The organism is Silanimonas algicola (genome assembly GCF_054777375.1).
This window is the reverse complement of sequence record NZ_BAAHAS010000003.1, coordinates 372,501-428,598: the sequence shown is the minus strand read 5'-3', so window position 1 is coordinate 428,598 and position 56,098 is coordinate 372,501. Positions and strand designations below refer to the sequence as shown.

Below are 56,098 nucleotides of genomic sequence, written 5' to 3'. Positions count from 1 at the left end.
CGGCCAACGTCGCCATCCCGAACCTCCTGTTCCGCCCGGTGGCGCGTCGCTACGCCGAGGACACCTACTCGTCGGCCGTGGGTCGCGTCGTGGCCGCCTACCGCTTCAGCGACACGCTCAACGGCTATGCCAGCGTCTCGCGCGGCCGTCGCCCGGACGTCATCGAGTTCCCGACCGGCGGCAATGGCACGCCGAACGTCATCCCCGCGGAAGTGGTGTTGAGCGTCGAGATCGGCCTCAAGGGCACGGCCTTCGACGAGGCGCTGACCTACGACGTCGCGGTGTTCAGCTACGACTACAGCGATTTCCAGGCCAGCGTGCTGAATCCGAACGGCATCGGCACGATCACCGCGAACGGCGGCAACGCCAGCGCCACCGGTGGCGAACTGTCGCTGATCCTGCGTGCCAGCGAGACGCTGCAGGGCTTCTTCACCTACGGCTACGTGGACGCCAGCTTCGACGAACGGGACGACGCCGGCCGCCGCCAGACGCTGGCCGGCAACCGTTTCCGTCTCACGCCGGAGCACTCGGCTTCGGCCGGCCTGGACTGGCGCTTCGGCGTGGGCGACGGCCTCGAAGCCTACGTGCGCCCGAGCTGGAACTGGCGCTCGCAGGTCTTCTTCGAGGACCAGAACCAGCGCGGCATCGAGCAGGCCGGCTACGGCCTCGTCGACGTCCGCGTCGGCGTGGCGTTCGGCGACGGCCGCTGGGACCTCGGCGCTTTCGTGAAGAACGCCGGCGACCGCGAGTACCTGATCGACGCCGGCAACACCGGCCTCAACTTCGGCCTACCGACCTTCATCGTCGGCGCGCCGCGGACGTGGGGCATGGAGCTGACCGGTCGTTTCTGAGTCGCGGGCACGACGCCCGGAGCGCCGTGACGCCGGAGGCCGCCCTGGGGACAGGGCGGCTTTTCGTTGGCTCAGACGATCGTCAGGGTGACGTCGACATTGCCGCGGGTGGCGTTCGAGTACGGGCACACGACGTGGGCGCGATCCACCAGCGTGCGGGCGGTGTCCGCATCGAGGCCCGGCAGCGAGATGACCAGCTCGACGCGGATGCCGAAGCCGTTCGGGATCGGGCCGATGCCGACCTTGCCGGTGATGCTCGCGTCGGCCGGCATCTTGATGGCGTCGCGATTCGCGACGAACTTCATCGCGCCGATGAAGCAGGCCGAGTAGCCGGCGGCGAACAGCTGCTCGGGGTTGGTGCCGGGGCCGCCGGCGCCACCGAGTTCCTTCGGCGTGCTGAGCGCGAGTTCGAAGCGGCCGTCGCTGGCCGCGGTCTTGCCATCGCGGCCGCCGGTGGACGTGGCTTCGGCGGTGTACAGGGCGTGTTGCAGGGTCATGGCGGGGTGTCCGTCGTGGGGGTGGAGGTCAACCGGGTGCGCAACGCGGTGAGGCGCGCCACCAGGCCGTGGAGTTCGTCGAGGCCGCAGTCGAGCGTGCACAGCATGGCCTCGGGGACGGCGACGGCGCGGCGCTTCAAGGCGCGGCCCTCGCGGGTCAGGTGGAGGAAGACGCTGCGCTCGTCCGCCTGGCCGCGACGGCGCTCGATCAAGCCCTGCGCCTCGAGCCGCTTGAGCAAGGGGGTCAGCGTCCCGGAGTCCAGGAACAGGCGTTCGCCGAGGGCGCCCACCGACAGGCCGTCGCCCTCCCACAGCGCGAGCATGGCGAGGTACTGAGGGTAAGTGAGGCCAAGCGCCGCCAGCAGCGGTCGATAGGCCTTGGTCATGGCCAACGAGCTGGAGTACAGGGCGAAGCACAGCTGATGGTCGAGCGCGAGCAACGCGTCGGCGGTCGGCGGGGCGGCAGGCTGGCGGCGGGGCATCGCGGCATGATAGATTGTACGCAATCCAATTGCACGCCATCTTTTGTGGACCTCGAACGCTGGCGGCACGCCGACCCGGAACACGGCCTCACCCTGCGCGGCTGGCGCACCCCGCCCCGCGGCCTGCCGCTGCTGCACGTGCTGCACGGCAACGGCCTGTGCGCGCGCACCTACGCGCCGATGCTCGCGCCCCTGGCCGAGCGCTTCGACCTGTGGCTCTGTGATGCCCAAGGCCACGGCGACAGCGACGCCGGCGAGCGCTTCCTCGGCTGGAACGCCAACGCCGCCATGGTGGCCCGCGCCTTCCGAGCCCATCACCCGAACCCGGGCGTGCCCGTGTTCGCCGTGGGCCACAGTTTCGGCGGGGTGCTCACCGCGCTGATGGCCGCGGCCGACCCGTCGCTGTTCCAACGCCTCGTGCTGCTCGATCCGGTCATCTACACGCCGATGGTCGCCGCGAGCGTCGCCCTGCTCGAACGCACCGGGCTGCAGGGCCTCCTGCCGCTCGTGCGCGCCACCCGTCGTCGACGCACGCGTTGGCCGTCGCGCGACGACGCCTTCGCCCGTTTCCGCGGCCGCGGCGTGTTCGCCGATTGGCAGGACGACGCCCTGCGCGCCTACGTCGAGCACGGCCTGCGCGAGGACGGCGAGGGCGTCACCCTCAAGTGCCCGACGCGCATCGAGGCCACGATCTTCAGCTCCGGTCCGGCCGGCCTGTGGCGGCAGCTGGACCGGCTCACCACCCCGACCCTGCTCATCCACGGGGACCGGACGCTGCCCTTCGTCGCTCCGTCCGCACGCCGACTGGCGGCCCGTCACCCCCATGTGCGGGTCGAGCCGGTCGCCGGCTCGCACTGCTTCATGCTGGCGGAGCCCGAGGCCACCGCCCGCCGCGTGGCGGCCTTCTTCCACGAGGCCTGAGCCGGGCCTCGGCGGCGCCCGTGGCAGAATGCGCGCCTGCCCCGCCCGCCACGCCCATGCCGACCGAACTCAGCCAAGCCTTCTACTTCGAAGCCGCGCACACGCTGCGTCGCTACGTCGAGGGCGAGATCGAATCGAGCAAGCGCATCCACGGCCACACGTACCACGCCGAGATCACGCTGCGCGGTGACCCCGACAGCGCCACCGGCATGGTGATGGACCTCGGCGTCGTGCGCCGCGAGCTGGCCGCCCTGCGCGAGCGCCTCGACCACCGCTTCCTCGATGAGGTCGAAGGCATTGGCCCGGCCACGCTCGAGAACCTCTGCGCCTTCATCGCCCGCGAGCTTCACCCCGCGATGCCGCTCTTGGTCCGTGTCTCGGTGTTCCGCCCGGCGTCGGGCGACCGCGCGACACTTCAGCTCGGCTGAGGAAAGCCCTCGGGCAAGGCCAGGTGCGCCGTGAGCGCGGCCGGGTCCGCACCCGGCGAATGCGGCAGGCGTCCGAAGCACGGCACCGGCAGCGCGGCCTTCAGGGCTTCGAAGTAGTCGTCGGGGAAGAGCATCGTCGGCTCGACGTCCGAAGCAATCCAGCCCAGCACGCGGAAGCCCCGCGCGTGCACCGCCTCGACGGTCATCCGCGCGTGGTTGATGCAACCCAGCTTGAGGCCGACCACGACCAGCACCGGCAAGCCCAGCGTGCGCGGCAGGTCGCACTGGTCGATGGCGGCGCTCACCGGCGCGAGGAAGCCGCCGACGCCTTCCACCAGCACCACGTCGGCCTGGGCCTTCAACTGGGCGAACGCCGCCTCGATCGGCGGCAGGGTCACTTCGACGCCATCGAGGCGCGCGGCGATTTCCGGGGCCGTCGGCTCGCGCAGGGCCCAAGGGTTCACCAGCGCGTAATCGGGGCGGGGATCGCTGGCCGCCTGCAGCGCGAGGGCATCCTCGTTGCGCAGGCCCTCGGGCGTTTCGTCACTGCCGCTGGCGACCGGCTTCATGCCCACGGCGCGCAGGCCGCGCTGGCGCAAGGCGTGCAGGAGGACGGCGCTGGTGAAGGTCTTGCCGGCGCCCGTGTCGGTGCCGGTGACGAAAAAGGCGGTGGTCATGGCGTGGAGGATGCCAAGGCCGATGCAAGGCGGCGTCGATGCCGTCGCCGGAGGAAGGCCTGCATGAGGTGCATGAGGAAGAAGATCATCCCGGGCGCGCCGTAGCGCAGCGACTCCGGCCAGAGGCTCAGGGCCAGCGAGACGATCGAGAACACCGGCAGCATCGCCCAAAGCCGCATGACCAGCTGCAAGGCCAGCACTTCGGTCGCCTCCAGGCCGAGCGCCTCGCGCCTTCGCCATGCATGGCGGTTCAAGGCCCACAGCACCGCCCCCATCGAGCCAAAGGCGATGGCGAAGGTCTGGAACATTCGCTGGACGTCGACCAACGCCGCGAAGGTGACTCCCGACGGCAGCACGCCGCCGCTGATCCAGTCGAAGAAGACCGCGAACACGATCTTCAGCGGAAACACGAAAACCAGGGCGAGAAAGATCAGCAGCAGGCTCAGCTGCCTGCTGCGGGGATCATCGAGCCCGAAGCGCTCGCTCCAGTCGACATGGCCGCGCCAGAAGGTGGCGATCAGCCAGAAGCAGGCGGCAAAGGCGGGGACGCCTTTCAGCGCCACCGCCAGCTCTTCCGGCGAACGCGGCACGCTCCCCACGGCGACCACCATGAGGCTCAATGCGAACGCGAACGCGGCGTCGACGAAAGCCTCGAGGCGCGTGGTGCGGTCGCCGCGGCGGCGGAAGCCCAGCTCGTCCCGCGACCCATCGCCGTCCAACTTGCCTTCCGCTGCCGCAGTCCCCATCGTTGCCCTCCCCGGCCGCATGACGCGGCCCGCCGAACCGGATTCTAGAGCGCATGTCCTTCACCACCGTCGCCCTCGAGGGCACCAAGGCCGAGCAGTACGCCCAGCTCGTCGACCAGGCCCGCGGCCTGATGCACGGCGAGCGCGACCGCACCGCCAACGCGGCGAACCTGTCGGCGCTCGTCTACCACGCCCTGCCCGACCTCAACTGGGTGGGCTTCTACTTCTTCGATGGCAAGGAGCTGGTGGTCGGGCCGTTCCAGGGCCTACCCGCCTGCGTGCGCATCGCCATCGGCAAGGGGGTCTGCGGTACGGCCGCCGCCACGCGCCAGACGCAGCTCGTGCCGGATGTCGAAGCCTTCCCCGGCCACATCGCCTGCGACTCGGCCTCACGCTCGGAAGTGGTGGTCCCGCTGTTCAAGGGCGAGACGCTGATCGGTGTGTTCGACATCGACAGCCCGGTGCTCGACCGCTTCGACGCCGATGACCAGCGCGGGCTGGAAGCCCTGGCGGCGGCCTTCCTCGACGCACTGGCCTGAGCACCGTGGCGGCGACGCCCAAGCTGCGCAACATCGGCCCGAAGTCGGCGGCGCAATTGCGCCAGGTCGGCGTGCGGACGCTCGACGACCTCCGCGCGCTGGGCAGCCTCGACGCTTTCGTCAAACTCAAACGCGCGGGCTTCAAGCCGTCGCTCAACCTCCTCTATTCGCTGGAGGGTGCCCTGCTGGACTGCCACTGGCAGCAGGTGCCCGACGAACGCCGCAGCGAACTGATCCTCGCCGCCGACGCGGCGAGCGCGGCGCTGCCAAAGCCCCAGCCGCGCTGGTTCAGCGGCGGCAACGTCCCGGCGGGCGCGGTGTCCGACGGGGCCTCGGACGACGAGGTCCGCGACGAGCCCCACGGCGCGGGCGACGACGAGGCCAACGCCCCGGCGTGACTTTCCACACGTGGCCGCTCGCGCGCCGGCCGCTAGCGTTTCGGGCGAATCCCCCCGGAGCGCGACGCCATGTCCGAAGCCGACCGTCCGATGGCGACGTCCACACGCCCGTGGTCCCTGCTCCATGGGGTCGTCACCCTCCAAGGCCTCGTGCTTCTCGCCTTGCTCATCCACCTCGTGTTGGACCGCGAAGTCGTCGTTCGCCAGGTCACGATCGTCGATGCCGACGGCACCGTGCGTGCGCGGCTCGGCGCCGATCTACCGGACGCGATCATCGACGGCCGTACCTTGGACCGCGGGGCCAAGATCGCCGGGCTGCTGCTCTACGACGGCACCGGCGTCGAACGCGGCGGCTATGTCACCTTCGAGCCCTCGGGCAATGTCGCCCTGACGCTCGATGGCCGGCAACACCAGTCCACGCTTCTCGTCGCAGGACCCGAGGGGGCATCGGCCCTGCGCCTGTTCAGCCCCGGCGACTCGCAGGCGATCGAACTGAGGAACGACGGCGATGGCCCGCGGCTTACGATCGTGCAAGGCGGCGGGACCACGCATCAGCTGCCCACGGTCGATGTCGGCGAAGAGGCCTGTGCCGCTTACCGGGAGCACGCCGAAAACCGCGATGCCCGGGCCGCACGCATGGCCTGCGAGGGCCGGTTTGCCGCCGAGGCCTGCCGCCGCTGCCTCGTCCCCTCGCCGGAATAGGTCAGCGCACCACGGCGTAATCGCGCGCGTTCTCGCTCCAGCGCGGCGTCTCGCGGATGCGCGGCAGCACCTGGTCGACGCGCTCCACCATCGACCACATGGCGGCGTGTTCGGGGTTCATGAAGCGCTCGTCGATGACCTTCGCCATGAAGCGCTGCAGGCCGTCGTAGAAGCCGTTGAGGCTGAGCAGCACGATCGGGCTGAAGTACAGGCCGAGGCGCTTCAAAGTGATCGCCTCGAACAGCTCTTCGAGCGTTCCGCAGCCGCCCGGCAGGGCGACGACGGCGTCGCTGCCGGTCAGCAGCCGGTGCTTGCGTTCCCGCATGTCCTCGACGAGCTCCAGCGTCGTGACGCCGGGATGCCCCCATTCGAGGTCGACCATGAACTTCGGGATGATGCCGATCACCTCGCCGCCTTCGGCGATGGCGCCGTCGGCCAGCGCGCCCATCAGGCCCTGCCCGCCGCCGCCATAGACGGTGGTGCAGCCGGCACGGGCCAGGGAAGCACCGAGCTCGCGGGCCGCGCCGAGGTAGGCGGGATCGACTTTTCCGCTCGAGGCGGCGTACACACAGATGCGCATCCCGCTATGGCATCAGGCCGATCCGCGGCCGTCAACGGTGGCGGACCGGCGGCGGCGGCGGCCGAGGCGAAAAAAAGTGCCGATTTTTTCGCGCGGGGGCTCACTTTTCCCGCGTTTCAGGCGAGGATTGGAGGGTCCGTGCCGACCTGCAGGTCGCCGGGCCGGTCCCATTGCCGATCCACGGAACCTCACGAGAACCCATCACATGGCAACGAAGAAAGCAGTCAAGAAAGCCCCGGCCAAGAAGGCCGCCCCGAAGAAGGCCGCCAAGGCCGCCCCGGCAGCGCCGAAGGCCATCAAGGAGACGCTGAACAAGACCGGGCTCGTCGCGCACATCGCCGATGCCGCCGGCGTGGCCGCCAAGGACGTCCGTGGCGTCCTCGCCGCGCTCGAAGGCGCCATCGTTGGTTCGCTCAACAAGAAGGGCGCCGGCCAGTTCGTGCTGCCGGGCCTGCTGAAGATCACCTCGGTCAGCGTGCCGGCCAAGCCGAAGCGCAAGGGCATCAACCCGTTCACGAAGGAAGAGCAGTGGTTCGCCGCGAAGCCGGCCTCGACCAAGGTCAAGGTGCGTCCGCTGCGCAAGCTGAAGGCCGCCGCGGAGTAATCCCGCGCGCGCCGCGGCTCGGCGCCGATCGCGGCGCAGTCGCATGAAGACCGGACGGCCGGTCCCTCGCGGGATCGGCCGTTTTCTTTCCCACATCATGGACGGCGCCGCTCAGTCCTTGGCAGGGCAATGGCGCATCAGGTACTCGCCATGCGGAGCGAGCTGGCGCAGCTGGCGGTCGATGCCGGCGCGGATCGACTCGAGGAAGCCGTTCAACTCGGCGTCCGGCATCAAGCGTGTCACCGGATGCCAGCCGCGTGGCTCGGCGCCCTGCCCCAGCATCACCTGCACCCACGAGTTCTCGGCGAACAGCTCGTTCGGCACGCGGAACACCTTGGCCGTCTCGCGGAACAGGTCGATGCGGTGCTGCAAGGTGGCGGGGATGGCCATCGTCGCCGCGTCGCGCCAGAACGGCGTGTCGCGGCGGTTCGTCACGTGGTAGTGCAGGATGATGAAGTCGCGGATGTGCACGATTTCCGCGGCCGACTGCTGGTTGTACTCGTCGATGTCCGCCTGGCGGATCACGTCGGGGAAGCACTGCAGCAGGCGGATGATGCCGCGCTGGATCAGGTGGATGTTGGTGGACTCCAGCGGCTCGAGGAAGCCGCCCGCGAGGCCGATGGCCACGCAGTTCTTCTCCCACGAACGCAGCCGCTGCCCCGGCGTGAAGCGCAGCAGGCGCGGATCGAACAGCGGTTCGCCCTCGAGGCTGCCGAGCAGCGTGGCCTTCGCCGTGTCGTTGTCGAGGTAGCGGCTGGAGAACACGATGCCGTTGCCGCCGCGCTGCTGCAGCGGGATGCGCCACTGCCAGCCGGCGTCACCGGCGATGGCGCGGGTGTACGGACGCGGCGCTCGGGACTGCGTGGTCTGCACGGCGTAGGCGCTGTCGCAGAACAACCAGTGCGACCAGTCTTCGAAACCCACGCCCAGCGTCTCGCCGATCAGCAGGCCGCGGAAGCCGGTGCAATCGATGAAGAGATCGCCCTCGACGCGGCCGCCGCCTTCGATCTCCAGCGCCTCGATGTGGCCGTCCTCCGCGCGCGTCACGACCCGCGCGATCTTGCCTTCGACGCGCTTGACGCCGAAGCCTTCGCTGAAGCGGCGCAGGTAGCGCGCGTAGCGGCCGGCGTCGAGGTGGAAGGCATAGTTGATGCCGCCGTTCGGCAGGTGGGCGAAGCGCTCCTCCTGCGCGGCGCGCAGCTCGAAGCAGTAGTCGCCGTAGTCGCGGGCGAGGCCGCGCTTCTTCCCTTCCAGCCAGAAATGCTGGAAGCCGGCCGTCCAGTGGTCGCGGCCGGTGGTGCCGAAGGAGTGGATGTAGTGCTGGCCGACGTCGCGCCAGTTCTCGAAGGCGATGCCGAGCTTGATGGTGGCCTGCGTGGCGGCCATGAACGCCTGCTCGTTGATCTCGAGCAGGCGATGGAAGGTCACCATCGTCGGGATCGTCGCTTCGCCCACGCCGATGGTGCCGATCTCCTCGGATTCCACGAGGGTGATGTCGAGCACCTTGCCCAAGGTCTTCGACAGCGCGGCGGCGGCCATCCAGCCGGCCGTACCGCCGCCCGCGATCACCACCCGGCGCACCGGCCGGCCCTGCCCTGCTCCACTCATCGTCCACCGCCCCGTTCGGAAGTCATTTCTTCAGCCGCTGCCTCAGCCGCTCGCGCAGGTCGCCGGCCCGCGCCCCGTCGAACGGCGCCAGCAGGCGCCGCGCATGCTCGGGAATGTGCCCCGTCGTGTGCTCATCGGCCTCGAACACGTAGTGCCGGAACAGCGCCTGCCAGGCCGCGCGCTGGTGCGCGGGCAGCTCGCGGAAGGCCAGCAGGGCGAGCATCAGCGCGTTCATCGGCGGCTCCATCCACTCCGGCACGCCGCGCCACCAGTAGTTCACCAGCACGTTGAAGGGCTCGAGCCCCTCCACGTGGTGCCACCACAAGCTGGGAATGAACAGCGCATCGCCGGGCTCGAGTTCGACGACGAGCGCATGGCGCATCGCCTCGGCGAATCGCGGGAAGCGCTCGAGGTCCGGCGCGGCGAAATCGACGAGGCTGATCGCTTGGCCGGCCGGCGTCACGTCCAGCGGCCCGATGTAGAGGTTGCCCACCTGCTCCGGCGGAAACAGCGTGAAGCGGCGTCGGCCCGCGGCGACGCAGGCGAGGTTGTCGGGCACGTCGTGGTGCGCGGCAATGCGGCTGCGGTTGCCGAGCCAGACGCTGGCCAGGGCCTCCGTCGGCACGCCGGGCGGCGGCGGATGCCCGGCCTCGAAGCCCGGCAGGTAGGTCGAGAGCGTCGCGGAACCGACGTAGACCGTCGGTGGCGCCGGATCGTCGTGCAGGCGACGCAGGGTGTCGAGCACGGCGGAGAGCGGCGCGCGCTCGGGGCGGAAGTTGAAGCCCGTCAGGGTGTCGTCGTAGAAGACCCGGCCTTTCGCCTCCGGCGGGACGATCTGCGCGACCAAGGGCAAGCCCGCGTCGAAGGCGGCCAGGTGGTCCATGGCCGCTTGCGCCGAGCGGCGTGCGGCGTCCACGAGAGGCCAGTCGGCGACCAGGCCGCGGAACACGCGCGGCGCCGTGAGGCCGGCCAGCAGCGCCGGCAGCGCCGCCCGCTCGACGCGGGCCTCGGCCACGGGCTCAGGCATGCCGGAGCGTGCGCTGGCGGCGGGCGATCAAGCCGCGGAACTGCGACAGCGAGGCGATCGCCATGTGGATCGGCAGCAGGTGGCCCTCGCGATGCAGGGCAACGAGCGCCTCGGGCGCGAGCTGGGCCAGCCGCTCCTCGTGAATCGTGTAGAAGCCGGCGAGGCGATGCGCGCCGCCGTCGCCTTCGGCCACGTCGAGGACGAAGGACTCCAGCAGGTCATGGCGCAGCAGCGCCTCGACGAAGGCCGGGACCGAGGCGAGGCCTTCATGCAGCGTGCCCAGCAATTCGCTGATGCGCTCGAGGTAGGGCGTGGTGCCGCCGTGCGCGGTGAACAGGGCCTCGCCGGCGCTGGTCGACACCCGCGGATGGTCGAGGTCGATGTGCACCGACAGTGCGTCGCCGTCGCGCCCGATCAGGAAGGGCTGGCGCTCGATAGACAGCGGCACGTGGTGCGCGTCCCAGTAGCTGCCCTGCAGGAACAGGTTCTCGCCCTCGCGCAGGCCGAGCAGCGCCACCGGCACGAACTCGCCGAGCGCGGTCTTGCTGAACACGATCGGGTAGTGCGCCTGCAGGCTGCGGAACTCGGCCGGGAAGGTCACCGCGGTCATGGTGGCATCGCCGTAGGCGACCCCGTGCGCGGTGATCACCCGCACGTCGCAGTGCAGGTTGGCGTCGAGAGGCACGTGGCGGGTCATGGGTTTCCTTCAGACGCGCGGAAAGCCGCGGGTGGCGATGTGGTCGAGCAGGGCGCGGTGCGGCGGGAGCGCAGCCAGCATCCGCCGCCGGCGCTGGTCGACGTCGGCGAACGCCGCTTGGGCCCGCGCCGGATCATCGCGACGCCGCGGCGCACGGGGTTCGGGACGGACGCCCATGCCGTAGAGCACGTACTGGTAGCTTGCCGCCGGGAACATCTCCTGGGCGCGCGGCAGGTCGTGGCGCGACGGCGGCTGCCGGCGCCACAGCGGCAGGCCCTCGCGCAGCGCATCGGTCCACGTGGTCGGGTCGCGATGGCGTCGCCAGTAGTCGCTGTCGTCGCGGCGCGAGACGGCGTAGTGCAGTTTGAGGAAGTCGATCACGCGCTCCCAGCGGTAGCGGAAGGCATCGTTGAAGCGGCGTGCCAACACGGGCAACTCCTCGCGCCGGGTCGGGAACTGCTCCGCCAGCGACCAGGCCGCCAGCTCGACCAGCACCAGCGACGAGGCCTCCAGCGGCTCGACGAAGCCCGCCGCCAAGCCAACGCCGACGCAGTTGTGCACCCAGCACTCGCGGCGATAGCCGGGTTCGAGGGTGATCAGGCGCGGCGACTTGCAGAGGCTGTGCTCGGCAGCGCCGGTGCGGCGCGCGTGGTCCACGAGGCGGGCGGCCGCCTCGTCGTCGCTGCCATCGCGGCTGCTGTAGACGTGGCCCAGCCCGCGGCGGGTCGGCAGGCCGATGTCCCAGATCCAGCCGTTGGGCTGCGCCGTGGCGGTCGTCTGGCAAGCGACCGGCGCCTCCGGCTTGGCGTAATCCACCTGCAAGGCCAGCGCACGGTCGTTGAACAGGACGTCGGTGCGATCGACCTTGGGCACGCCGAAATGGCCGCCCAGCAGCAGCGAGCGCAGGCCGCTGCAGTCGACGAAGAGGTCGGCCTCCAGCGCACCGTTGGCACGCGTCTCCAAGGCCGCGATGCCGCCGTCCTTGGCCGGGACGACCGCCACCATGTGGTCTTCGACGTGGCGCACGCCAAGGCGCTCCACCGCGTGGCGCCGCAGCATCGTGCCCAGCTTGGTCGCATCGAGGTGGTAGCCGTAGTTCGCCACCGCCGCGTACTCCGGCGTCGCGAACTGCTTTGGCCCGAGGCCGGTCTCGCACAGGGCCGGCTGCGGGCTCACGAGGTCGGCAAAGTCGATCGCCGCGTCGCGCGATGCCCAAGCCGCGCCGGGATTGAGCTCCGGATAGCCCTCCGGCAGGGCGAAAGGGTGGTAATAGCGGTCCTTCGGGCCGCCATCGGCCCAACCGACGAACTTCGATCCCTGCTTGAAGGCGGCATCGCAATCGCGCACCAGGTCGGTCTCGGCGATGCCGATGGCCCGAAGGGTGTCGCGCATGCTGGGCCACGTGCCCTCGCCGACGCCGATGGCGCCGACCTCGGGCGACTCGAGGACGGTGACCTCGATGCCGCCCGGGCCACCAAGCTCGGAAGCGAGGACGCCAGCCGTCAGCCAGCCGGCGGTCCCTCCGCCCAGGATCACGACCCTCCGCATACCCCTCCCCATGCGTCCGGCGGGCCGACCCCACTCAGAACTTGTAGCGCACCCCGAGCATATAGCGCGGACCGCCCTGGGTCGCGAAGAGCACCTGGCGCTCGTTGCGGCCGTGGACGCGCTGGGTCTCGTCGGTCAGGTTGATGCCCTCGAACGAGAACACCAGGTTCTCGGTGTAGGCGTAGCTGATGTTCATGTCGACCTGCCCATAAGCCTCGACATAGCCCGGGTTCGGGCCCGCGCCGTCGAAACGGCCGGCGAGGAACTTGTCGCGCCAGTTGTAGGCGAGGCGGAGCTGCCACGGCCCCTGCTCGTAGAAACCGACGAGGTTCGCGGAGTCGCTCAGGCCCTCGAGGGCGAACTGCTCGCCGAGCATGCCGTTGTCGTAGGTCAGGCCGGAATCGACGATCGTGTAGTTCGCCGAGACGCCGTAGCCGCTCTCGCCGAACATGTGCTGCAGGTTGAACTCCCAGCCGTCGAGCGAGGCCGAACGCTGGTTGGCCGGCGCGGTGATGCGGAACTGCGCGATCGGGTCGCCGGGCTGGCCGACGATGGTGCCCGTGCGGTTGCCGCTGGAGTCGACGCCCGTGCGGGTGACGCCCGGCTGGCCGTTGAAGTTGTCGAAGATGTAGTTGCGGATGCACACCACGTCAGCCACGAGGCAGCCGTTGGCGATGGCGGCGTTCCAGCGTGCGCCGCCCACCGGCGTGCGCAGCTCGAACGGCGTGTCGATGATCTGCGTGACGCCGATGTAGTTGTCGATGTTCTTGCGGAAGTAGCCGGCGGCGACATAGCTGCCTTCGCCGTAGTACCACTCGATCGACAGGTCGAAGTTGTGCGAGAGCAGCGGCTCGAGGTCGGGGTTGCCCTGCGCGCCGGTGCCGCCGTCGACCCGCACGAGGTCGTTGAGCGTCTGCCCGCCTTGGATGTCGCCCCAGCCCGGCCGGCCGATGGATTCGCCATAGCTGCCGCGCAGGACGATCTCGTCGGTGATCTCGAGCGAAAGGTCGAGGTTCGGCAGCAGGTAGTCGTACGATCCCTCGAGCGTGGTGAAGCCCTGCGCACCGCGAAGGATGCTGAACTCGTTGGCCGACCCCCAGGAGATGCCGGTCGCCACCGGCACGAGTGCCGATGAGGTCACGTCGGTCTCCTCGTATCGGACGCCGACGGCGACGTTGAGCGGCATCGAGAAGTCGAAGGTGTTGCTCCACTGCACGTAGGCGCTGCGCGACTCCTCGAGGACGCGGCGGTCGGTCGTGAAGTTGCTGGAGGCGAGGTACTGGTTCGGGTCGTTGCCGGCGCGCGCCCAGGCTTCGGCGGCCGCTTGACGCACGGCCGCGAAATCCCAGACGAAGAACGCGTCGGTGAATCCCGGCGCGTCGTGGCCCGGGAAGGCGTCGAAGTAGCGGCCGATGTTGTCGCGCTGCCAGAGGCTGTCGGGGTAATCGCCGGCGCTGGTCGCACCACCCCAGGTGTCGAGCTGCACGTTCGAGAAGGCCGACCGGTTGCGGACCTCGGTGGCCGACACGCCGAAGTCGAGCTTCGAGTAGTTCTCGAACTCGAACTGGCCCGTCACCTGGGTCTGCTCGACCTCGGACTTCATGAAGCTGTTGCGGAAACTCGAGCCGGTGACGAGCATCCCCGCCGGGTCGATCTGCGACATCCCGGCCGGCAGGCGCACGTTGAGGATCGGGAAGTCACCCGAGTAATCGACCGAAGTCGTGCCGCGGAAGAAGCCGGCGGTGCCGAGCACGCCCGACGAACCGAAGGGGCTGTCAGCACCCGACGTCGCCTGCGAGTCGTGGTGGTCGAGGGCGAGGGTGAGCGAATCGTTGACCGTCCACTCGAGGTTGAGGCCAAGCGAGGTGTTTTCGTTGCGGGTGGCGTTCTGCGCGCCGCCCATGGCCAGGTCGCTGTTCGCGGCGGGGATGAACTCGGAATAGAAGACCGGGGCGGCGACCGGCCCGTTGGTCCAGGCGCTGCTCGATGGCCCGAAGTTGAACCACACCGAGAGCTCGTTGCGCTGCGTCTGGATCTTGTTTTCGGAGTAGGTGTAGTCGAGCGTCGCGACGAGGTCGTCGGTCGGCGCGAACTGCAGGGTCAACTGTCCGTTGGTGCGCTCCCGGGTGATGCCGTTGACGCTGTAGTTCAGGTTCTGCGGCACCGAGTAGAGGTCGGTGGGCCCCGGACGGTTCGTGATGTCGCTGGAGCCCGGCTGCCCCGGCTGCGGGATCGTGCCCCAGTTGTTCTCGTCGCCGCGGAAGGTGCGCCAGCCGCCGGGCGTCGAGGCCTGGCTGTAGCCGGAATCGCGCTTCTGCCAGCTGCCCGTGAACGCGACGCCGATGCGCCCGTCGGCGAAGGTGTTGCTGAAGATGCCGGAAACCTCCGGGGTGAAGGCATCCCCCTCCAAGGCCGCCGGCAGGTTGTCCGCCGAGGTGTCGTTCACGCCCTTCAGGCCGAGGTTCGCTCGGAATCCGGGGGCATCGAGCGGGCGCGTGGTCTTGATGTTGATCGTGGCACCGATGCCGCCCGTCGACGACGCAGCACGGCTCGTCTTGTACACCTCGACCGCCGAGATGGCCTCCGAAGCGAGGTTGCCGAAGTCGAAGGCCCGCGAATTGGAGGCACCGGTATCGGCGATGCTCGAGGCCGGCATCTGCCGGCCGTTGAGCAGAACGAGGTTGAAATCGGGGCCAACGCCTCGCACGGTGACGCGGGAGCCTTCGCCGTTGGCGCGGTCGATCGATACGCCGCTGATACGCTGCAGCGATTCGGCAAGGTTGGTGTCGGGGAACTTGCCGATGTCCTCGGCGATGATGCCGTCGACGACACCCTGCGCATCGCGCTTGACGTTCATCGAGGACGCGAGACTGCTGCGGATGCCGGTGACGACGACCGCGTCGAGCGTGGCGACGTCATCGTCCTCGTCCGTCGACGCTTCGGCATCGGCCTGCTGCGCGAGCGCGATGCCGGGCGAGGCCAACGCGAGCATCAGGGCAACGGCCAAGCGATGGCGCTGCGGAACGGATGGCTTTGCTTTCATTGCGAGTCCCTCCCCAGGACAGATCACGTCGCGTTGGTGCGGCGGGACGACCCGGGGGACCGGATCGTCGGCTAGAGCAATTGCACTATGGCATGACAGCGTTGTCAACCATCATCGGGCGTTCACCGGGACACTGTCCGGACCTTCGGTCGGGCCTAGTCGGACGGACAGGCCAGGGCCGTGGCCGCCGCGGGGCCGAAGGCGACGCGGGACACGGACAGGTCCAACGGAGCGGCGGTATCGATCTCGAACATGCGCCGCACCGCGCTCAGCGGCGCGCCCATGCGGCTGAAGCACGCCAACGGGATGGACACGTCCCGCCACTCGCCGGGCGTCAGGGACGCCAGCAGGAGGTCGAGGACCAGCGACGAGCCGGCCACGCCGACGCGCACCGGCGCCTGCGGCGCGGAAGACGCGACCCGCACCGTCAGCACGAGGTTCTGGCGCGCGGCCGGCAGGGCCCGCAGGTCGACGGCCTGCGCCGCCTCGAGCCAGACGCGTCCGCGGGCACCGCCCGCCCACTGGAACCGGCGCGCATCTTCCTGCGCGCGATGGTCGACCGCGCTGGCCACGAGGCTGGCGGCGGCATCACCGCTCGGGAAGCGTTCGAGCGCCTGTCCGCGCTGTTCGCTGTCGGCGATCCACCACGACCATCCGTCGGCCACCATGCCACGCGCGAAGAGCGTCTCCGGCAGTCCGTCGCCCGAGCTGGCGACTCCGGGCTCCTCGGAAAGCGTCGGGGTCGCCGCGGGCGACGCGTAGCTGAGGCCGAAACCAAGGGCGAACTGCGGGTCGTAGCCGGCCTGCCCGACGTTCAACGGGCTTTGCGCCGCGCTGCGCGGCCACGAGAACGACAGTCGCCCGATGAAGTCATGGCGCGGACGACCATCGGCACCGGCGAGCAGCACGTCGGCCACACCGCCGCCTTCCGAACCCGGCAGCCAGGCCGCGACGAAGGCATCGGCCGCGTTGATCTCGCGGTTCACCCACAACGGCCGACCGCTGACCAGCACCGCGACGACCGGGATGCCGTCCGCCTTCAGGCGGCGGATCAGGGCGAGGTCGGAGGGATTGCCGAGCTGGTGGCCGAGGTGGGTCACGTCGCCGATGAATTCGGCGTAGGGCTCTTCACCGAAAAAGACGATCGCGACGTCGGGCCTGGTGGTGTAGGCGCCGTCCAGCGCGAGCTCTGCCTGGCCACCAGCGGCTTCGACTTGCTCGCGCAAGCCTTCCCAGAGGGTCTGAGCGTTCGGGAAATCCTCGCGGCGCGTGCCGGTGCCCTGCCATGTCAAGGTCCAACCGCCAGCCTGGCGCGCCATGCTGTCCGCGCTGTCACCGGCCACGAGGATGCGCTGCGCGGGATCCAACGGCAGCAAGCCGCCGTCGTTCTTTAGCAACACCAGCGACTTCCGCACCGCCTCGCGGGCCAGCGCGCGGTGCGCCGGACTGCCCAGCAGCGCGAAGTCGCCACCGTGGGCGCGCGTCGAGGGCAGGCCGGCCTCGAACAGACCCATGCGGAACTTGACGCGCAGGATGCGCCGCACGGCGTCGTCGAGGCGCGCCCGCGGGATCGTCCCATCGCGCGCCTGCGCGAGGGTGTTCGTGTAGATGTCGCGCCACGTGTCCGGCGCCATGAAGAGATCGACGCCGGCATTGAAGGACTGCGGGCAGTCGCGGTCTGTGCAGCCCGCCACCTCGCCGTGGCCGTTCCAGTCACCGACGACGAAACCGTCGAAACCCAGCCGTTCCTTCAGGATCGTCGTGAGGAGGCCGTGGTGGCCGTGCATCTTCTGGCCGTTCCAGCTCGAGAACGAGGCCATCACCGACTGCACGCCGGCGCCCAGCGCCGCGATATGGCCGGCGCCGTGGATGTCGCGGAGCTCCTCCTCCGAGACACGGGTGTCGCCCTTGTCCTTGCCCTCGAAGGTGCCACCGTCGCCGATGTAGTGCTTCGCGGTCGCCACCACCGTGCCGTCGCCGAGGAAGCCCGCTTCGCCAACCCGGCCCTGCAGGCCCTCGACCACGGCCGTCGCATAGCGCGAAACCAGCGCCGCGTCTTCCGAGTAACCCTCGTAGGTGCGACCCCAACGGTCGTCGCGCGGCACGGTCACGGTCGGCGCGAAGGTCCATTCGAAGCCGGTGGCGCGCAGCTCCAGCGCCGTGGCACGCGCAATGCGGCGCACCAGATCGGCGTCGTTCGCGGCACCAAGGCCGATGTTGTGCGGGAACAGCGTCGCGCCGACCACGTTGTTGTGGCCATGCACGGCGTCGATGCCCAACAGCACCGGAATGGCGTTGTGCCCGCCCGAGGTGTCCATCGACGCCGCATGCAGCGCATCGGCCGCAGCCAACCAGTCTTTCGCCGGCGCGTCGTAGCGTTTGCCCGGATCGGAGTTCCCACCGGCGAGCACCGACCCGAGACGGTAGCGGCGGACGTCGTCGGGCGTGACCGAATCGAGGTCGGCTTGCACCACCTGCCCCACCTTCTCCTCGAGGCTCATCCGCGCCATCAGCGCGGTAATGCGCGATTCGAGCGCAGGATCCGGAGCGATGGGCGAGGCCAGCGCGGGCCAGCGTTCGGGATGGACCCGCGATGCGTCGAGGGAGGGCGCCGGCTCCGGAGCGGCCACCACCGGCGTCGCGGAGAGCGCCGACGCCAGAACCGCCCATGCCGCGCCCGAGATGCCCATCCTGCGTTGACTGTTTCCGCCCACGTGCCTCTCCCGATTTTTCCAGGCCCGCCGGGGGCCGGTGGGCGCGCGGCAGCGTTTGTCCCATCGATTGACAGCGTTGTCAACCTTCGGGCCTACTCCGGCCTTCACGCGTCGGGGAGAACGCCATGATCGCCAGCGAAACGAGATCGATGACGGCCCTCGTGGCCGATATCGGCGGGACGTGGGCGCGCTTCGCGCTGGCGCGACGCAGTGACGGGGCCGCGGCCGCCCCAACCCTGCACGCGGAGGCGCGCGTGCCCGTCGCCGCGCATGCGTCGCTGATCGCTGCGGCGATGCATTACCTCGCCCAGCTCGATCCCGCGCTCCCGGCACCGACGCTTGCCGCCTTCGCGGTCGCGGGCCGCGTGGACGGCGACACGGCGGCGATGACCAACCATCCATGGCGCATCGTCGCCGGCGAGTGCCGGAGTGCGCTCGGGTTGGCGCACGTCGAACTGCTCAACGACTTCACCGCGCAGGCGCTCTCGCTGCCCCATCTCTCGACCGCCGATCGCCACCTGCTCGGCGAGCCTGCGCCAACGCCACTCCACGGCCCGGAGTGGACATGCGCGATCCTCGGCCCCGGCACCGGACTCGGCGTGGGCGCACTCCTGCGGCGGTCAGGAGCGCCATTCGCCCTGGCTTCCGAGGGGGGGCACGCGGCGTTCGCACCGAAGACCGCGAGGCAGCGCGCGCTGCTCGAGCATCTCGCCACGCGGTTCCCCCGGGTCTCCTACGAGCGCCTGGTCAGTGGCGGCGGCCTGAGCCACCTGCATTGGGCGGTGTCGCGCCGATCCGGCGTCGCGGATCCGGTGGCGCTCGCACCGGAGCAAGTGACGGCCGAGGCGCGCGACGGCGACCCCCTCGCCCGCGAGACGCTCGACGTCTTCATCGAAGTGTTCGGCGCGCTGGCCGGCGATCTCGTCCTCACCTTCGGCGCGTGGGATGGCGTGTTCCTTTCGGGCGGTCTCGTCCCCCTGCTGCTCGACGAGCTGCAGGCCGGGCCGTTCCGGCGGGCGTTCGAGGCCAAGGGCCGCTTCAGCGATGCGATGGGCCGTGTCCCGGTGCAGGCGGTGCTGCACCCGCAGCCGGGCCTCCTCGGTGCGGCCGCGCGCGCCCTCGGCGGCACGATCGGCGACACGGCGGTTTAGGCCGCAGGCTTGTCCTGGAAGGCGTTGGCGTAACGCAGGCCGAAGTACAGGATGAAGCCATAGCAGAGCATGGGCACGAGGAAGGACGGCTGCAGACCGGCGGTGTCGGCGACATAGCCCTGCACGAACGGCACCAGCGCACCGCCGACGATGGCCATGCACAGCACGCCCGAGCCCTGCCCCGTGCGCACGCCGAGGCCGTGCAGCGCGATGCTGAAGATGGTCGGGAACATGATCGAGTTGAACAGGCCGACGCCGAGGATCGCCCACATCGCCACGGCACCCTCGCCGAGCACGGCGACGAGGATCAGCGCGATCGCACAGGCGCCGTTGAAGCCGAGCACGAGACCGGGACTCACTTTCCTCATCACGGCGAAGCCGATGAAGCGGCCAACCATCGCCCCGCCCCAGTAGTAGGCGACGTAGTGCGCGGCGCTGGCGTGGTCGAGGCCGGCGATGTGCGCCTCACCGAGGAAGTTGACCAGGAAGCTGCCGATGCTCACTTCGGCGCCGACGTACAGGAAGATCGCGATCGCCCCCAACAGCAGGTTGCGGTGGCGGAGCACGGTCCAGCGCGAGGCACCATCGCCGGGCGCCTCGTCGTGCACCACCGTCGGCAGCCGCACGACGGCGAAGGCCACCGCCAGCGCCAACAGGGTTCCGGCGAGGAGCAGGTAGGGCCCCTGCACGGTCGCCGCTTCGGCGGCACGGTGCGCCGCGCGCCCGGCGTCATCGAGGGCGGCGAGCTCGGCGTCGGTGAGCAGCACGGCGCCGCCAAGGATCAGCAGGCCACCGAAGATCGGACCGACCGTCGTACCGAGCGAATTGAAGGCCTGCGTCAGCGTCAGGCGACTCGACGCGGTGCGCGGATCGCCGAGCAGAGTGACGTAGGGATTGGCCGCGACCTGCAGGATCGTGATGCCCGAGGCCAGCACGAACAGCGCGAACAGGAAGAGGCCATAACCGCTGGTGGACGCCGGGTAGAACAGCAGGCAGCCCGTGGCAGCGATCAGCAACCCGGCCACCGCACCCTTCTGGTAGCCAATGCGCTTGACCAGTCCGCCGGCAGGCAGCGACACCACGAAGTACGCGCCGAAGAAGCAGAACTGCACGAGCATCGCCTGCACGTAGCTGAGCGTGTAGATCGACTTCAGGTGGGGGATCAGCACGTCGTTCAGCGAGGTCAGCAAGCCCCACATGAAGAACAGGATCGTGACGATGACCAGCGCCCGCTGGTGCGTGGCGCCTCCCGCGGCGGCCGCGTCGACCGACGACGGCGGATGAATCGGACCCATTCCAGCTTCTCCCCTAACGCACCGCGCCATGCGGTGGCCCCGGCCGGATTCTGCCCTCGGCCCGAGGGGATGACAACGCTGTCAGTAGCAGGGGGATGCCGTATAGTGCTGGCCGGTTGGATCAGGCAGGAGCAATCGCGGATGGCATCGCGAGCGACCATCGAACACGTTGCCGCCGCGGCAGGCGTCTCCATCAAGACCGTGTCCCGGGTGCTGAACCGGGAACCGAACGTACGGCCCGAGACCCGCGAGCGGGTCCTGCAGGCCGCGGAAGCCCTCCGATACACGCCCCACGCCTCGGCACGCAGCCTCGCGGGACACCGGTCCTTCAACGTCGCACTCGTTTACAACAACCCGTCCGACAACTACATGATGGGCGTGATCTCGGGGGTCCTCGAGGCTTGTGCCAGCGCCCAGTACCACCTGATCCTGTCCCCGGTGGCGCTCGACGAAGGCGGACTGCTGGCCGAGATCGAGGATCTGATGGCGCACTCGCGGCCCGACGGCCTGCTGCTGACCCCGCCGCTCACCGATTCCGCCGCACTGCTCGCGCGGCTCGCGGCACTCGACGTGCCTTACGCCAGCATCTCGCCGCGCCGCCAGGACGAAGGCGTCGCCGTCGCCATGGACGAACCCGCCGCCGCCGAGCGCGTCGTCGAGCACCTCGTCGAACTCGGGCATCGCCGCATCGCCCACGTGCTCGGGCATCCCGCGCACGGGGCCAGCCAGTGGCGCCTCGACGGGTACCGTCGAGGACTGGCCAAGGCCGGGTTGCCGGTCGACCCCGCCCTGGAAGTGGCCGGCGAGTTCTCGTTCGAGTCCGGCGTCGCCGCCGCGCAGCGCCTGCTCGACATGGACCCGATGCCCACCGCGATCTTCGCCGCCAACGACGACATGGCCGCTGGCGTCATGCACGTCGCCCACCAGCGCGGACTGCGTATTCCCGACGACCTGTCGGTCGTCGGCTTCGATGACACGCCGATCTCGCGGCAGCTGTTCCCGTTGCTGACGACGATCCACCAGCCAACGCGCGACATGGGCCGGCTCGCCACGACGACCCTGCTCGAACACATCCGTGATCCCAAACCCGGACACCTGCAGCGGGTGCCGCACATGCTCAAGGTGCGCGAATCGACGGGGCCTGCGCCGGGACGGTGAGGCGACGCCAGATCCAGGCGTCCCACCTCGAGGCGCCGATCAAGGTGAGCGAGGCGATGCGCCCTCGCCGCGGGATGGATGGACCAGCACGGTCGCCGCGATCACGCTGCCCATCAGCGCAAGCGCCATGTCCTTCTGAGCATCCCAGAGATCGCCCTGCGTGCCGAGGAAGGCCATGCGGAGGTCGCCGCCGAACACCACCGCCGCGCCCCACTCGATCAGCTCATAGAGCAGGGAGTGCGAGGTGATGAAGCCCACGGCCAGCAGCGATCGCCAGAGGCGCGTGGTGGGCGCCCGCGCATCGACGATGTCGAAGACCGCCGGAGTGGCGAGCAGCCCGTAAAGGAAGTGCACGAGCCGGTCGTAGTGATTCCGCTCGAAACCGAATGCCGCCCCGGGCGAGCACCCGAGCCACGCCTCGCACCAGTCATCGATCGGCACCTCTGAGTAGGTGTAGTGCGATCCAACGGCATGGAAAACGAAGAAGACGAACAGCGCGACGTAGCTGCTGTCCCGCAGGCGCAGGCGCGAGGACGCCCACACCAGCAGCGGGATGGCGACGAAGACCAGCACGTTCTCCAGCCACCAGTCCGCGCGGTGCTTCGGGGCGACGGCCAGGGCACCCCAGATGAGCCCGTAAACGGCGAGGAGCACCGCCGGAACGGTGCGCGTCGATGCAGGGGAAGGATGATTGGCCAAGAGAAGATCCGCCGATCGTGAGGTGGATGACCAGGTTCGTCAGAAGCCGGGTGGCAAGGAGCTATAGAACGATGTTCTTGGTTTTCTGACGCTGGGCTAGAAGCATCCCCACCCGCTGGCAACTTGAATGCCGAGAAGCAGGCCTGTCCAGAATCAAGCGCTTTATCGTTTTGGGAGCGAGTTCAACGATGCCGGGCGCTATCGCCCCCTTCGGATGGCATCGACGAGATAGTCTGCGAGCACCCTGACCCGCGCGGAGAGGTGGCGGTTCTGCGGATACAGCACGTGGAAGGAGCGCGAGCGGCCACCAGCACCTTGCAGCACTTCCACCAGCTGTCCGTTGCGCACCGCTTCCCTCGCCACGAAGTGGTAGATCTGAAATAGCCCCCCTCCCGCGATGGCCCACCCGACGCCGGCCAGCACATCCTCATGCACGCGCTGTCGGCTCTTGAAGGTGAAGTCGATGTCTTCGCCCGCCGCATTGCGGAAGATCCAAGGCATGGGTCTGCCCGTGCTGGGCAGTACGAACTGAATGAGATCGTGCGTTGCGAGGTCCTCCAGCGTGCGCGGCTTGCCCTTGCGTCGCAGGTAGTCGGGCGCGCCGAATACGCCGACGCTCGCCTCTTCCAGCTTGCGCGCCACGAGGCGTGAATCCCGCGGCTCGCCCAGGCGTATCGCCAGGTCGTAGCCGTCCTCCACGAAGTCGATGTTCCTGTTGGAGACGTTGAGCTCGACTTCCACGCCCGGATAAGCCGCCATGAAACCGGGCAACAAGGGCACAAGTCGGTGGTGGCCGTAGAGCGTGCCGACGCTGACGCGAACCAGCCCCTTCGGCTCGCTTTGCTGGCCAGTGATGGCGCGCTCCGCCTCCGCAATCTGCTCCAACGCTTGCTGACACTCCGCGCGGTAAAGCTCGCCGTCGCTGGTCAAGCGCACGCTGCGGGTGGTGCGAGTGAAAAGCCTTACCCCGAGCCGCGCTTCCAGTCGGCTGATCGAGCGGCTCACCGAGGCCGGCGTGACGCCCAGCATCTCGGCGGCCGCGGTGAAGCTGCCCATCTCGGCCGCCTTGCAGAACAGCTCGATGCTGCCGAGTTGTACGGGGTCGAACTGCCGGGCCATTTATTCACCGATGTAAGTAAAAAAGTTCCTCTGATCCAGTTTATCGGCACAAATGGACTCAATAAAGTCGCCGCCCAAGGGCAAAACGCCCCTTCACCCGAGTCTGCTTTCCCTCTGAATGACCATGAAAAACCTCTTCAAAAAAGCCCTCCTTTCCGCAGCCGCATTGGGCTTATCCACACTGTCCTGGGCAGCGCCGGCGCCCAAAGGCGAAGTCCTCGTAGTGCTGTCCAGCGAAACGGCCTTGCCGTTGCGTGATGGAAAGACCTTTCCCTCCGGCTACTACCTCAACGAGTTCGGCGTGCCTGCCGATGCACTGCAGCGCGCCGGCTACCGGCTGACGGTCGTCACGCCGCGCGGGAACCGGCCGCAGGCCGACCAGCGCTCGGTCGATCCCCAGTACTTCCGCGGCGATGCGCGGGAGATGGAGCGAATCGCTGGCGTGGTGGAACAACTCACCCAGGCCGACCAGATCAAATCGCTACCCGAGGTACTTGAGTCAGGGCTCGATCGCTATGCGGCCGTGTTCATCCCCGGCGGCCACGCGCCCATGATCGATCTGGCCAACAATCCGCTGGTCGGCCAAGTGCTTCGCCACTTCAATGCGAATGGCAAGCCCACCGCCGCGATCTGCCATGGCCCTATCACTCTGTTGGCCGCCCAGGACGATCCGCAGGGCTACGAGCGCAGCTTGGGCAATGCCGACGCGGGCCGCGCCCAGAATTGGATCTACAGCGGCTATCGCATGACCATCTTCGCGGATGCGGAAGAGGCGGCCTTCGAGGCATCGCTCAACGGCGACAGACTGCGCTATTACCCGGCACGCGCCATGGCAACCGCCGGTGGCGACCTGCGGTTCGCAAAGGCTTGGGAGCCCCACGTTGTCGTGGACCGCGAACTCATCACTGGACAGAACCCCTTCTCCGACCACGCTCTGGCCCAAGCGCTGATCGCGGCGTTGGCTGAGCGCTGAAACCTCGCATTCCGCCAACAACGCCGCCCACACGTCGAGCTTTTCACCATGCAGAACTTCAGCTTCCACAACCCCACCGCCATCCACTTCGGCACCGAGGCGATCGCGCAACTGAGTCAGCGCGTGCCGATCAACGCGCGCGTACTGGTGCTTTACGGGGGCAGCAGCGCCGAACGCAACGGGACCTTGGCCGAGGTGCGCGAGGCGCTTCACGGTTACCAGTTCCAAGAGTTCGGCGGCATCGAGCCCAATCCCAGCTACGAAACCTTGATACGGGCGGTCGAGCAGGTGCGCTCGGAAGACCTCGACTTCCTGCTGGCCGTGGGCGGCGGCTCGGTCATCGACGGAGCCAAGTTCGTGGCCGCCGCCGTGCCCTATACGCAAGACCCTTGGCACATCTTGGAAACGGGCGGCGCCGAGGTGAGGCAGGCACTGCCCTTTGGCTGCGTGTTGACGCTGCCGGCTACCGGTTCGGAAATGAATGCCGGCTCCGTGATCACCCGACGCGCCACCCAGGCTAAGCGCGTGTTCCACAGCGCCCATGTCTTCCCTCGCTTCAGCATCCTTGACCCGTCCAAGATGGATACGTTGCCGGCCCGCCAACTCGCCAACGGGGTGGCGGACGCCTTCACCCATGTCATGGAGCAATACCTGACCTACCCGGTCCAGGCCCATGTGCAGGATCGATTGGCTGAAGCCCTCCTGCAAACGCTGGTGGACATCGGACCCCAAGTGCTGGCCGCCGAGCATGACGCCGCAGCGCGGGCCAGCCTGATGTGGACCGCCACGCTGGCCCTCAATGGCCTCATCGGTGCGGGCGTGCCGCAGGACTGGTCGACCCACATGATCGGTCATGAACTCACGGCGCTGCACGGCATTGACCACGCCCGAACCCTAGCCGTAGTGCTGCCCGCCAATCTCAAAGTGCGCCGCAGTGCCAAGCGCGAGAAGTTGCTGCAGTACGCCGAACGCGTGTGGCATCTGCGTGAGGGCACCGAAGAGGCCCGCATCGATGCGGCCATCCAGCGCACTGAGGACTTCTTCGAGTCGCTGGGCATCCCCACCCGGCTATCGGCCTACGCGCTGGGAGCCGAAGCGGTGGAACCCATCGTCAAGCAACTCGAGGCCCATGGCCTGACCACCCTGGGCGAGCGGCGCGACGTCACGCTGGCGCTGAGCCGCCAGATCCTGCAGGCCGCGCTCTGACGCCGGTTGCATCACACCTTTCCAAAGGAAATTCCATGACTTCCCGCATCCTGATGATCGTCACCTCCAATGCCCGCATGGGCGACACCGGCAAGCCGACGGGCTTGTGGACCGAAGAGTTGGCGGTGCCCTACTACGCGCTGGCCGATGCCGGCGTCGAGGTCACGCTGGCCTCGCCGGCTGGCGGTCCCGCACCCATTGATCCGGGCAGCCTGAAGCCCGTCGGGCAGAACGACCCGGTCGTCGAGCGCTTCCTCGCTGATGAAGCCCTGCAAGCCCGGATTGCCGCCACCTCCAGGGCCTCGGAGTTCGACGGCGCCAGCTTTGATGCCGTGTTCTTCCCGGGCGGCCACGGCACCATGTGGGACCTGCCCGTAGACGCCGGCGTGACACGTGCCGTCGAGCGCGCCTTCGCAGCCCACAAGCTGATCGCCTCGGTCTGCCACGGCGCGGCAGGCCTTGTCACGGCCAAGCGACCCGATGGGCAGCCCATCGTGAAGGACCTGCGAGTCAACTCCTTCACCGACGCCGAAGAAGTAGCGGTGGGCCTCGAAAAGGTGGTTCCCTTCATGCTGGAAACGCGCCTGCGCGAACTCGGTGGCCGCTTCGAGGGTTCGGACAACTGGCAAGCCTTCGCCATCCGCGACGGCCAGTTGATCACCGGGCAGAACCCGCAGTCGTCGCACCTGGTGGCACAAGAGCTGCTCAAGGCGCTAAAGACCGCATGAGAATGAAGGGCGCCACCCCAATCCACAGCGTGCAGATCGGCATCAGCGAGCACGACCGCGCCGCCATCGCAGTGGGCTTGTCACACCTTCTCGCGGACACGTACACGCTGTACCTGACTACCCACAACTTCCACTGGAACGTAACGGGCCCCATGTTCATCAGCTTGCATGGGATGTTCCAGACCCAGTACTCGGAGCTGTGGAGCGCCGTCGACCCCATCGCAGAGCGGATTCGCGCGCTTGGGGCCAAGGCGCCCGGCAGCTACGCGCAGTTCCAGACACTGACGTCGGTACCCGATGTGCCGAGCCACCCCCCCACAGCACTCGAGATGGTTCGCATCCTCATGCAAGGCCATGAGACGACGGCCCGCACCGCGCGCGGCCTTTTCTCCGTGGTCGAACAAGCGGGCGACCAACCGAGCGCAGACCTTCTGACTCAGCGCATGAAAAACCACGAGAAGAACGCCTGGATGTTGCGCAGCCTTCTGGAAACCTGACCAATTGACATGGCATCCCTCTTCGAACCCCTGCGCTTGAAAGACGCGGTCCTGCGCAACCGCATCGGCGTGCCTCCGATGTGTCAGTACATGGCCCGAGACGGTCTGGCCAACGACTGGCACCACGCGCACTACACCGCGCTGGCGCGCGGCGGAGCCGGACTGATCACCGTCGAGGCGACCGCGGTGTCGCCCGAGGGCCGGATCACACCAGCCTGCCTTGGCTTGTGGAACGACGCCCAAGCCGAACCGCTGGCACAGATCGCACAGTCGATCCGGAACGCCGGCGCGGTTCCCGGTATCCAGATTGGACACGCCGGCAGGAAGGCTTCCGCCCACCGCCCTTGGGAAGGCGAAGACCACATCCCCGAGGGCGATGCCACCGGCTGGCAACCGATCTCGCCCTCAGCCCTCGCCTTCGGCGACCAACTGGGCCGGGTGCCGCGCCCCATGAGCCTCGATGACATCCAGCGCGTACAGCAGGATTTCATCGCCGCGGCCAGCCGGGCGCGGGATGCCGGATTCGAGTGGCTTGAACTGCACTTCGCTCACGGCTACTTGGGCCAGAGCTTCTTCTCCAAGCATGCAAATGCGCGTACCGATGCCTACGGTGGCAGCCTTGAGAACCGCGGCCGCTTCCTCGTCGACACGCTGCGCGCAGTGCGCCGCATTTGGCCCGAGCGACTTCCGCTGACGGCCCGCTTCGGGGTCATCGAGTACGACGGCGACGACGAGCGCACGCTGGCCGACTCGATATCGCTGACTCGCCGGTTCAAGGCGGAAGGCCTGGACCTTCTGAGCGTCAGCGTCGGCTTCTCCGCACCGGACGTTCAGGTGCCCTGGGGCCCAGGCTTCCTCGGCCCGGTCGCGGCTCGTGTACGCAGAGAAGCAGGCATCCCGGTGTCCTCGGCTTGGGGCTTCGAGAACCCCGCGGTGGCGGAGGCCGCCATCGCCAAGGGGCAACTCGACCTCGCCCTTGTCGGGCGTGCGCACCTCGCCAATCCGCATTGGCCCTATGCCGCGGCGCGAGCGTTGGGCATCGACCATGCGGCACGTGTCCTTCCTGCGCCTTACGCGCATTGGCTCGAACGTTACCAACCCCGCCTTGCCGATTGATCGGTTGCCTCCGTCATGACCACCCATGTCTTTGCCACGTTGCGCGCTTTGCCCGGATTCGAACACGAGCTTCACGCCGCGCTCCGAGCACTCGCAGCGGCCAGCCGCGGCGAAACAGGCAACGAACGCTATGAACTGTTCCTCGAGGAGGGCCAAGCAGGAGTGTTCCACCTCATCGAGGCCTATCGCGACGACGATGCCTTGGCCGAGCATCGAAAGACGGTGCACTACACGGCCTACCGCGAGCGAACCCGCAAATGGTTGATCGCGCCGCCGAAAGTCCGGATCCTCCGAGAGGAAGCAATTGAGGAAGGGGCGCCTCTCGCAAGCGCAGGCTTCGCTCCAATTGCCGCCGAAGCGGGCGCTGCGATCCCGCCGGCGCGCGCCGTGACGGACGGTACCAATCCGCGATCCGGCCTTTCGATGCTCCCGCTGTTGCGGATCGACCACGTAGCGATCATCTGCAGCAACTTGGAGGCGTCGCGGGCGTTCTATGCCGACATCCTCGGGTTTCCGGTCGTGTCGGAACTCGACCGACCGAGCCGCCAATCCAGAAAGCTCGACCTCCTGGTGCCCGGCGGCGGCAGGCTGGAGTTGTTCTCGTTCCCCGAGACGCCCCCGCGGCCGTCATACCCGGAGGCCTGTGGCCTTCGCCATCTCGCATTCGCCGTCGCCGACATCGACGCAGCCATTGCTTGGCTTGCTCGGCATGGTGTCGACGTCGAAGTGCTCCGAATCGACGAAGGAACGGGAACGCGATTTACGTTCTTCGCCGATCCGGACGGACTGCCACTGGAGCTCCACGAACGGGCAGAAGTCGCATTCCAAAACCCCTGAACACTCCAGGAATCTCGACATGCATCTGAGAAAACACCTCATTCTTACGGGCCTCATCGCGCTCCTGTCCGCGCCCCCCCACGCGCTGGCACAGGACGACGGCGAGCTTCCCAGCGCCCGATCGATCGGAAACATCGAGGCTGTCGCCACCTTCCATGACGCCATGCCGACGGGCGTCACCGTGTCCGAGGGCGGCCGGATATTCGTCAACTTCCCGCGCTGGGGCGACGACGTGCCGTTCACCGTGGCAGAACTTCGCGACGGACGCGCGGTCGCCTATCCGAACGCATCGATCAATCATGGCGACACAACCCAACCCGAAAAGACCTTCCTCAGCGTCCAGAGCGTCGTGGCCGATGGACGCGGCCGCCTGTGGATCCTCGACACCGCAGCACCAAACTTCTCTGCGCCGGTGCGACGCGGTGCCAAGCTGGTCGCCATCGACCTCGCAAGCAACCGAATCGAACGCACGTACATTTTCCCCGAGAACGTCATCGACGAGACAACATACGTCAATGACATGCGGTTCGACTTCAGAGTCGGCAAGCAGGGCGTTGCCTACGTGACCGATTCCTCGCCAACCGGGACGGGCGGCATCATCGTGCTCGACCTGGACAGCGGGCAGGCGATCAAGCGGCTCGTCGGCCATCACTCCACGTCGGCGGATCGGTCGTTCACGCCCATCGTCGAGGGCCAGCGACTCATGAACCGCGCACCCGACGGCACAGCGACACCGTTCACAATCGCGTCCGATGGAATTGCGCTCTCACCGGACGGAAAAACGCTCTACTTCTCGCCGTTGTCCAGCCGGCGCCTCTACAGCGTTTCGACAGAGCTTCTGCGCGATGTCTCGATCGATGACGCCACGCTCGCCAAAGCCGTCGAGGACCTTGGCGACAAGGGGGCATCCGACGGGCTCGAATCAGATGCACTCGGCAACGTCTATGCCGGCGACTACGAACACAACGCGATCCACCGCCGAACCCCCGCAGGGCAATGGTCGACGCTTGCCGCGGATCCACGCATCCTCTGGCCGGACACTCTTTCGGTCGGACCGGATGGGTTCCTGTACTTCACTGCGAATCAACTGCATCGCCAAGCAGGATTCAACGCAGGCGAAGACAAACGGCACAAGCCCTACGTTCTCTTCCGTACTCGCGTGGATGCCCTGCCGGCACCTACCCGTTAGTGGAACCGATCGGCGCAAGCGGGGCTAGGCAAGGCGCTCGCCCGTCGCCGGGGCGGCGCCTCCTCGAGCAGGGTTCTTGCCTTCAACCGCCTTCGTTCATCAACGACCGTTCGGCTTCGGAACCCCCGGACACTACTCCACCGTCACTGACTTCGCCAGGTTGCGCGGCTTGTCCACATCGGTGCCGCGGGCGAGCGCGGCGTGGTACGCCAGCAACTGCACCGGGATGGCGTGCACGACCGGAGACAGCGGACCGACATGGCGCGGCGTGCGGATCACGTGCACGCCGTCCTCCTCACCGAAGTGGCTGTCGGCATCGGCGAACACGAACATCTCGCCGCCGCGCGCGCGCACCTCGTGGATGTTCGACTTCACCTTCTCGAGCAGCGCGTCGTTTGGCGCGATGACGACCACGGGCATCTCGGCATCGACCAGCGCGAGCGGGCCGTGCTTGAGCTCGCCGGCGGCGTAGGCCTCGGCGTGGATGTAGGTGATTTCCTTGAGCTTGAGCGCACCTTCCAGCGCGATCGGAAAGTGCAGGCCGCGACCGAGGAACAGGGCATGGTCCTTGGTGGCGAAGCGCTCGGCCCATGCCGCGATCTGCGGTTCGAGGTTGAGCGCGTGCTGCACGCTGCCCGGCAGGTGGCGCAGGGCGTCGATGTAGCCCGCCTCCGCCTCGGCGTCCAGGCGGCCGCGGGCCTTGGCGATCACCAGCGCCAGCGCGATCAGGGCGACCAGCTGGGTGGTGAACGCCTTGGTCGAGGCCACGCCGATCTCGGCACCGGCACGCGTGAGGAACTGCATCGCGGACATCCGCGGCAGCGCGCTCTCGGCCACGTTGCAGATCGAGAGCGTGCGGTGGTGGCCTTCGTTGATGGCGTACTTCAGCGCCTCGAAGGTGTCGAGCGTCTCGCCCGACTGAGAGATGGTGACGACGAGGTTGCCGGGGTTCGGCACGATCGGGCGGTAGCGGTACTCGCTGGCGATATCGACGGCGCAGGGCACGCCGGCGATCGCCTCGATCCAGTAGCGCGCGACGAGGCCGGCGTAGTGGCTGGTGCCGCAGGCGAGGATCTGCACGCCCGTGACACCGTCCATCAGCTCGGCGCCGCGTGCCCCGAACAACGCGGGCACGAAGCCGGTCTCGAGGATCGGCTCCAGCGTGTCGGCAATCGCGCGCGGCTGCTCGTGGATCTCCTTCTGCATGAAGTGGCGGTACGGGCCCAATTCCAGCGAGGCCAGCGACACGCCGGACACCTGCTCCTTGCGCTGCACGGCGACGCCGTCGGCATCGAACACCCGCACGGAATCGCGCGTCACTTCGGCCACGTCGCCTTCATCGAGGTAGATCACGCGACGGGTCTGCGCGACGACCGCGGACACATCGGAAGCGACGAAGGCCTCGCCGTCGCCGACGCCGACCAGCAGCGGGCAGCCCATGCGGGCGGCAATCAGGCGCTCGGGATCGGACTTGGCGATGATGGCCAGTGCGTAGGCACCGCGCAGCTCCTTCACCGCGGCCTGCGTGGCCGCGAGCAAATCGCCCCCCGCGCGCAGGTGGTGGCGGATGAGGTGGGCCACCACCTCGGTGTCGGTCTGCGAGGTGAACACGTAGCCCAGCGCCTTCAGGCGCTCGCGCTGCTCCTCGTGGTTCTCGATGATGCCGTTGTGCACCAGTGCCAGTTCGCCGTCGCTGATGTGCGGGTGGGCATTGGCTTCGGTCACCCCACCGTGGGTGGCCCAGCGCGTGTGGCCGATGCCGATGTGGGCGGCCAAGCCTTCGGCGGCGGCCGCGGCTTCCATCTCGGCCACGCGGCCGGTGCGGCGCACGCGCTTCAGTTCGCCATCGAGCACGGCCACGCCGGCCGAGTCGTAGCCGCGGTACTCGAGGCGCTTCAATCCATCGACCAGCACCGGCACGACATCACGACCAGCGATCGCTCCAACAATTCCACACATGGCGTGCCGCTCCACAGACCTTCCAAGCGCCGTAGTTTACCGGTCGCCCAAACAGGGGTCGGGCGCAACGAAGGATGACTTCTGTCCTCCCCCGGGCGGCGCATCGCGGACACCCGGCCACGCGGACGGTGTGCGGACGCCCCCGGACGCCGGACGGACACGACAAGTCATTGTTTTTTCGAATAAAACGTGTTGGCACGCTGCGTGCATCAACACGGGCACCACTGCCCATGCGTGCCGCGATGATCCCTGACACTTCCGCCCAAGACCGTACCGTCGCCGAGACCCGGCGCCGCCTTCCGTGGCCCGGCCTCGTCGCGGGCGTCATCGTCGCTTCCGTCCTCGCAAGCGCATGGCTTTGGGCCGGTGCCGGTCGCTCGGTGAGCGCCGAGCGCTTGCGGTTCGCCACGGTCGAACGCGGCCTGCTGGTCCGTGATGCGCAGGTCAGCGGTCGCATCGTCGCGGCCGTGAGCCCGACGCTGTACGCCCCGGCGGCATCGACGGTGAACCTGAAGACGCGCGCCGGCGCCACGGTGAAACAAGGCGATGTCCTGGCCACGCTCGACTCGCCGGAGCTGCGCGCCGAGCGCGACCGCGAGCTCGCCACGCTGCGCGGCCTCGAGGCCGACGTGGCGCGCCAGCGCATCCTCGCGCAGAAGGCGAGGCTGCTCGCCGCACGTACGGCCGATGAAGGCCGCCTCGCCCTGCAGACGGCGCAGCGCGATGCCGAGCGCACGGCCCGGGCCTGCGAAGTACAAGCCATTCCCCGCGCCGACTGCCTGCGCTACGCCGATGCCGTGGAAGCGGCCCAGGTGCGCGCGCGCCACAGCGACGCCGATGCCGGACTGGAGGGCCAGAACGCCGCGCTGGAGTTGAAGAGTCGCGAAGAGGCCCTGGCGCGCCAGCGCGCCGTGGTCGCCGATCTCGAGCGCCGCGTCAGCGACCTCGACCTGCGTTCGCCGGTCAGCGGCATCGTCGGCAGCATCGCCGTCGCCGACCGGGCCGTGGTGCCCGCAAACGCGCCGCTGATGACCGTGGTCGACCTGTCGCAGCTGGAAGTCGAACTCGAAGTCCCGGAGAGCTATGCCGACGACCTCGGGCTCGGCATGAAGGTCGAGGTGCGCATCGGCGCCCAGACCCTCGGTGGCGAGCTCACCGCCATTGCGCCGGAGGTCCTCGAGCGCCAGGTGCTGGCCCGTGTCCGCCTCGACGCCCAGCCGGAGGGCCTGCGCCAGAGCCAGCGCGTCAGCGCCCGCGTGCTGATCGACGAGCGGCCGGACGTGCTGATGCTGGCCCGCGGCCCCTTCGTCGAGGTCCAAGGCGGTCGCTTCGCCTACGTCATGGACGACGGCGACGCCGTGCGCCGCCCCATCACGCTGGGTGCGACCGCCGTGAGTGCCGTGGAAGTCATCGACGGGCTTGCCGAAGGCGAGCGCGTGGTGATCTCCGGCACCGACCTCTTCGAAGACGCCGAACGCATCCAGATCAACGAATGACTTCCCTCTCCTCCCCGACGCCCACGCAGGACTCCGCCATGCTCTCGATGAAGCAGCTCTCCAAGGTCTACCAGACCCACATGATCGAAACCCACGCGCTGCGCGGCATCGACATGCAGGTGCGCGAAGGCGAGTTCGTCGCCGTCACCGGCCCCTCCGGCTCGGGCAAGACCACCTTCCTCAACATCGCCGGCCTGCTCGAGGAGTTCACTGGCGGCGAGTACCACCTCGACGGCGTCGATGTCCGCGGCCTCGACGACAACCAGCGCTCGCGCCTGCGCAACGAGAAGCTCGGCTTCATCTTCCAAGGCTTCAACCTGATCCCCGACCTCAATCTCTTCGACAACGTCGACGTGCCACTGCGCTACCGCGGGTTCAAGGGGCCGGAGCGCAAGCAACGCATCGAGGAGGCCCTTGCCAAGGTGGGCCTCGCCTCGCGCATGAAGCACTACCCCGCCGAGCTCTCCGGCGGCCAGCAGCAGCGCGTCGCCATCGCCCGCGCGCTCGCCGGCAGCCCGCGCCTGCTGCTCGCCGACGAACCGACCGGCAACCTCGACACGCAGATGGCCCGGGGCGTGATGGAGCTGCTGGAGCAGATCAACGCGGAGGGCACCACCATCGTGATGGTGACGCACGACCCGGAGCTCGCCGCGCGCGCGCAGCGCAACATCCACATCGTCGATGGCCAGGTCGTCGACCTGCAGCGCCTCGCGACCGCCGCCTGAGGACCTCGCCATGTTCCGCTACTACCTCAAGCTCGGCCTCAAGAGCCTGCGCCGCGCCCCGGTGCTCACCGCTCTGATCGTCATGATCCTCGCCGTCGGCATCGGCGCCAGCATGACCAGCCTGACGATGCTCCTCGTCATGGCCGGCGACCCGATCCCGCAGAAGAGCGACCGCCTCTTCGTGCCGCAGATCGACATCGGCCCGATGAACGGCAGCTACCGACCCAACGAGGAGCCCGAGCGCCAGATGAGCTGGACCGACGTCGAGAACCTCTTGCGCGACGCCAAGGGCCTGCGCCAGACCGCGCTGTACGGCGTGGCGCCGGCCATCGATGCCGGCCGCGACGATCTGCCGCCGTTCCGCGAGGACGCCATGGCGACGACCCGCGACGTGTTCCCGATGTTCGACATGCCCTTCGTGGCGGGTGGCCCGTGGAGCGCCGAGGACGACACCCGCGGCGCGGACGTCGCGGTGATCGGCCACGAGCTCGCCGAGCGCGTGTTCGGCACCACCGAGGTGGTGGGCCGTCGCCTGCGCATCGACGACCGGGACTACACCGTCACAGGCGTGCTCGGCGAATGGAGCCCGACGCCGCGCTTCTACCGGATCAACGGCTCGGGCGTCGACAGCAACGTGCATCGGCTGTGGCTGCCGATCCGCAACACGATCGGCCGCGAGTGGAACAACAACGGCTGGACGAACTGCAACGGCGAGGTGGAGCCGGGCTTTGCGGGCTTCCTGAAGTCCGACTGCACCTGGCTGCAGTACTGGGTGGAACTCGAGCGTGCCGGGGACCGACAGGCCTTCGAGGACTACCTGGCCGCCTACGTCGCCGAGCAGAAGACGCTGGGCCGCCTGCCGCGCCCGGAGAACAACCGCCTGCGCGACGTCGGTGAGTGGCTGCAGTTCAGCGGCGCCGTCAGCAACGACACCCGGATGGCGACGTGGATCTCGTTCGGCTTCCTGCTGGTCTGCCTGGTCAACGTGGTCACGCTGATGCTGGCGAAGTTCACCGCCCGCGCCGGCGAGATCGGCGTTCGCCGCGCCCTCGGCGCCACCCGCTCGGAGATCTTCCGGCAGAGCCTCGTCGAAGCCGGCGTGCTCGGCGCCGCCGGCGCCGTGCTGGGCCTGGGGCTGGCCCTCTACGGCATCGAACTCGTCAACGGCCGACTCTCCGGGGCCGAGGACTTCTACGCCATGCACCCGTCGCTGATGGTCGGGACCGTCGCGCTCGGCCTCCTCGCGGCCCTGGTCGCGGGCCTGCTGCCCACGTGGCAGGCCTGCCAGGTGCGCCCCGCCATCCAGTTGAAGAGCCAGTGAGCCCTGCCATGGAACTCAAGCCCATCCTCTCCGCGATGCGCCACCGCAAGACCGGCGTCCTGCTGATCGCCCTGCAGGTCGCGCTGACGCTCGCCATCCTCGCCAACGCGCTCTATGTCGTCCGCGACCGCATGAAGGAATCCCAGCGCCCGACCGGCGTCGAGGACGCCCTCGTCTTCCATGTCGGCATCACCGACAAGGAGCGCGACACCACGGGCTCGGTGGTCGAGGCCGACCTTGCCGCCCTGCGCGCGATGCCGGGGGTCGTCAGCGCGTCGGTGGTCAACCAGGTCCCGCTGTCCAACAGCGGCAACAACTCCGGCTTCGACGTGAAAGCGAACGTCGAGAACAGCCTGACCACGGCCGCGACCTACATCACCAGCGCGAACATCGCGGAGACCTGGGGCCTGCGCGTCGTCGAAGGCCGCACGTTCCGCACCGACGAGGAGCTCTTCATCGACGAGGACCTCACCGGCCAGCCCGATCCGACGGTCGCGCTGGTGTCCTCGACGATGGCGAAGGTGCTCTACCCCAACGAGACGTCGGTGGTCGGCAAGCCCCTGTACTGGGGCGGCACCGGCCCGATCGAGATCATCGGCGTCGTCGACACGCTGGTGACCCCGTGGGGGCGGGCCTCCTGGGGCGGTGGCGACGGCAACCATTCGGTCGTGTTCGCGGCCCGCCGCGCCGGCAACTGGGGCACGTACGCGATCCGCGTCGACGACGTCGCCAACCTGCAGCGTCTCATCGGCGAGTCGCAGGCGATGCTGCAGGCCCGCGTCCCCGGGCGGATGGTCGAGTTCGCCTCCACCATGACGGAGACGCGCGAGCGACGCTACGAGGGCGAGCACACCATGATCAACGGCCTGCTGATCGTCATGGCCCTGCTGCTGGCGATGACGGCGAGCGGCATCGTCGGCCTCGCCTCGCTGTGGGTGAACCAGCGCCGCAAGCAGATCGGCGTCCGCCGGGCGCTCGGTGCGCGGCGCATCGACATCCTGCGGCTGTTCGTGACCGAGAACGTGCTGATCACCACGGGCGGCATCGTGGTCGGCTGCGGGCTGGCACTCGGGCTCAACGCCCTGATGATGGACCAGCTCGAATTGTCCAAGCTGCCGCTCGGCTACCTGGGCGTCGGATCGGCGGTGCTGCTGGTCCTCGGCGTGGCGGCGGTCCTCGGCCCGGCCCTGCGCGCCGCCTCCGTGCCGCCGGCAGTGGCCACGCGGAGCGCCTAAACTCGGCCGATGCCCACCCTCCTTGTCATCGACGACAACGCCGGCGTCCGCACCGCGCTCGACGTGCTGTTCTCCCTGCATGAGCTGCGCGTCCTCGGGGCGGAGAGCCCCGAGGAGGGTCTCGCCCTGCTGGACCGCGAGCGGATCGACCTCGTGCTGCAGGACATGAACTTCACCGCCGACACCACCTCCGGCGAGGAAGGCATCGCGCTGTTCCACGAGATCCGGCGTCGCCATCCCGACATGCCGGTGATCCTGCTCACCGCCTGGACGCAGGTGGAAACCGCGGTGAGCCTGATGAAGTCCGGCGCCGCTGACTACCTCGGCAAGCCTTGGGACGACCACAAGCTGCTCGCCAGCGTGCGCAACCTGCTCGAACTGTCCGACACGCGTCGCGCACTCGAGCACTACCGGACGGCGGAGCGGCGGCGGCGCGAAGGCCTCGGTGGACGCTTCGACCTGCGCGGCATCGTCTACGCCGACCCGGCCATGGAACGCGTGCTTCAGATCGCCACGCAGGTCGCCGGCGCCGACGTCCCGGTGCTGATCACCGGCCCCAACGGCAGCGGCAAGGAAAAGGTCGCCGAGGTGCTGCAGGCCAACTCGGCCGTACGGCACGGCCCGTTCGTCACGCTGAACTGTGGCGCGATGCCGAGCGAACTGATCGAGGCCGAGCTGTTTGGCGCCGACGCCGGGGCGTACACCGGTGCCACGAAGGCACGCGAGGGCAAGTTCGAGGCCGCCGACGGCGGCACGCTGTTCCTCGACGAGATCGGCAACCTGCCCATGGCCGGCCAGATGAAGCTGCTGCGCGTCCTGGAGACCGGCCGCTTCGAGCGTCTCGGCAGCAACCGCGAGCGGCAGGTCAAGGTGCGGGTCCTCAGTGCGACCAATGCCGACCTCCCTGCGATGATCCGCGAGGGCCGCTTCCGCGAAGACCTCTACTACCGGCTCAACCTGATCGAGTTGCGGGTGCCGCCGCTGGCCGAGCGTCCACTCGACGTGCTGCCCCTTGCCGAGCATTGCCTCGCCGGCAGCGGCAAATCGCTCGACGACAGCGCGCGCCGCGCCCTGCAGGCGCATGCGTGGCCGGGCAACGTGCGCGAGCTGAAGAACACGATGGCGCGCGCCGCCCTGCTGTCGACGTCATCGACGATTGGGGCCGCGGATCTCGGCTTGCCGGCAAGCACCGCCCTCCGGGCCGCGCGCGGCAACGAGGGCGCCGCAGAGACGGAGGAGCCCGACCGCACCAGCATCGAGGCGGCGCTCAAGCGCCACCGCGGCGTGCTCGCGCAGGCGGCCGCCGAGCTGGGGCTTTCGCGGCAGGCCTTGTACCGGCGGCTCGAGCGCCTCGGGATCGACCGCGAATCGATGCCGTGAGCCGTTCCCTGCCCTTGCCGGTGGTGCCCTCGTGACCCGCTGGCGCGTCTCGCTCGCCGGCCAGTTCGCGCTGCGCGTGCTGCCGCTGCTCGCGGGGGGCGTCGCCCTGGCCCTCGCGCTTCAGGCGTGGCTCGATGACGCCGTGCTCGCCGGCGCGATCGCCGTCGTCGCCTCCGGCCTGGTGCTGCTGTGGCTGCTCGGCGCCTGGCTGTCGCCCGTCCGCTCCCTGATCCGCGCCCTCACCGGCACGGCGCTCAGCTACCGCGACGGCGACTACAGCTTCGGCCTGCGCTGGCCGCGCAACGACGAGCTCGGCGACCTCGTCGCCGGCCACAACGCCATCGGCGATGCCCTGCGGGAGAAGCAGCTGCAGCTGGTGCAGCGCGAGCTGCTTCTCGACACCATGGTGCAGAACACGCCGGTGGCGATGGTTCTGCTGGACACCCAGCAGCACGTGGTCTTCGCCAACGTGGCGGCGCGCAAGCTGCTCGGCGAAGGGCGCCGCCTCGATGGCCATGCGCTGGGCGGCCTGCTCGGCGGCCGCGACGATGCCCTCGCCGAAGCGCTGCGCCACGGCGCGGCGGGCGTGTTCAGCACCGGCGATGGCGAGGACGACGACGTCTACCACCTCGCCACGTCGGCCTTCCGGCTGAATGGTCGCGCCCACACCCTGCTGCTGGTCCGGCAGATCACCACCGAATTGCGCCGGCAGGAGGTGCAGACGTGGAAAAAGGTGATCCGCGTCATCAGCCACGAGCTCAACAACTCGCTGGCGCCGATGGCCTCGCTCGCACACAGCGGCGCGGAGCTCGCGCGTCGCGGCCAGATCGACAAACTCCCCACCGTGTTCGCCACCATCGAGGAGCGCGCCCGCCATCTCGACGGCTTCCTGCGCGACTACGCGCGCTTCGCCAAGCTGCCGCAGCCCCGCATCGAGGCGCATGACCCGATCGCCATCGTCGAGCGCCTGCAGAGCCAGATCGGCTTCACGGTCGAGGGTCCCATCCCGCAGGAGCCGCTGCGCGCCGACGGGGCCCAGCTCGAGCAGGCCCTGCTCAATCTGCTGAAGAACGCGCACGAAGCCAGCCCGCCCGACGCGGACGTCAGCGTTCGGCTGCGCCACGTCAACGGCGACTGGCGCATCGACGTGCTGGACCGCGGCACCGGCATGAGCGAGGCCGTCATGGCCAATGCGCTGGTGCCGTTCTACTCGACCAAGCGCAGCGGCACCGGCCTTGGCCTCGCGCTGGTCCGCGAGATCATCGAGGCGCACGGCGGACGCATCGGGCTGGCCAACCGCGAAGGCGGCGGCTTGAGCGTCAGCCTCGTGTTGCCCGGCTGATCCGCCTCAGGGCCGTGCCCAGCGGCGGACGAGGTTCTGGTAGACGTGCACCAGCCGGTCGATATCCGGGTCGTCCGACGCATGCCGGCTCGAGAGCGACTGGATGCTCGCATCGAGGTCGAACAGCATCGTCCGCGCCGCGGCATCGGCGACCGCGCTCTGGATCCAGGTGATGGCACAGATCCGCTCGCCGCGCGTCACTGGCGTGACCTGATGCAGGCTCGAGGAGGGGTACAGCACCATGTCGCCAGCGGCGAGCTTCACCGACTGCGCACCGAACTCGCCCTCGATCTGCAATTCACCGCCGTCGTAGTCCTCGGGTGCCGACAGGAACAGCGTGGCGGACAGGTCGGCACGGAGACGCGTGGCGCTTCCGGGCACGTGCATCAGCGCTGCATCGCTGTGGATCCCGTAGTGGCCACCGTCACGATAGGCATTGAAGACCGGCGGGACGATGCGCTCGGCGAGCGACGCAGCGAGGAATCGCGGCGTGCGTCCAAGGCGGCCCAGGATCAAGTCGCGGAGCGCCTTGCCTTCCGGGTCCTCGCGGTCGACCTGCAGGTTCTGCTTCACGGCGATACTGCGACTGCCTGCGGTCGAACGACCATCGACCCAGCGGGCACGATGGAGCCGCTCGATCGCCTCGCGGACCTCGCTGGCACGCAGGACGTTCTCGATGACGATCAGCATGCGATGCCTCCGGCTTGGGGATGATGGATGGCGTCGGCCGTGATGGCGGCCAGCGTCGGACAACCGGCGAGGGCCATGGTCAATTCGAGGTCCTCGCGAAGCAGCTTGACGACGTGGGCCACGCCCAGTGCACCGGCCACGGCGAGGCCCTGCGCGTAGGGACGCCCCACCATCACGGCATCCGCGCCCAGGGCCAGCGCCTTGAACACATCGCTGCCGGAACGGACGCCACCATCCACCAGCACCGGCACATCGGGCCCCAGGGCCGCGCGCACCGCCGGCAGCATCGCCAAGGCCGCGGGGGCCGCCTCCAGTGCGCGACCGCCGTGGTTCGACACGATGACGCCGTCGCAACCGAGCGCAACGACCTGCCGGGCGTCGCCCGGGCGCAGGATGCCCTTCGCCACGATCGGCAACGCGGTCACCGATCGAAGCCAGGCGACATCCTCCACACGCGGCGCGTAACGCATCATCCCCCGGAGGATCAGACTCTCGCCCGGCGGCACGACCACCGGGGCGATCGGCGCGAAGCCCTCGAGATTCACCGCCGACACGTCCTCCGGAAGCCGGAATCCCGCCTTCAGTGCCGCATGGCTGGCCGGTTTCACCGGCACGTCCAGCGTCACCACGATGGCCGCGCAACCCGCCTCCTCGGCCGCACGCACGAGCGCGAGGCTCTGCGAGCGCTCGGGCTGCAGGTAGAGCTGGAACCACGGCGCCACGGCTGCAGCCTCCGCGACCTCCGCGATCCGCCGCGACGCGAAGCTGCTGATCACGAGTGGCGTCTCGAGCGCGCCGCGCGCGGCTTCCACCTCGCCCTCCGGATGCAGCAGGCGCTGGTAGCCGATCGGGCCCAGCAGCATGGGATGCTCGAGGGGGCGGCCGAACAAGGCGGTGCGTGTATGGCCTGCTGTGCAGTCGACCAGCACCCGGGGAAGGATGCTGCAGGCCTCGAAAGCGCGTCGATTCGCCTCCAAGGCCTGCAAGCCGCCGGTCCCGCCGTGAAGCCACGCCCACGTGGGCTCGTCCATGAACCCCGGGGCCAACCGCTCGTAGTCACGCAGGGCGACCACGTCGGCGGGCAGTGTGGCGAGCTTCTGGCGTTGGCGGTTGGACATCGCGACGCCGAATTCAGAACTTGCCCGTCAGGGTAAGCCGCAGGCTCCGGCCGTCGCCAAGGTATGCGAAGCCGCCCGAGCGATAGGCCGACAGGTAATAGCGCTTGTCGCCGAGGTTCAAGGCATTGAGGCGGAGATCGAGCCGCTCGTTGATGTCGAACTCGAGGAAGGCACCAAACACCGTGGCCGACGGCACGCGGATGTTCGGCTTGCCGAAGTTCGGCCCAGGCACGCCGGCGACGAGGGTGGTGTTGATCGCCGCCGCTCCGTCAGGCTGGCCGGCGAACATCTCGCTCTGGTAGGTGGCGTTCGCCCCCACGCTGAAGCGCTCCGTCCACTGGTACTTGAGCTGGGCGTCGAAGGCACGGTCGGCGAAGTTCGACAGTGGCTGGCCGATGTTGGTCGCACCGGCGGCGATCGCCGCGGCGCTGAGGCTGCTGTTGCTGGATTCCAGCATCTCCGAATCCATCACCGTCGCCGAAATCTGCCCGCTCAGGCGGTCGGTGAGGTTTCCGGTTGCACCGAGCTCGATGCCGCGCACGCGGTGCTTCCCGCCGTTGAGCTGTCCGCCGTTGGCCACGTAGCTGTTCACCCCACCCTCGAAGAGGTCGCGCTTGGTGGTCTCGAAGACCGCCGCGGTGAGCAGCAGCTGGTCGTCGAGCAGATTCCACTTGGTGCCAAGTTCAAGATTGCGAGAGCGCTCCGGATCGCCCTCGAACACCACGTCGCCATTGGTCGGGTCGGTGACGGTGCAAAGGCCGCCGTAGCCGCAGTTCGTGCCGACGTCCGACTCGCCGCCGTTGATGTCGGCACCGGTCGACCACGCGAGGTAGACGATGCCATTCCCGGCGGGCTTGAAGCTCACGCTGGCGTTGTAACCCCACACGGCGTCGCCGGTCACGTAGTCGGCCGTCACTGCGCCCGTCGTTGCGTTGAAGGTGGTCAGGCGGAAATCGTAGTCGTCCACGCGGACACCACCCGCCACGGTCCACCGTTCGTCCAAGCGGATCGAGTCCATCAGATAGGCGGCCCGTGTCTCGACGGCCCAGGCACTGGTGGGCAGGGTGTTCCGCACGATGCCGGCACGTCCGACGAGCTCATCGAAGTTCGACAACCGGTTGCCAGCGCCATCGGTGACGCACCACGCGTTCAGCGCCACGCCGCTGCCATTGATGCAGTTGAACGCCCCCGTCGCGGTGAACCCGTAGCCACCGGTGGTTCCTGCGCCATGGCGGCCAAGGACGTCGTAGTCGGTGTACTCGAGGCCGGCGACGAGGGAGTGCTCCAGCGCGCCGGTGTTGAACTTCCCGACGAGGTTGAGCCTGTCCGCGAAGTAATCGATGTCCTGCCAACCCGTGCGCGTGTTGCTGATGCGGTAGTCGATCGCACCAGGAGCCTGCGGGTCGTTGGCGCCGCGATTGAAGCGCGAAGCCTGCGTCGTCACGTAGCCACCGTCGGTCCGCCCCCAGCGTGCGGTGTTCTCGAGCGTGAAGGCCTGGTTGAGTTCGATGCCGAGCCGCAGGGTGAGGATGTCGACGTCCCCGTTCTGGAAGTCTTCCGCCTGTGCGTACGACGGGATGTCGGTGAAGGGCTGGCCGCCGGCGTCCAGGCCGGCAATCGCCTGCCCGAGATCGCTGCGGTCACGACCACCCACGTGGTAGTAGTCGGCCAGCACGCTGACGCGTTCGGTCGCCTCGACGCGAGCCGCGAGCGCGACGCCGCGCCGCTCGCGGTGGGCAGGATCGCGGTCCGGCACGTCCTCCTGCGTGTGGAGCAGGTTGCTGCGAACGGCGACACGATCACCGAGCACGACATTGCTGTCGACCGTCGTGCGCAGATGCTCGTCGGTACCTACGCTCACGTCGACGTTATGGAAGTCGTACTCAAGGCTGGCTTGCTTGCTGATCGCGTTCACCGCACCACCGGACGCACCGCGACCGGCGAAGGTGGCGCTCGGCCCCTTGGTGATCTCGATCTGCTCGACCGCGAAGCTTTCGCGCGCCTGCAAGCCGGGATCGCGCAGACCATCGACGAAGACGTCGCTGCGCGCTTCCTGCCCGCGGATGATGTAGCGGTCGCCGAACTGGTTGCCGCCTTCGCCGGTGCCGATGGTGATTCCCGGCTGCGCGTCGAGGATCGCGCGAAAATCCGTGCGGCCGGACTCCTCCAGCTGCGTCTCGGTCACGACAGTCAGCGTCGCCGGGGTGTCGGCCAACGGCAGGGCGCGACGCGAATCCCCCGAGACGCGCGCTTTGTAGGGCGCACCTTCGCTCGTGTAAGGATTGACGTCGGCGGCGCGCCCTTCGATGCGCAGCGTGTCGAGTTCGATTTCCTCGTCGGCGGGCGCGGCACCGGCGACCTGCGCATGCGCAAGGCTCAGCGTGGCGGCGGAGAGGCCGACCGCGAGCAGGGTTTGCTGGCCGAAACGGAGCGACGCGGGTCGACGAACGGGATTCGGGGGCGGGGACACAGGGGGATTCCTTCTTCAATCGGTGGTGAGGGCGTAGTCGATCGGCAGCGATAGCGTCAGCTCGTCACGGTCGATGGATCGGGGGATGCGCGGCAGCGGCGAGACGCGGCGCAGGAGTTCGACGGTGGCGTCGTCCAGCAGGGCGTGGCCGCTGCCGCGCCTGATGTCGGCGGACAGCACGTGGCCGTCGCGATCGATGCGGAATCGCACCACCACAACCCCTTGCTGTCGGGCCTGCTTCGCTTCCGCGGGATAGGTCTTCCGGCGGTTGAGGTGGGCGCTGATCACCGCGAAGTAGTTCCGTTCCTGCCGCGTCAGCGCGCCGCGCGGTGCCGGCTCCGTTGGCCGGGAGTCCACGACCACGTCCCCAGCCCCGGGGGAGTCCTCCATCGCGGCATCGTTCGGTTCGGCGGCGCTCGCGTCCGCGACTGGCGCGGTCGGTGGCAGCGGGGCAGCGTCGACGGCGCCATCGGCCCGCGGAAGAGGATCGGGCGAAGGCGTTTTCGCAGGCGGCGGCATCCTCTCGACCGGCGCCGCCTGGGGTTTTTGCCACGACGGCGCGGCAGGCGGCGGCTCGGCGGCGGGCGGCATCGACGCGATCGGGGTCTCGGCGGCCGCCACCGAGGCGAGCGCCACGTCGAACACCGGCACGGCGTCCGGCGGACGCGTGCGCTCGTGCAAACGCCCGAGCAGGGCAACGAGTACCAACCCATGCAGGACGCCAGCGACAACGAAGCCGGCAAGCCAGGGAGCACGGGGCGCAGCGACGCGAGCCAACATCACGGTGCCGTTGCCGCCTCGAGGCCCACGAGGGCGATGCGACGATAGCCGGCAGCATGCAGCGCATCCATCGTCGCCATGAGGCGTTCATACGGCACGCGTCGATCCGCTTGGACGTGGATGCGTGCATCCCGATCCCCGCCGGTGGCACGCACCAAAGCGTTCCGCAGCGCGGCCGTTTCGACCGTCTGGCCATCGAGACGCATCTCGCCTGCGATCGGCAGCATCAACACGACCGGGCGATCCGCACGTGGCGTCGGAGTTGCGCTCGACGACGGCAGTTCGACCCCCACGTCCACCGTCGCAAGCGGCGCCGCGACCATGAAGATAATCAGCAACACGAGCATCACGTCGATGAACGGCGTGACGTTCATTTCGTGGGCGATCGCGAGCGCCTCGCGATCGGAAGCCAGCTTGATCGCCATCCGACGGCCTCAGTCGGCCAACCGGCCGCGACTCAGCTCCCGCGACACGAGTCGCAGCAGCGCCGCCGACGCGTCGGCGACGTCCGCACGATAGGACGCGATGCGGCGCGCGAAATGGTTGTAGATCACCACCGCCGGAATGGCCGCCGCGAGGCCGATCGCCGTCGCCAGCAGGGCCTCGGCGATACCCGGCGCGACGACGGCGAGGTTGGTCGTCTGCTTCTCGGCAATGCCGATGAAGCTGTTCATCACACCCCAGACCGTGCCGAAGAGTCCCACGAACGGCGCGGTCGCACCGATGGTGCCGATCATCGTCACGCTCTGCGTCATGCGTCGGGCAAGGGCGGACTCATGGCGGTCCAGCCGCGACACCAGACGCTCCTTCAAGCCCTCGGTGTCGGCGATGCCCCCCCGGGAAAGGGCGATTTCCGCCATCGCTTCGCGAAAGATCGTTGCGGAGCGGGCGTTGTCGTCCAACGCATCCAGCGACGATGCCGCGTCGAGTGCGTCGCGCAGCGCCACGGTGCCGCGGCCGAGGCGACGCAGTTCGACCTCCTTCGCGACCAGTGCCGCCCAGGTCACCAGCGAGGCGAGCAGCAGGCCCAACATCACCGCCTTCACGACCCAGTCGGCCGCGAGGACCATCCCCCATACCGACAGGTCGGACGGCAGGCCCGAGGGGATGGCCGCTGACGAGGGAAGGACGGCGGAGCCCAGTGGCGGGAAGATCAACGCAAGCATCGGAATCTCAACGAAAAAGTGCTGCGAACGGCGCCGCACGAGAGCGTCAAGATAGCGTGATAGCGTATTTAATGCAAATCACTCGTATTTGATTCAACGAGAAGAAGGGGGCGACGCCTCGTTGCTTCAGCGCTCCGTTTTCTTCGCGGGCCGCTGCCACGCCGCGATGCTGACCTGCTTGCCGCGCGCCACGGTGAGCTGCCCTTCCGGGGCGTCCTTGGTCACCACCGATCCCGCGCCGATCGTCGCCATCGCGCCGATCTTCACCGGTGCGACCAGCGAGCTGTTGCTGCCGATGAAGGCGCCGTCGCCGATCGTGGTGGTCCACTTGTTCACGCCGTCGTAGTTGCAGGTGATGGTGCCGGCGCCGACGTTCACCTTGGCGCCGATCACGGCGTCGCCGAGGTAGCTGAGGTGATTCGCCTTGCTGCCCTGGCCCATCGTGGTCTTCTTCGTCTCGACGAAGTTGCCGATATGCACGCCCTCGCCGAGCTGGGTGCCCGGGCGCAGGCGGGCGAACGGGCCGATGGTGCAGTTCGACGCGGTCACCGCACCCTCGAGGTCGCTGTGCGCGGCGACGACGGTGCCGGCCCCGAGCGTGACGTCCTTCAGGCGGCAGAACGGGCCGACCACCACGCCATCGCCGAGTTCGACGTGGCCCTCGAGGATCACATCCACGTCGATGCGTACGCCCTGCCCGACCACGACCGTGCCGCGCTGGTCGAAACGCGAAGGGTCGGCGAACTGGACGCCCTGCTCGGCCAGCGCCCTCGCGCAGCGGCGCTGGTAGGCGCGCTCGAGCTGCGCGAGCTGCCAAGGGTCATTGGCTCCTTCCACTTCGCCGGCGTCGGCGACAGCCACTGCCTTCGCTGCCCGGCGTTCCGCTGCGGCCATCGCGAACACATCGGTGAGGTAGTACTCGCGCTGCGCGTTGTCGTTGCGCAAGTTCGCGAGCCAGCGCCTCAACGCCGCCCCATCGGCGGCGATCAGGCCGGTGTTGATCGTCTTCACCGCACGCTGCTCCGGCGTCGCGTCCTTCTGCTCGACGATCGCCTGAACGCGACCCGCAGGATCCACCAGAACGCGGCCATACCCCGTCGGGTCCGGGAGCTCCGCCACCAGCACCGCGAGGGCCGCATCGACCGCCACCAGCGGACGGAGGGATTCGGCGCGAACCAGCGGTACATCGCCGTACAGCACCAGCACGCGGGCGTCATCGGGGAGGCCCGGGAGTGCCTGCTGCACCGCGTGGCCGGTGCCGAGGCGGTCTTTCTGCTCCACCCACGTGAGATCGGCATCGTTCTTGAAGGCCTCGCGCACCGCCTCGCCGCCGTGGCCATAGACGACGTGGATGTGCGTCGCGCCGAGCGCCCGCGCGGTGTCGATCACGTGGCCGAGCATCGGCCGCTTCGCGACCGGCTGCAGCACCTTGGGCAGGGTCGACTTCATGCGCCTGCCCTCGCCAGCAGCGAGGATGACGACGTGGAGGGCGGCGGGCGGCGCGACGGACATGAGTCGATCCATGGTCGAAAACGCCATTCTAGGTCGAGGCGACATCGCCGATGCCGATGCCGATGCCGTAGCGAGGCTCGCCCCCGGGCACTCGATCACCGAACGCCAACGAAAAACGCCGGCGCGAGGCCGGCGTTCCGGGTCAACGCAGCGCGCCGGTCCATCCGGCGCGGCGGCGTCAGTGCTTGAGGTTCTTGCGCAGACGCTCGAGCGCCTGCAACTGGGCCATCGCCTGCGCGAGCTTCGCCTGGGCCTCCGCGACCTCCATCGCCTCCGCGCGGTTGGCGAGGATGCGCTCGGCCTCCTCCTTCGCCTTGATCGCCGCCGCCTCGTCGAGGTCGTGGGCGCGGACGACGGTGTCGGCCAGCACGGTCACGACCTGCGGCTGCACTTCGAGCATGCCGCCCGAAACGTAGAAGTCGAGCTTCTCGCCGTTGGGCTGGGTCACGATCACCTTGCCCGGACGCAGGCGCGTGATCAGCGGTGCGTGGCGCGGCGCGATGCCGATCTCACCGAGCTCGGCGGTCGCGACGACCAGCGTCGCATCGCCGTGGAAGATTTCCTTCTCGGCGCTGACGATGTCGCAGCGGATGGTCGTGGTCATGTCGGGTTATCCGTGGATCAGGCCGCGGCCAGCTTCTTGGCCTTCTCGAAGGCCTCGTCGATGCCGCCGACCATATAGAACGCCTGCTCCGGCAGGTCATCGCACTGGCCGTCGACGATCATCTTGAAGCCGCGGATCGTCTCCTTCAGCGTCACGTACTTGCCCGGCGACCCCGTGAAGACCTCGGCCACGTGGAACGGCTGCGAGAAGAAGCGCTCAGCCTTGCGGGCGCGCGACACCACCTGCTTGTCCTCTTCCGACAGCTCGTCCATGCCGAGAATCGCGATGATGTCCTTCAGCTCCTTGTACTTCTGGAGCGTGGCCTGGACCTTGCGGGCCGTGTCGTAGTGCTCGTTGCCGATCACGTTCGGGTCGAGCTGGCGCGAGGTCGAATCGAGCGGGTCGACCGCCGGGTAGATGCCCAGCGAGGCGATCTGGCGCGACAGCACGACGGTCGCGTCGAGGTGGGCGAAGGTGGTCGCCGGCGACGGATCGGTCAGGTCGTCCGCGGGCACGTACACGGCCTGGATCGAGGTGATGGAACCGGTGCGCGTCGAGGTGATGCGCTCCTGCAGCACGCCCATTTCCTCGGCGAGCGTCGGCTGGTAGCCCACGGCCGACGGCATACGGCCCAGCAGCGCCGACACTTCGGTACCGGCCAGCGTGTAGCGGTAGATGTTGTCGACGAAGAACAGCACGTCGCGGCCCTTGCCCGAGGCGTCCTTCTCGTCGCGGAAGTACTCGGCCATGGTCAGGCCGGTCAGCGCGACGCGCAGGCGGTTGCCCGGCGGCTCGTTCATCTGGCCGTACACCATCGCGACCTTGTCGAGGACGTTCGAGTCCTTCATCTCGTGGTAGAAGTCGTTGCCCTCGCGGGTACGCTCACCGACGCCGGCGAAGACCGACAGGCCCTCGTGCGCCTTCGCGATGTTGTTGATCAGCTCCATCATGTTGACGGTCTTGCCGACGCCGGCGCCGCCGAACAGTCCGACCTTGCCGCCCTTGGCGAAGGGGCACATCAGGTCGATCACCTTGATGCCGGTCTCGAGCAGTTCCTGGCCACCGGCCTGGTCGGCGTACGCCGGGGCCGCGCGGTGGATTTCCCAGTTCGTCTCGGCGGCCACCGGGCCGGCTTCGTCGATCGGGTTGCCGAGCACGTCCATGATGCGGCCCAGCGTGGCCTTGCCGACCGGAACGCTGATGGCCTTGCCGGTGTTCACGGCGACGAGGCCGCGCTTGAGGCCGTCGGTCGAGCCGAGCGCAATGGCACGGACGATGCCGTCGCCCAGCTGCTGCTGGACTTCGAGCGTGATCTCGGTGCCGGTCACCTTCAGGGCGTCGTACACCTTCGGCACCTGGTCACGCGGGAACTCGACGTCGACGACGGCGCCGATGATCTGGACAAGCTTGCCTTGGCTCATGGTGGGTTCCTCGGAAGTTGATGCTGTGGGGCGCGCCGCTTAGACCGCTGCGGCGCCGCCGACGATTTCGGAGATTTCCTGCGTGATCGCCGCCTGTCGGGCCTTGTTGTAGACCAGGTTCAGCGTGCCGATCAGCTTGGTGGCGTTGTCGGAGGCCGCCTTCATCGCGACCATGCGCGCGGCGTGCTCCGAGGCCAGGTTCTCGAGCACGGCCTGGTAGACCAGCGACTCGACGTAACGCGTGAGCACATGGTCCAGCACCGTGTGCGGATCCGGCTCGTAGATGTAATCCCAATCATGCTTCGACGCCAGCGACTCCTCCGCCTGCAGCGGCAGCAGCGGATGGAGCGTCGGCTTCTGGGCCATCGTGTTGATGAAGTCGTTGAAGCACAGGACGACGCGATCGATCCGTCCGTCGGCGTAGCGATCGAGCAGCGTCTTGGTCACGCCGATCAGCTGCGCCAGCTCCGGCTGCTCGCCGAGGTGCGTCACGGAGCCGAGCATGTCGACCTTCAGGCGACGGAAGAACGTGGCCGCCTTCTGCCCGACGCAGACGACGTCGACCTCGGCGCCCTTCGACTGCCAGTCACGGATATCCGCGAGGATGCGGCGGAACAACTGCGAGTTGAGGCCGCCGCAGAGGCCACGGTCGGTCGACACGATGAGGTAGCCGACGCGCTTGACGTCCGTACGCTCCGCCATGAACGGATGCACGTAGTCGGTGTTCGCGTGCGCGATGTGGCCAACGACCTGCTTCATGAGGCGCGCGTAGGGACGCGACGCCTTCATCTTGTCCTGCGCCTTGCGGATCTTGGACGCCGAGACCATTTCGAGCGCACGCGTCACCTTGCGGGTGTTCTGCACGCTCTTGATCTTGGTTTTGATTTCGCGGCCGCCTGCCATGGGAGTGCTCTCTCGCTCTCGCTTACCAGCTGCCGGTCGTCTTGAACTCGGCGATCAGGGCCTTGAACTCGCCCTCGATCTCCTTGTCCCACGCGCCGGTCGAAACGATCTTCTCGGCCAGGGCGTTGCGGGTGTTGACGAGGTGGGCGTGCAGACCGGCCTCGAACGCGCCGATTTTGGCGAGCGGCACGTCGTCCATGTGGCCTTCGTTGACGGCGTAGATGGACAGGGCCATCTGCGCGATCGACATCGGCGCGTACTGCTTCTGCTTCATCAGCTCGGTGACGCGCTGGCCACGCTCGAGCTGCTTGCGGGTGGTTTCGTCGAGGTCCGAAGCGAACTGCGCGAAGGCCGCGAGCTCGCGGTACTGCGCGAGCGAGATGCGGATGCCGCCCGACAGCTTCTTCATGATCGTGGTCTGCGCGGCACCACCGACGCGCGACACCGAGATGCCGGCGTTCACGGCCGGGCGGATGCCGGCGTTGAACAGGTCGGTCTCGAGGAAGATCTGGCCGTCGGTGATCGAGATCACGTTGGTCGGCACGAAGGCCGAGACGTCACCGGCCTGGGTCTCGATGATCGGCAGAGCGGTCAGCGAGCCGGTCTGGCCCTTGACGGCGCCGTCGGTGAACTTCTCGACATACTCGGCCGAGACGCGCGCGGCGCGCTCGAGCAGGCGCGAGTGCAAGTAGAACACGTCGCCCGGGTAGGCTTCGCGGCCCGGCGGGCGGCGCAGCAGCAGCGAGATCTGGCGGTAGGCGACGGCCTGCTTCGACAGGTCGTCGTACACGATCAGGGCGTCCTGGCCGCGGTCCATGAAGTACTCGCCCATCGCGCAACCGGCGTACGGGGCAATGTACTGCATCGCGGCCGATTCGGACGCGGAGGCCGCGACGATGATCGTGTGGGCCAGCGCGCCGTTCTCTTCGAGCTTGCGGACCACCGCGGCGATCGAGCTGGCCTTCTGGCCGATCGCGACGTAGACGCACTTCACGCCCGTGTTCTTCTGGTTGATGATCGCGTCAATCGCCATCGCGGTCTTGCCGGTCTGGCGGTCGCCGATGATCAGCTCGCGCTGGCCGCGGCCGATCGGAATCATCGCGTCGACGGATTTGTAGCCGGTCTGCACGGGCTGGGCCACCGACTGGCGCCAGATCACGCCCGGAGCCACGCGCTCCACCGGGGAACTCAGCGAGGCGTTGATCGGCCCCTTGCCGTCGATCGGGTTGCCGAGCGCGTCGACGACGCGGCCGAGCAATTCCGGACCGACCGGCACTTCGAGGATGCGGGCAGTCGTCTTCGCGACCATGCCCTCGCAGAGGTGCTCGTAGTCGCCGAGGACGACGGCGCCGACCGAGTCGCGCTCGAGGTTCAGGGCCAGCGCGAAGGTGTTGCCGGGCAGCTCGATCATCTCGCCCTGCATCGCGTCGGCGAGGCCGTGGATGCGGACGATGCCGTCCGACACCGAGGTGACGGTGCCTTCATTGCGGGCTTCGGCCGAGAGCTTCAGCTTCTCGACGCGCTGCTTGATCAGTTCGCTGATTTCGGACGGGTTGAGCGTCTGCATGGTCGTTCCTGGGCCGGCACGAGGCCGACGTTCAATGGGGAATCAGTGGGTCAGGGCGGTCTCGAGGCGCGCCAGCTTGCTGCGCACGGAACCGTCGATCACGACATCGCCGGCGTCGATGACGGCGCCGCCGATCAGGCTTTCGTCGATCGCGGTTTCCAGCTCGACATCCTGCTGGAAACGCGCCCGGAGCGACTCGCGCAGCTTGGACAGCGCGGCGTCGTCGAGCGGTGCCGCCGAGGTGACCTTCGCACGCACGATCTTCTGCGCTTCGGCGCGAAGGGCCTCGAACAACGCAGCGACCTCCGGCAGCAACGCGATGCGGCGGTTTTCCGCCAGCACGGACAGGAACTGCAGAAAACCCGCGTCGAGGTCACCCGGGGGAGCCACCAGACCCGCCGCGTCGCCCGCGGCGAGGTTAGGGTGCTCGATCAGCGCGGATACGCGCGGATCCGAAGAAAGCTGGGCCGCGACCGACAAGGCCTTGGACCAGCCGCCGAGGTCGCCGCGCTCCTTCGCCAACGCGAAGGCGGCGCGGGCGTAGGGGCGTGCAAGCGTGAAGGCCTGGCTCATCGTCGGCCTCAGATCTGCGCGGCGAGTTCGTCGATCAGCGCGGCATGCGCCTTGGCATCGATCTCGCGACCGATGACGCGGCCCGCACCGGCGACGGCGATGGCGCCCACCTGCTTGCGCAGATCTTCGCGTGCGCGGAACGCCGACGCGTCGATCTCGGCCTGTGCAAGTGCCAGCTGGCGGCCTCCCTCGGCGATGGCGTCGTTCTTGGCCTGCTCGATGATCTGGGCAGCGCGGGCTTCCGCCTTGGCAATGATCTCGTTGGCCTGGGCGCGGGCCTCACGCAGGGCCTCTTCGACCTTCGTCTGGGCCTGGGCGAGATCCTTCTGGCTACGCTCGGCGGCCGCGAGGCCTTCAGCGATCTTCTGCTGGCGCTCTTCGATGGCGGCCAGCAGCGGCGGCCAGATCTTGGTCGCGATGATCCAGATCAGGCCGGCGAAGGCCAGACCCTGGGCGAACAAGGTGAAGTTCAGGTTCATGGGTGCGCTCGGTCGTTCGTGCGCCGGCGCGTGTTCACGCCGGCAGTGTCGCGAAGGGCGCGGCGCGAAGGCCGCACCCGGTCTGGCTCAGGCGATCAGGCGCCGAAAGCCTTGGCCAACTGCTCGCCGATGCCGCCGATCAGCGGGTTGGCGAAGGCGAACATCAGGCCAACGGCGACCGTGATGATGAACGCGGCGTCGATCAGGCCGGCGGTAATGAACATGCGGACCTGCAGGACGGGGATCAGCTCCGGCTGGCGAGCGGCGGACTCGAGGAACTTGCCGGCCATGTTGGCCATACCGATCGACGCGCCGAGCGCGGCGAGGCCGATCATGAAGCCGATGGCCAGGATGGTGAAGGACTGGATGTCGGCAAAGGCGGTCAGGATGTTCGAGATGTCCATGGTGCACTCCGGGTGTAACTAAGGGTTGAAGGGAAAGCGATGAATCAAAAAGGTGTTGCTGGATCGACGCCGCGGTCACGGCGCTGGAACGTGACGCGGAACCGTCAGTGGTGCTCTTCCATCAGGCTCAGATAGACGATGGAGAGCATCATGAAGATGAAGGCCTGCAGCGGGATCACGAGCAGGTGGAACAGCATCCAGCCGAGGCCGAAAGCGCCGCCAGCCAAGGCGCCGGCGAAGCCCGCGCTGCCCAGCACCCAGATCAGCAGGAAGACGATCTCCCCGCCGTACATGTTGCCGAAGAGACGCATCGCCAGGGAAATCGGCTTGCTGAGCAGTTCAACGAAGTTGAGCAGCAGGTTGGCCGGGAACATCCACTTGCCGAAAGGGGCGGTGAACAGCTCATGGATGAAGCCGCCCAAACCTTTCGCACGAAGCGCGAAGAAGATCATCAGGATGAACACCGAGAACGACATGCCCAGCGTCGCGCTGACGTCGGCAGTGGGAACCGGCTTCCAATAGTTGAACTTCTCCGGACTGGACGAGCCCAGGACCTCGGCAACCAGCATGGCGACCTGGCCCATGGGGATCGCGATGAAGTCCGCCGGGATCATCTTCAACGTGTTCAGCACGAGGATCCAGCAGAACAGGGTGATCGCGATCGGAGTCACCAAACGGCTGTTGCCGTGATACGCATCCTTGACCTGCTTGTCGACGAACTCGAGGACGATCTCCACGAACGCCTGCCAGCGACCCGGGACGCCCGCAGTCGCCTTCCGCGTCGCGAGCCAGAAAAAGAAACACATGACCAAGCCAACGACGACCGAGGTCGCAAGCGTGTCCAGATGCAACACCCAAAACCCACCGTCATCAACCTGGATTGCCAGGTTCTTCAGGTGGTGCTGGATGTATTCGGTAGGGTTCGCGTACTCGGTCGCCATGGTCCGCTTCAAATTCGCCTAAATGTCACCGTAGCCGCGGCGTAGGCCGCATATGCCACCACTGCCCCCAGCGCCACCGCCCAGACCACGGCGCCCTCGCGAGCGGCCATGGCGGTCAGACCGGCGAGAGCAAGCACCCAACGCCCGATCGTCGCGGCGACGGCCCGAAACGCCGCCGACTCCGCAGCCTGCACTCCACCACCCAGCGCATACGCGCCGGAGGCGAGAACGGCCACGAGCACGATCGCGGCGCCCGCCAACGCATCCCAAGCAGCATTCGGCGCGACCAGCAGCAGCGCGAAAACAAGCCCAGCACACGCCATGGCCTGCAATGCCGCAAGATGCCTCAGGTAGCGCCGGGACTCTGCGGAGAACATGGAACGATCTCGACAAAATGCCGTATGCCTAGACGCGGAAGTTTAGCATGCTCGCGAGGCAAGCCTCAATGCTGATGCCATATCGACACGCGATCACCTGGCACCGGCGAATGGCGTCAAACCTTCACGCATCCTGCATTTCCAATCAGGATTCGGCACCCACCAGGCGATGAATGGAGGCTCACGATCAGGCCGCCGATGTCGGAATCGGCCTCCGATTTGTGCAAAGAAAAACCCCGCCCTATGAGGGGCGGGGTTTAGGTGTAAGGCCCTGGCGATGACCTACTCTCGCATGCGGATGCACACTACCATCGGCGCGTGCGCGTTTCACTTCCGAGTTCGGGATGGGATCGGGTGGTTCCACGCAGCTATGTTCACCAGGGAGAGGGTGGAGGGTCGCTGTTGCCTGTTGGCTCAAGCGCTCACGCTCTCATAGGGTCTTGTGACGTAACAGTTTGGTTTGACTTGTCTTCTGTGTCGAAGGGCAAGGCAACTTGAGGTTATATGATCAAGCCGCACGGATCATTAGTATCGGTAAGCTCAATGCATTACTGCACTTACACACCCGACCTATCAACGACGTAGTCTTCATCGTTCCTTTAGGGGACTTGTGTCCCGGGAGATCTCATCTTGAGGCGCGCTTCCCGCTTAGATGCTTTCAGCGGTTATCGCTTCCGAACATAGCTACCCGGCAGTGCCACTGGCGTGACAACCGGAACACCAGAGGTTCGTCCACTCCGGTCCTCTCGTACTAGGAGCAGCCCCTCTCAAATCTCCAACGCCCACGACAGATAGGGACCGAACTGTCTCACGACGTTCTGAACCCAGCTCGCGTACCACTTTAAATGGCGAACAGCCATACCCTTGGGACCGACTACAGCCCCAGGATGTGATGAGCCGACATCGAGGTGCCAAACACCGCCGTCGATATGAACTCTTGGGCGGTATCAGCCTGTTATCCCCGGAGTACCTTTTATCCGTTGAGCGATGGCCCTTCCATACAGAACCACCGGATCACTAAGACCTACTTTCGTACCTGCTTGATCCGTCGATCTTGCAGTCAAGCACGCTTCTGCCTTTGCACACATTGCGCGATGTCCGACCGCGCTGAGCGTACCTTCGTGCTCCTCCGTTACTCTTTGGGAGGAGACCGCCCCAGTCAAACTACCCACCATACATGGTCCCCGACCCGGATAACGGGCCCAGGTTAGAACGTCAAGCACATCAGGGTGGTATTTCAAGGATGGCTCCACCGAAGCTGGCGCCTCGGTTTCATAGCCTCCCACCTATCCTACACAGACGAACTCAACGTTCAATGTAAAGCTATAGTAAAGGTTCACGGGGTCTTTCCGTCTTGCCGCGGGAACGCTGCATCTTCACAGCGATTTCAATTTCACTGAGCCTTGGGTGGAGACAGCGCCGCTGTCGTTACGCCATTCGTGCAGGTCGGAACTTACCCGACAAGGAATTTCGCTACCTTAGGACCGTTATAGTTACGGCCGCCGTTTACTGGGGCTTCGATCAAGAGCTTCGCTTGCGCTGACCCCATCACTTAACCTTCCAGCACCGGGCAGGCGTCACACCCTATACGTCCACTTTCGTGTT

Annotated in this window: 53 protein-coding genes, 2 rRNA genes and 1 pseudogene (2 of these 56 only partly in view); 23 read left to right on the top strand and 33 right to left on the bottom strand. The window is 68.0% G+C overall.

Annotation, left to right across the window (positions count from 1 at the left end; all coding sequences use genetic code 11):
• On the top strand, positions 1-851 hold the final stretch of the coding sequence (locus tag ACYVAK_RS12100; protein WP_461061300.1) for a TonB-dependent receptor. Its footprint begins 1,534 nt before the window's first position; 851 of the gene's 2,385 nt are visible here — the last part of the coding sequence; its start codon lies off the left edge, out of view; it ends in the stop codon at positions 849-851.
• A 71-nt stretch (positions 852-922) separates the two neighbouring features.
• On the opposite strand, the gene ACYVAK_RS12095 is transcribed toward ACYVAK_RS12100, so the two are convergent.
• Complete coding sequence (locus ACYVAK_RS12095; protein WP_461061298.1) at positions 923-1,348, bottom strand: organic hydroperoxide resistance protein; 426 nt, start codon at positions 1,346-1,348, stop codon at positions 923-925.
• Entirely contained in the window at positions 1,345-1,830 is a 486-nt protein-coding gene (locus ACYVAK_RS12090; protein ID WP_461061296.1) for a MarR family winged helix-turn-helix transcriptional regulator, read from the bottom strand. The genes ACYVAK_RS12095 and ACYVAK_RS12090 overlap by 4 nt, the downstream gene beginning before the upstream one ends.
• A 45-nt stretch (positions 1,831-1,875) precedes the next feature.
• Between ACYVAK_RS12090 and ACYVAK_RS12085 the strand changes: the two genes are divergently transcribed.
• A complete protein-coding gene (locus ACYVAK_RS12085; protein ID WP_461061294.1) occupies positions 1,876-2,751 on the top strand; it encodes an alpha/beta fold hydrolase in 876 nt (291 codons plus the stop codon).
• A 56-nt stretch (positions 2,752-2,807) separates the two neighbouring features.
• A complete protein-coding gene (locus ACYVAK_RS12080; protein WP_461061292.1) occupies positions 2,808-3,179 on the top strand; it encodes a 6-pyruvoyl trahydropterin synthase family protein in 372 nt (123 codons plus the stop codon).
• On the opposite strand, the gene bioD is transcribed toward ACYVAK_RS12080, so the two are convergent.
• Positions 3,167-3,856 carry a dethiobiotin synthase gene (gene bioD / locus ACYVAK_RS12075; protein ID WP_461061290.1) on the bottom strand — a complete coding sequence of 230 codons (690 nt, stop codon included), beginning with the start codon at positions 3,854-3,856 and terminating at the stop codon, positions 3,167-3,169. The genes ACYVAK_RS12080 and bioD overlap by 13 nt on opposite strands.
• Complete coding sequence (locus ACYVAK_RS12070) at positions 3,853-4,602, bottom strand: TMEM175 family protein (RefSeq protein WP_461061288.1); 750 nt, start codon at positions 4,600-4,602, stop codon at positions 3,853-3,855. Before ACYVAK_RS12070 ends, bioD begins: the two co-directional genes overlap by 4 nt.
• A 53-nt stretch (positions 4,603-4,655) precedes the next feature.
• Between ACYVAK_RS12070 and ACYVAK_RS12065 the strand changes: the two genes are divergently transcribed.
• The 3 genes from ACYVAK_RS12065 to ACYVAK_RS12055 all read left to right on the top strand — a co-directional run bounded on the left by ACYVAK_RS12065 (position 4,656) and on the right by ACYVAK_RS12055 (position 6,241).
• Positions 4,656-5,141 carry a GAF domain-containing protein gene (locus ACYVAK_RS12065; RefSeq protein ID WP_461061286.1) on the top strand — a complete coding sequence of 162 codons (486 nt, stop codon included), beginning with the start codon at positions 4,656-4,658 and terminating at the stop codon, positions 5,139-5,141.
• Between the two features lie 5 nt (positions 5,142-5,146).
• Complete coding sequence (locus ACYVAK_RS12060; RefSeq protein ID WP_461061284.1) at positions 5,147-5,539, top strand: TfoX/Sxy family protein; 393 nt, start codon at positions 5,147-5,149, stop codon at positions 5,537-5,539.
• Positions 5,540-5,608: 69 nt separating this feature from the next.
• A complete protein-coding gene (locus tag ACYVAK_RS12055; protein WP_461061282.1) occupies positions 5,609-6,241 on the top strand; it encodes a hypothetical protein in 633 nt (210 codons plus the stop codon).
• 1 nt (position 6,242) lies between these two features.
• Here ACYVAK_RS12055 and ACYVAK_RS12050 read toward each other — a convergent pair whose 3' ends face one another.
• Complete coding sequence (locus ACYVAK_RS12050; RefSeq protein WP_461061280.1) at positions 6,243-6,821, bottom strand: LOG family protein; 579 nt, start codon at positions 6,819-6,821, stop codon at positions 6,243-6,245.
• Positions 6,822-7,026: 205 nt separating this feature from the next.
• On the opposite strand from ACYVAK_RS12050, the gene ACYVAK_RS12045 reads away from it, so the two are divergent.
• Complete coding sequence (locus tag ACYVAK_RS12045) at positions 7,027-7,425, top strand: HU family DNA-binding protein (RefSeq protein WP_461061278.1); 399 nt, start codon at positions 7,027-7,029, stop codon at positions 7,423-7,425.
• A 111-nt stretch (positions 7,426-7,536) separates the two neighbouring features.
• On the opposite strand, the gene ACYVAK_RS12040 is transcribed toward ACYVAK_RS12045, so the two are convergent.
• The 6 genes from ACYVAK_RS12040 to ACYVAK_RS12015 form a co-directional block, all read right to left on the bottom strand.
• A complete protein-coding gene (locus tag ACYVAK_RS12040) occupies positions 7,537-9,033 on the bottom strand; it encodes a tryptophan halogenase family protein (RefSeq protein ID WP_461061276.1) in 1,497 nt (498 codons plus the stop codon).
• Positions 9,034-9,055: 22 nt separating this feature from the next.
• Complete coding sequence (locus ACYVAK_RS12035; RefSeq protein WP_461061274.1) at positions 9,056-10,060, bottom strand: cupin-like domain-containing protein; 1,005 nt, start codon at positions 10,058-10,060, stop codon at positions 9,056-9,058.
• Positions 10,053-10,757 (bottom strand): SapC family protein, encoded by a 705-nt coding sequence (locus ACYVAK_RS12030; protein ID WP_461061272.1) that lies wholly within the window; start codon positions 10,755-10,757, stop codon positions 10,053-10,055. The genes ACYVAK_RS12035 and ACYVAK_RS12030 overlap by 8 nt, the downstream gene beginning before the upstream one ends.
• Positions 10,758-10,766: 9 nt before the next feature.
• A complete protein-coding gene (locus ACYVAK_RS12025; RefSeq protein WP_461061270.1) occupies positions 10,767-12,293 on the bottom strand; it encodes a tryptophan halogenase family protein in 1,527 nt (508 codons plus the stop codon).
• 46 nt (positions 12,294-12,339) lie between these two features.
• Positions 12,340-15,348 (bottom strand): TonB-dependent receptor, encoded by a 3,009-nt coding sequence (locus ACYVAK_RS12020; RefSeq protein WP_461061268.1) that lies wholly within the window; start codon positions 15,346-15,348, stop codon positions 12,340-12,342.
• A gap of 155 nt (positions 15,349-15,503) precedes the next feature.
• The gene (locus ACYVAK_RS12015) at positions 15,504-18,038 is read right to left on the bottom strand and encodes a glycoside hydrolase family 3 protein (RefSeq protein WP_461061266.1); all 2,535 of its coding nucleotides are present in this window, start codon (positions 18,036-18,038) and stop codon (positions 15,504-15,506) included.
• A gap of 149 nt (positions 18,039-18,187) precedes the next feature.
• Between ACYVAK_RS12015 and glk the strand changes: the two genes are divergently transcribed.
• Positions 18,188-19,213 carry a glucokinase gene (gene glk, locus ACYVAK_RS12010; protein WP_461061264.1) on the top strand — a complete coding sequence of 342 codons (1,026 nt, stop codon included), beginning with the start codon at positions 18,188-18,190 and terminating at the stop codon, positions 19,211-19,213.
• Here the strand turns inward: glk and ACYVAK_RS12005 are convergent.
• Positions 19,210-20,508, bottom strand: a complete 1,299-nt coding sequence (locus ACYVAK_RS12005) for a sugar MFS transporter (RefSeq protein WP_461061262.1) — start codon at positions 20,506-20,508, stop codon at positions 19,210-19,212. The two genes, glk and ACYVAK_RS12005, sit on opposite strands and share 4 nt — an antisense overlap.
• Positions 20,509-20,649: 141 nt before the next feature.
• Here ACYVAK_RS12005 and ACYVAK_RS12000 point away from each other — a divergent pair, with 141 nt between their 5' ends.
• Complete coding sequence (locus ACYVAK_RS12000) at positions 20,650-21,666, top strand: LacI family DNA-binding transcriptional regulator (protein ID WP_461061260.1); 1,017 nt, start codon at positions 20,650-20,652, stop codon at positions 21,664-21,666.
• A gap of 39 nt (positions 21,667-21,705) precedes the next feature.
• Here ACYVAK_RS12000 and ACYVAK_RS11995 read toward each other — a convergent pair whose 3' ends face one another.
• Together ACYVAK_RS11995 and ACYVAK_RS11990 are read right to left on the bottom strand one after the other, a co-directional pair.
• Entirely contained in the window at positions 21,706-22,320 is a 615-nt protein-coding gene (locus ACYVAK_RS11995) for a DUF2238 domain-containing protein (protein ID WP_461061258.1), read from the bottom strand.
• A gap of 243 nt (positions 22,321-22,563) precedes the next feature.
• Positions 22,564-23,484 (bottom strand): LysR family transcriptional regulator, encoded by a 921-nt coding sequence (locus tag ACYVAK_RS11990; RefSeq protein WP_461061256.1) that lies wholly within the window; start codon positions 23,482-23,484, stop codon positions 22,564-22,566.
• Positions 23,485-23,608: 124 nt separating this feature from the next.
• Between ACYVAK_RS11990 and ACYVAK_RS11985 the strand changes: the two genes are divergently transcribed.
• The 8 genes and pseudogenes from ACYVAK_RS11985 (at position 23,609) to ACYVAK_RS11950 (ending at position 30,030) form a co-directional block, all read left to right on the top strand.
• A complete protein-coding gene (locus ACYVAK_RS11985; RefSeq protein ID WP_461061254.1) occupies positions 23,609-24,457 on the top strand; it encodes a type 1 glutamine amidotransferase domain-containing protein in 849 nt (282 codons plus the stop codon).
• A gap of 48 nt (positions 24,458-24,505) precedes the next feature.
• Positions 24,506-25,663 carry an iron-containing alcohol dehydrogenase gene (locus tag ACYVAK_RS11980; protein WP_461061252.1) on the top strand — a complete coding sequence of 386 codons (1,158 nt, stop codon included), beginning with the start codon at positions 24,506-24,508 and terminating at the stop codon, positions 25,661-25,663.
• Between the two features lie 35 nt (positions 25,664-25,698).
• Entirely contained in the window at positions 25,699-26,391 is a 693-nt protein-coding gene (locus ACYVAK_RS11975; protein ID WP_461061250.1) for a type 1 glutamine amidotransferase domain-containing protein, read from the top strand.
• Positions 26,388-26,888 (top strand): Dps family protein, encoded by a 501-nt coding sequence (locus ACYVAK_RS11970; RefSeq protein WP_461061247.1) that lies wholly within the window; start codon positions 26,388-26,390, stop codon positions 26,886-26,888. Before ACYVAK_RS11975 ends, ACYVAK_RS11970 begins: the two co-directional genes overlap by 4 nt.
• A gap of 9 nt (positions 26,889-26,897) precedes the next feature.
• Entirely contained in the window at positions 26,898-28,004 is a 1,107-nt protein-coding gene (locus ACYVAK_RS11965; RefSeq protein ID WP_461061245.1) for an NADH:flavin oxidoreductase/NADH oxidase, read from the top strand.
• Between the two features lie 15 nt (positions 28,005-28,019).
• Positions 28,020-28,241, top strand: a pseudogene (locus ACYVAK_RS11960) (putative quinol monooxygenase); the annotation flags it as partial.
• Between the two features lie 186 nt (positions 28,242-28,427).
• Entirely contained in the window at positions 28,428-28,841 is a 414-nt protein-coding gene (gene gloA2 / locus ACYVAK_RS11955) for an SMU1112c/YaeR family gloxylase I-like metalloprotein (RefSeq protein ID WP_461062142.1), read from the top strand.
• A gap of 19 nt (positions 28,842-28,860) precedes the next feature.
• Positions 28,861-30,030: an L-dopachrome tautomerase-related protein gene (locus tag ACYVAK_RS11950; protein WP_461061243.1), complete on the top strand. Its 1,170-nt coding sequence runs from the start codon at positions 28,861-28,863 to the stop codon at positions 30,028-30,030.
• A gap of 132 nt (positions 30,031-30,162) precedes the next feature.
• Here ACYVAK_RS11950 and glmS read toward each other — a convergent pair whose 3' ends face one another.
• Positions 30,163-31,989 (bottom strand): glutamine--fructose-6-phosphate transaminase (isomerizing), encoded by a 1,827-nt coding sequence (gene glmS, locus ACYVAK_RS11945; RefSeq protein WP_461061241.1) that lies wholly within the window; start codon positions 31,987-31,989, stop codon positions 30,163-30,165.
• 242 nt (positions 31,990-32,231) lie between these two features.
• Here glmS and ACYVAK_RS11940 point away from each other — a divergent pair, with 242 nt between their 5' ends.
• From ACYVAK_RS11940 to ACYVAK_RS11915, 6 genes are read left to right on the top strand one after another with little or no spacing between them, the layout of a single operon-like run.
• Positions 32,232-33,485, top strand: a complete 1,254-nt coding sequence (locus tag ACYVAK_RS11940; protein WP_461061239.1) for an efflux RND transporter periplasmic adaptor subunit — start codon at positions 32,232-32,234, stop codon at positions 33,483-33,485.
• A gap of 38 nt (positions 33,486-33,523) precedes the next feature.
• Complete coding sequence (locus tag ACYVAK_RS11935) at positions 33,524-34,210, top strand: ABC transporter ATP-binding protein (protein ID WP_461062140.1); 687 nt, start codon at positions 33,524-33,526, stop codon at positions 34,208-34,210.
• Positions 34,211-34,220: 10 nt separating this feature from the next.
• Positions 34,221-35,531, top strand: coding sequence for an ABC transporter permease (locus ACYVAK_RS11930; protein WP_461061237.1), 1,311 nt, complete (start codon positions 34,221-34,223; stop codon positions 35,529-35,531).
• An 8-nt stretch (positions 35,532-35,539) separates the two neighbouring features.
• Positions 35,540-36,766: an ABC transporter permease gene (locus ACYVAK_RS11925; protein WP_461061234.1), complete on the top strand. Its 1,227-nt coding sequence runs from the start codon at positions 35,540-35,542 to the stop codon at positions 36,764-36,766.
• 9 nt (positions 36,767-36,775) lie between these two features.
• A complete protein-coding gene (locus ACYVAK_RS11920; RefSeq protein WP_461061232.1) occupies positions 36,776-38,146 on the top strand; it encodes a sigma-54-dependent transcriptional regulator in 1,371 nt (456 codons plus the stop codon).
• 31 nt (positions 38,147-38,177) lie between these two features.
• Entirely contained in the window at positions 38,178-39,488 is a 1,311-nt protein-coding gene (locus ACYVAK_RS11915; RefSeq protein WP_461061230.1) for a sensor histidine kinase, read from the top strand.
• Positions 39,489-39,494: 6 nt separating this feature from the next.
• Here the strand turns inward: ACYVAK_RS11915 and ACYVAK_RS11910 are convergent, their stop codons facing one another.
• The 18 genes from ACYVAK_RS11910 to ACYVAK_RS11825 all read right to left on the bottom strand — a co-directional run.
• Entirely contained in the window at positions 39,495-40,178 is a 684-nt protein-coding gene (locus tag ACYVAK_RS11910; protein ID WP_461061228.1) for a Fe2+-dependent dioxygenase, read from the bottom strand.
• The gene (locus tag ACYVAK_RS11905) at positions 40,172-41,296 is read right to left on the bottom strand and encodes an alpha-hydroxy acid oxidase (RefSeq protein ID WP_461061226.1); all 1,125 of its coding nucleotides are present in this window, start codon (positions 41,294-41,296) and stop codon (positions 40,172-40,174) included. The genes ACYVAK_RS11910 and ACYVAK_RS11905 overlap by 7 nt, the downstream gene beginning before the upstream one ends.
• 13 nt (positions 41,297-41,309) lie before the next feature.
• Entirely contained in the window at positions 41,310-43,766 is a 2,457-nt protein-coding gene (locus ACYVAK_RS11900; RefSeq protein WP_461061224.1) for a TonB-dependent receptor, read from the bottom strand.
• A gap of 15 nt (positions 43,767-43,781) precedes the next feature.
• Positions 43,782-44,417: an energy transducer TonB gene (locus ACYVAK_RS11895; RefSeq protein WP_461061222.1), complete on the bottom strand. Its 636-nt coding sequence runs from the start codon at positions 44,415-44,417 to the stop codon at positions 43,782-43,784.
• A 128-nt stretch (positions 44,418-44,545) separates the two neighbouring features.
• Positions 44,546-44,971, bottom strand: a complete 426-nt coding sequence (locus tag ACYVAK_RS11890) for a biopolymer transporter ExbD (RefSeq protein WP_461061220.1) — start codon at positions 44,969-44,971, stop codon at positions 44,546-44,548.
• 9 nt (positions 44,972-44,980) lie between these two features.
• Positions 44,981-45,712: a tonB-system energizer ExbB gene (gene exbB, locus ACYVAK_RS11885; protein WP_461061218.1), complete on the bottom strand. Its 732-nt coding sequence runs from the start codon at positions 45,710-45,712 to the stop codon at positions 44,981-44,983.
• 126 nt (positions 45,713-45,838) lie between these two features.
• Positions 45,839-47,224: a bifunctional UDP-N-acetylglucosamine diphosphorylase/glucosamine-1-phosphate N-acetyltransferase GlmU gene (gene glmU, locus ACYVAK_RS11880; RefSeq protein WP_461061216.1), complete on the bottom strand. Its 1,386-nt coding sequence runs from the start codon at positions 47,222-47,224 to the stop codon at positions 45,839-45,841.
• 178 nt (positions 47,225-47,402) lie between these two features.
• Complete coding sequence (locus ACYVAK_RS11875; protein WP_461061214.1) at positions 47,403-47,828, bottom strand: F0F1 ATP synthase subunit epsilon; 426 nt, start codon at positions 47,826-47,828, stop codon at positions 47,403-47,405.
• Between the two features lie 17 nt (positions 47,829-47,845).
• Positions 47,846-49,249: a F0F1 ATP synthase subunit beta gene (atpD, locus tag ACYVAK_RS11870; RefSeq protein WP_461061212.1), complete on the bottom strand. Its 1,404-nt coding sequence runs from the start codon at positions 49,247-49,249 to the stop codon at positions 47,846-47,848.
• Positions 49,250-49,288: 39 nt separating this feature from the next.
• Entirely contained in the window at positions 49,289-50,152 is an 864-nt protein-coding gene (gene atpG, locus ACYVAK_RS11865; RefSeq protein WP_461061210.1) for a F0F1 ATP synthase subunit gamma, read from the bottom strand.
• A 22-nt stretch (positions 50,153-50,174) separates the two neighbouring features.
• Positions 50,175-51,719, bottom strand: coding sequence for a F0F1 ATP synthase subunit alpha (atpA, locus tag ACYVAK_RS11860; protein ID WP_461061208.1), 1,545 nt, complete (start codon positions 51,717-51,719; stop codon positions 50,175-50,177).
• Positions 51,720-51,761: 42 nt separating this feature from the next.
• On the bottom strand, positions 51,762-52,292 hold the full coding sequence (locus ACYVAK_RS11855) for a F0F1 ATP synthase subunit delta (protein WP_461061206.1): 531 nt from the start codon (positions 52,290-52,292) through the stop codon (positions 51,762-51,764).
• 8 nt (positions 52,293-52,300) lie between these two features.
• Positions 52,301-52,771 (bottom strand): F0F1 ATP synthase subunit B, encoded by a 471-nt coding sequence (locus ACYVAK_RS11850; protein WP_461061204.1) that lies wholly within the window; start codon positions 52,769-52,771, stop codon positions 52,301-52,303.
• A gap of 95 nt (positions 52,772-52,866) precedes the next feature.
• Positions 52,867-53,175: a F0F1 ATP synthase subunit C gene (gene atpE / locus ACYVAK_RS11845; protein WP_461061202.1), complete on the bottom strand. Its 309-nt coding sequence runs from the start codon at positions 53,173-53,175 to the stop codon at positions 52,867-52,869.
• A 104-nt stretch (positions 53,176-53,279) separates the two neighbouring features.
• Positions 53,280-54,116, bottom strand: coding sequence for a F0F1 ATP synthase subunit A (gene atpB / locus ACYVAK_RS11840; RefSeq protein WP_461061200.1), 837 nt, complete (start codon positions 54,114-54,116; stop codon positions 53,280-53,282).
• 8 nt (positions 54,117-54,124) lie between these two features.
• Positions 54,125-54,493 carry a hypothetical protein gene (locus tag ACYVAK_RS11835; protein ID WP_461061198.1) on the bottom strand — a complete coding sequence of 123 codons (369 nt, stop codon included), beginning with the start codon at positions 54,491-54,493 and terminating at the stop codon, positions 54,125-54,127.
• A 269-nt stretch (positions 54,494-54,762) separates the two neighbouring features.
• Positions 54,763-54,875, bottom strand: a 5S ribosomal RNA gene (rrf, locus tag ACYVAK_RS11830).
• A 122-nt stretch (positions 54,876-54,997) separates the two neighbouring features.
• Positions 54,998-56,098: ribosomal RNA gene (locus ACYVAK_RS11825) — 23S ribosomal RNA — on the bottom strand; it runs 1,750 nt beyond the window's last position.

Coding starts and splice junctions, on each gene's coding strand:
- ACYVAK_RS11970 (WP_461061247.1), top strand. CDS start 26,388: ATGAGAATGAAGGGCGCCACCCCAATCCACAGCGTGCAGATCGGCATC.
- ACYVAK_RS12035 (WP_461061274.1), bottom strand. CDS start 10,060: ATGCCTGAGCCCGTGGCCGAGGCCCGCGTCGAGCGGGCGGCGCTGCCG.
- ACYVAK_RS11890 (WP_461061220.1), bottom strand. CDS start 44,971: ATGGCGATCAAGCTGGCTTCCGATCGCGAGGCGCTCGCGATCGCCCAC.
- ACYVAK_RS11925 (WP_461061234.1), top strand. CDS start 35,540: ATGGAACTCAAGCCCATCCTCTCCGCGATGCGCCACCGCAAGACCGGC.
- ACYVAK_RS12090 (WP_461061296.1), bottom strand. CDS start 1,830: ATGCCCCGCCGCCAGCCTGCCGCCCCGCCGACCGCCGACGCGTTGCTC.
- bioD (WP_461061290.1), bottom strand. CDS start 3,856: ATGACCACCGCCTTTTTCGTCACCGGCACCGACACGGGCGCCGGCAAG.
- ACYVAK_RS11990 (WP_461061256.1), bottom strand. CDS start 23,484: ATGGCCCGGCAGTTCGACCCCGTACAACTCGGCAGCATCGAGCTGTTC.
- ACYVAK_RS11920 (WP_461061232.1), top strand. CDS start 36,776: ATGCCCACCCTCCTTGTCATCGACGACAACGCCGGCGTCCGCACCGCG.
- glmU (WP_461061216.1), bottom strand. CDS start 47,224: ATGTCCGTCGCGCCGCCCGCCGCCCTCCACGTCGTCATCCTCGCTGCT.
- ACYVAK_RS11985 (WP_461061254.1), top strand. CDS start 23,609: ATGAAAAACCTCTTCAAAAAAGCCCTCCTTTCCGCAGCCGCATTGGGC.
- glmS (WP_461061241.1), bottom strand. CDS start 31,989: ATGTGTGGAATTGTTGGAGCGATCGCTGGTCGTGATGTCGTGCCGGTG.
- ACYVAK_RS12045 (WP_461061278.1), top strand. CDS start 7,027: ATGGCAACGAAGAAAGCAGTCAAGAAAGCCCCGGCCAAGAAGGCCGCC.
- ACYVAK_RS12030 (WP_461061272.1), bottom strand. CDS start 10,757: ATGACCCGCCACGTGCCTCTCGACGCCAACCTGCACTGCGACGTGCGG.
- ACYVAK_RS11835 (WP_461061198.1), bottom strand. CDS start 54,493: ATGTTCTCCGCAGAGTCCCGGCGCTACCTGAGGCATCTTGCGGCATTG.
- ACYVAK_RS12040 (WP_461061276.1), bottom strand. CDS start 9,033: ATGAGTGGAGCAGGGCAGGGCCGGCCGGTGCGCCGGGTGGTGATCGCG.
- ACYVAK_RS11875 (WP_461061214.1), bottom strand. CDS start 47,828: ATGACCACGACCATCCGCTGCGACATCGTCAGCGCCGAGAAGGAAATC.
- ACYVAK_RS11975 (WP_461061250.1), top strand. CDS start 25,699: ATGACTTCCCGCATCCTGATGATCGTCACCTCCAATGCCCGCATGGGC.
- atpE (WP_461061202.1), bottom strand. CDS start 53,175: ATGGACATCTCGAACATCCTGACCGCCTTTGCCGACATCCAGTCCTTC.
- ACYVAK_RS12050 (WP_461061280.1), bottom strand. CDS start 6,821: ATGCGCATCTGTGTGTACGCCGCCTCGAGCGGAAAAGTCGATCCCGCC.
- atpD (WP_461061212.1), bottom strand. CDS start 49,249: ATGAGCCAAGGCAAGCTTGTCCAGATCATCGGCGCCGTCGTCGACGTC.
- ACYVAK_RS12080 (WP_461061292.1), top strand. CDS start 2,808: ATGCCGACCGAACTCAGCCAAGCCTTCTACTTCGAAGCCGCGCACACG.
- atpA (WP_461061208.1), bottom strand. CDS start 51,719: ATGCAGACGCTCAACCCGTCCGAAATCAGCGAACTGATCAAGCAGCGC.
- ACYVAK_RS11965 (WP_461061245.1), top strand. CDS start 26,898: ATGGCATCCCTCTTCGAACCCCTGCGCTTGAAAGACGCGGTCCTGCGC.
- ACYVAK_RS12020 (WP_461061268.1), bottom strand. CDS start 15,348: ATGAAAGCAAAGCCATCCGTTCCGCAGCGCCATCGCTTGGCCGTTGCC.
- atpB (WP_461061200.1), bottom strand. CDS start 54,116: ATGGCGACCGAGTACGCGAACCCTACCGAATACATCCAGCACCACCTG.
- ACYVAK_RS11930 (WP_461061237.1), top strand. CDS start 34,221: ATGTTCCGCTACTACCTCAAGCTCGGCCTCAAGAGCCTGCGCCGCGCC.
- ACYVAK_RS11850 (WP_461061204.1), bottom strand. CDS start 52,771: ATGAACCTGAACTTCACCTTGTTCGCCCAGGGTCTGGCCTTCGCCGGC.
- ACYVAK_RS11950 (WP_461061243.1), top strand. CDS start 28,861: ATGCATCTGAGAAAACACCTCATTCTTACGGGCCTCATCGCGCTCCTG.
- ACYVAK_RS12065 (WP_461061286.1), top strand. CDS start 4,656: ATGTCCTTCACCACCGTCGCCCTCGAGGGCACCAAGGCCGAGCAGTAC.
- ACYVAK_RS11935 (WP_461062140.1), top strand. CDS start 33,524: ATGCTCTCGATGAAGCAGCTCTCCAAGGTCTACCAGACCCACATGATC.
- glk (WP_461061264.1), top strand. CDS start 18,188: ATGATCGCCAGCGAAACGAGATCGATGACGGCCCTCGTGGCCGATATC.
- gloA2 (WP_461062142.1), top strand. CDS start 28,428: ATGCTCCCGCTGTTGCGGATCGACCACGTAGCGATCATCTGCAGCAAC.
- ACYVAK_RS12015 (WP_461061266.1), bottom strand. CDS start 18,038: ATGGGCATCTCGGGCGCGGCATGGGCGGTTCTGGCGTCGGCGCTCTCC.
- exbB (WP_461061218.1), bottom strand. CDS start 45,712: ATGCTTGCGTTGATCTTCCCGCCACTGGGCTCCGCCGTCCTTCCCTCG.
- ACYVAK_RS12055 (WP_461061282.1), top strand. CDS start 5,609: ATGTCCGAAGCCGACCGTCCGATGGCGACGTCCACACGCCCGTGGTCC.
- ACYVAK_RS11855 (WP_461061206.1), bottom strand. CDS start 52,292: ATGAGCCAGGCCTTCACGCTTGCACGCCCCTACGCCCGCGCCGCCTTC.
- ACYVAK_RS12005 (WP_461061262.1), bottom strand. CDS start 20,508: ATGGGTCCGATTCATCCGCCGTCGTCGGTCGACGCGGCCGCCGCGGGA.
- ACYVAK_RS11940 (WP_461061239.1), top strand. CDS start 32,232: ATGATCCCTGACACTTCCGCCCAAGACCGTACCGTCGCCGAGACCCGG.
- ACYVAK_RS11910 (WP_461061228.1), bottom strand. CDS start 40,178: ATGCTGATCGTCATCGAGAACGTCCTGCGTGCCAGCGAGGTCCGCGAG.
- ACYVAK_RS12070 (WP_461061288.1), bottom strand. CDS start 4,602: ATGGGGACTGCGGCAGCGGAAGGCAAGTTGGACGGCGATGGGTCGCGG.
- ACYVAK_RS12000 (WP_461061260.1), top strand. CDS start 20,650: ATGGCATCGCGAGCGACCATCGAACACGTTGCCGCCGCGGCAGGCGTC.
- ACYVAK_RS11905 (WP_461061226.1), bottom strand. CDS start 41,296: ATGTCCAACCGCCAACGCCAGAAGCTCGCCACACTGCCCGCCGACGTG.
- ACYVAK_RS11980 (WP_461061252.1), top strand. CDS start 24,506: ATGCAGAACTTCAGCTTCCACAACCCCACCGCCATCCACTTCGGCACC.
- ACYVAK_RS12095 (WP_461061298.1), bottom strand. CDS start 1,348: ATGACCCTGCAACACGCCCTGTACACCGCCGAAGCCACGTCCACCGGC.
- atpG (WP_461061210.1), bottom strand. CDS start 50,152: ATGGCAGGCGGCCGCGAAATCAAAACCAAGATCAAGAGCGTGCAGAAC.